This is a genomic window from Acidobacteriota bacterium, assembly GCA_016703965.1.
Lineage (GTDB): Bacteria > Acidobacteriota > Blastocatellia > Pyrinomonadales > Pyrinomonadaceae > OLB17.
In genome coordinates this window covers 1,153,432-1,211,102 of sequence record JADJBB010000021.1, presented here as the reverse complement: position 1 = coordinate 1,211,102, position 57,671 = coordinate 1,153,432, and the positions used below count along the sequence as shown (strand labels likewise).

The following is a 57,671-nucleotide window of genomic DNA, read 5'->3' as shown; positions in this document are numbered from 1 at the left end:
ATTGAACGATGTAAAGGTCGAATTTAAACTCCCCGGCGAAGGAACCGCCGCCGAGCAAAAACGCATCATAGATGATCTGACCTCGACCGGCATTCAGGGCATCGCGATCAGCCCGGTCGATCCTGATAACCAGACCCAGCTCATCAATGACACTGCGAAAAAAGCGCTCGTGATCACGCAGGACAGCGATGCACCGACGAGTGACCGTGCCCTCTACATTGGCACCGACAACGTTGCCGCCGGCCGCCAGGCAGGCGAACTCGTCAAAGAAGCTTTGCCAAATGGCGGCAAGATCATGGTCTTCGTCGGCAAGAGCGACGCCCGCAATGCGGCTGAACGTTTTCAGGGTTTGAAAGAAGCTCTAAAGGATTCGAAGGTCGAGATCATCGACATCCGCACCGACGACACCGACCGTGCCCGGGCCAAAACCAACGCCGCCGACACGCTCACTAAGTATCCTGACATCGCCGGCATGGTCGGCCTCTGGAGCTATAACGGCCCCGCGATCCTCAACGCCGTCAAGGATGCGGGCAAGCTCGACAAGGTCAAGATCATCTGCTTCGACGAGGAAGACGAGACGCTGGCTGGTGTAAAAGAAGGTTCGATCTTCGCCACCGTCGTCCAGCAGCCGTACGAATTCGGCTACCAGTCGGTGATCCTGATGTCCAAGATCATCAAGGGAGACAAATCCGTTATCCCCGCGGGCAAACAGATCAACGTCCCGACCCTCGTCATCAAAAAAGACAGCGTCGAGGAATTCACTAAGAAGATCAATGGACTTCGAGGTCGATAAGAGTTTTGCCCGCGAAATACGCGAAAGCACGCTAATAAAGAACTTCTTATTTTCGCGTATTTCGCGGGCAAGAAATTCTTCGGCAGCCGGTCGTGAACATATGAAGACCATCACCCTCGTTACAATTTCAATTTTTCTCTTCGCGATCTCGCTTGCCGCGCAGACACCGATTCCGCTTTGGCCCGACGGTGCACCAAACGCGATCGGCAAAGAGCCTCAGGACATCCCGACGATCACACCTTTCGTCGCTCCGAAAGAAACCGCGACCGGTGCCTCCGTTCTAGTGCTGCCCGGCGGCGGATACACTCGGCTTTCTGATGTAAAGGAAGGCAGCGATATCGCAAAATGGCTGAATTCGCTCGGCATTTCCGCCTTTGTCCTCAAATACCGCCTCGGCCCGCGTTACAATCAGCCAAATCCGCTGCTCGACGCCGCGAGAGCGATGCGTACAGTTCGAGCGCGTTCTAAAGAATTCGGCGTTGACTCAAATCGAATCGCGATACTAGGATTTTCTGCAGGCGGGCATCTCGCTTCTACACTTGGCACCCATTTTGATGCCGGAAAAGCGGACGCAAGGGATGAGATCGATCGAATGAGCTCGCGTCCGGACGCAATGATCCTGCTCTATCCGGTTATCACGATGGGCGAATTCACCCATGCCGGGTCAAAAAAATATCTCCTTGGCGAAAACCCGACACCGGAACTGATAAAGCTCTATTCGAACGAGCTGCAAGTGACCAAAGAAACGCCGCCAACATTCATCATGCACACAATGACCGATGCGAGTGTACCTGTTGAGAACGCAATGCTGTTCGCCGCAGCTCTGCGTAAAAACAGCGTGCCGTTCGAGTTTCACCTCTACGAACAAGGCCCCCACGGGGTCGGCCTCGCCCCGACGAATCCGTATCTGGCAAGCTGGGCCGCGAGGTGTGCGGATTGGCTGGTGCTGCGGGGATTTTTGAAGCGATAGTCCGTCGATGTCAGAACTAGGAGCGGTAGCGATTGGGTTCTTCAGCTTTTTGAATTGCCACGGGTTTTAACCCGTGGAAAAAATTCAAAAAAGACATAGGCTTTAGCCGAAACAATGGAAGGCTTGAACAATCGTAGCCAAGGATTTTGGCTAAAGCCGATAAAAATTCAGCACCTATCCACTAGCTAAAGCTCGTGGCAATTGAAAAAACGAAGCTGCATCACTTTTTTATGACCGACTCAAAACTCAACCGCCGCAACTTCCTGAAAACCACCGCCGTTGGTGCCGCCGGACTGTCCATCCTTGCGAATACGGCAAATGCAGAAACACCTGTCGAGCCAACACTTGGCCCGAGCCTTTCGCAGCGACATGTCTTCCCGCTCAATCACAAATGGCTCTACAGTGAAAAGTCTTCGGCCGCAGCGATGCAGGTGAATTTCGCTGATAAAGCGTGGAAACAGGTGACGATCCCGCACACAAACAAGATGCTGCCAATGAACGGGTTCGATGAGAAGGAATACACCTTTGTCTCAGCCTATCGCCGGCATTTCCGTTTGCCAAAAGAGTTGAAAGACCACCGCATTTTTGTCGATTTCGGCGGCGTGATGACGGCTGCAAAGGTATTTATCAACGGCAAAAGCCTCGGCGAATACAAGGGCGGCTACACGCCGTTCTCGTACGAACTCACCAAAGAGATCAACTGGAGCGACGACAACGTCCTCGCCGTCGAGGTCGATTCGACGGAGCGTGCGGATATTCCGCCGTTCGGCAATCTGGTGGATTATATGACGTTCGGCGGTATATACCGCGACGTCGCGATCCGAGCCGTGCCGACAAATTTTATTACCAACGTCTTTGCAAAACCGGTTGATGTCCTCAAACCGACTCGATCGCTCAAGGTTCGCGTCGATCTGCAAACGGACGGCAGCGTCCGCACGTCCTCGACCGGCTACGTGCTAAAGGCAGAGTTGCTCGACGGCGACAAGGTGATCAGCAATGCGGTAAAGACCGTTGTGCCATTTGGCGTTTTTTTCGACCGAGGAGATCATCCTTAAGGACGGCTTGTCGAACATCCAGCTTTGGGATCTAAAAACTCCCAAAGTCTACAACGTGCGAGTCACTCTGAATGAACTCACGGCGACCAATGACCACTACGAAACCCGCATCGGCTTCCGCGAAGCCAAGTTCACGCCCGAAGGCTTTTATCTCAACGGCAAACACGTCAAGCTCCGCGGACTCAATCGCCATCAGACGTATCCATTCGTCGGCCAGGCGATGCCGGAACGCGGACAGCGTAAGGATGCCGAGATAATTAAGAACGAGCTGAAATGCAACATCGTCCGCACGTCGCACTATCCGCAATCGCCGCATTTCCTGGATGCCTGCGACGAGTTAGGGTTACTTGTTTTTGAGGAAATTCCAGGATGGCAGCACGTCGGCGATCAGGCCTGGAAAGATCTTACGCTGCAGCACGTGGGGGAAATGATCCAGCGTGACTGGAACCATCCGTCGATCATCATGTGGGGCGTCCGCGTCAACGAATCGGGCGATTTTCACGATCTTTATACCGCGACGAACAAGCTTGCTCACGAACTCGACGACAGCCGGCAGACCGGCGGCGTGCGTTACCGTTATCCGTCCGAACGTCTGGAAGACGTGTTCACGATGAACGATTTTGGCTGGCCGCTGCGCGCTCCGAATCATCCGCTCTATCTAAATACCGAATTCTCGGGCCACATGTTCCCGACCAAACGCTTCGACCTGGGTGACCGGCTTCGCGAACACACGCATCGGCACGCCCGCGTTCACGATGCTCTTGCGGCAGACGTAAAATACGCCGGCGGCATCGGCTGGTGTGCGTTCGATTACAACACGCACGAATACTTCGGCTCCGGCGACCGCATCTGCTATCACGGCGTCTCTGATATTTTCCGTATTCCAAAGCCCGCGGCAGGATTCTATAAATCACAATGCGACCCGTCCGAGGAGATCGTCCTCGAACCCGCATTCCATTGGGCTGTCGGCGACGAAAACGAGGCATTTACGTTTGGACTTGTCTCTTCGAACTGTGAAAAACTGAAATACTTCGTCGGTGAAACACTTGTCGCCGACGTCGAGCCCGACCGCAAAACTTATCCGCATCTGAAATACGCACCATTCAACCCCAATCTGCGAAGCTCGATCTGGGGCAGCGTAAAATGGGCCGACATGCGTATCGAAGGCTACATCGACGGCAAAAAGGTCATAGAACGCAAACTCTCAGGCAAAGGCGTCGACCGCGATTTCATCATCAAACCCGATGACACCGAGCTGCGAGCCGACGGCATCGACATGACCCGCGTCGTCTTCAAAGTCACCGACGAATACGGCAACGACCGCCCATTCGCCCAAGGCGCGATCCAGTTCACTATCGAAAACGGAGAGATCATCGGCGACAATCCGTTTGCTTTGGTCGGCGGATGCGGGGCGGTTTGGGTGCGATCAACGGAAAAAGGCGGAACAATTCGGCTGACGGCGAAACATGCGAGATTCGGTACAAAAATCGTGACGATCAACGCGAAGACAGTGCCGACACCGACGATCTAAAGCAGCGAAGCCGTTAGAGCGGAGCTCGACTGGAGCGGCAAGCACCCTTGCTTGCCACACTGCGGCTCCCGCGGTGTTAACTAGCGTTAAATTGTCTTCAACTTGATCCCCACCCCGGAGCATAAGCGGTTTTCAACCGCTGGCAAGCAGGGATGCTTGCCGCTCCAGTCACGCTTCGCGTCCACTCACGGGCTTATTTCATCGAGGTCACCAGCGAATTGGAGGCTGGCTTTATTGCTTTCCCTGCGGGTGATAAGAATTTCGACAATTTGGGCTGCTTTAGCGAATGGATCGCTGCGACTACCATTTGGGCGTTTAGCAAGGCTCCGGCAGGGGTGGAATGCGTGCGGGCGTCGCCAAAAAGCGGAGCGACCTTGTCCACCCCGAGGCGTTCAAATTCGAGGGCGACGATCTCGTTGAGATCAATATATGCGGAGCCGGTTGCTTTGGCTGCGTTTGCGGTCCACGGCACCCATTTTTCGCGTTCCTTTCGCACGATCTTACTGTCGGCCCAATCTTTGTGCGGGACCATCGAGCAAAATATCATCGTCGCTCCCTTCGCTCGCGTATCGTTGCCGTACTTTCGCATATACCAGCCAAAGCTGTGCACGGTCTCGATCTTGCCGTCGGCATTGCGTTTTACTTCGACCGTCTCGTCGCCTTCGCTGTGGAGTGAAGGGCGGTCTTTGGCGGCAGGATCGTCGTATTTGCCGACGTCGTTATGACCAAATTGGAGCAGTACAAAATCGCCTTTCTTCATCTCCGCCAAAACCTTGTCCCAACGGCCTTCGTACTGAAAGGTCCGGCTCGAACGCCCGCCGATCGCACGGTTGACTACGTTGACCTTTGTCAGGTCAAAGAACTGCGCGAGTTCCTGTCCCCAACCGCGCAACGGAGCGTTGCTGTTCAACGTCGAGTCGCCCACAATGAAAAGCGTCGGCAGTTTAGGGTCGCGAATCTGCGAAGGTGTTGTCTTCGAATCGTCAACGACCGGCCGAGCGTCGTCCTTGACCTGAGCGAGTGCAGAGATCGAAAGCAACAGAAGAAGAAAACAACAACGGATTGACGCGGATCTACACAGATTATTTAATGATGAGATAATCATAAAACCGTCCTCAACTCTCTTCTCCACGAAAATCTGCGTTAATCCGTTGTTCCAATTCTCACTATTTCCCCTTCGCGATCTCGACCGCATAAATGTGCGTCGGCCCGAGCATGTTCGAGCGGAATACGATCCACTTCCCGTCCGGTGTGAAGGTGGCATTCGGTTCGAGTGAGTAATCGTGTTTCGCAAGATTCACGAGCCGTTCGCTCTTGAATTTACCGCCTTCGGGTTTGAAGAGATATATCCACTGGCCGTAGTCGCCCTTAGCAACGCTGTTCGGGCCGCCGCCGTCGCCGAGGAAGGTCTTACCGTCGGGCGAGACGCCGAAGTGCACCGACCACTCTTTCTTCTCCATCCCGAATTTCTGCATCTTGCCAGTTTTGATGTCGTATTCGGCAAGCCAGAAAACCTGGCCTTTGGGTGTTTGCAGGTCGTAATAGATGTGCTTGCCGTCCTGGCCAAAGAACTCGTGGCCGGCTATCTCCATATCCATTGTGCGGGTGTGAATTTTCTTGAGATCACTGCCGTCGGTGCGGATCGTCCAGATGCGGTCGACCTTGTGCCACGGGCCCTCGTGGCAAAACATGATGAGGCCGGGGTCGGTCGGCGACATCTGGACATGATTGAGCCAGTCCGTCGCCGGATGAAACATCTTAACTTCGCCCGACTTGATATTGATCGTGTAGAGCGACATCGGGACCTTTGCCGCGAGCCGCCGTTCCATCATATCGCCCTTGCCAGGATAGCTGTCGCGGGCCGGGACCTGGCCGGCGGGTGCTCCGGGTATCGGCGTCGGAGTCGCGGTCGGAGCGGGCTGCGGGCGAAATTCTTGCGGCAATTCGCCGACAACCATGCTGCCCGCGAGCAAAGCTTCATCGGCATTCAATCCAAATCCGGAACCGGTTCGAAGCTTTGCGTTCTTTACGATCTCGCGGGTCGCTTTCGTGTTGATATCGGTCTCGAAGAGTGTATCGCCCTTGAAATAAAAGACCTTGCCGGTCTTCCGCCCGACTACCGTGCCCGAGCCGCGGCCGTCAACGATCTTCTCGATCTGTTTGGTCTTGAAATTATAGGTAGAGATCCCGCTACGCGTGTCGAAAACCAGCTTATTACCGGAATAAGCGTTCTGGTGAAAATAATACGATTGGCTTCCCGGCTCTTCTGAGAGCCTGACGATACGGTGCCCTGTGTCCTTATCGACCCAGTCACGCGGCAGCTCGGCGGTTTGGGCTGAAACGACAAATGAAGAAAGTAGAAGAACAAAAAGCGATAAAACAATAGTTCTCATGGCAATTCCTTACAAAAGCGAGATATAAAAACCACCGATCCCGCCCGCCGCCGACAGATGGCGACGTCGGGCGGGACCGATGTATTAGAAAACTATGCTCCCCTTCCGTTTAGAAGAAAAGGCGAAGTCCGAACTGAACGTAACGCGGATTGTTTACCGCGAACAGAGTTCCGAAATTCGCATCATAGGTCCCACGCAGCCGGTAATGTTTGAGACCGGTCAGAGTCCTAATGTCGAACGAATTCGGATTGCGTGTCGCAAATCCCTCGGGAACAGGAATACTGTAGAAGTTCAGCGGGATCGCACCCGACGGGAGCCGGTTGCTGATCGTAAGGTTCTGAACGGCTAGCAGATTTGGATCTGTCGCCCCGGTTGCAGCTGGTAAGCCGTTGAAAGCTGCCCAGTTGTTATATTCAGCCAACGTTACCGGCGTCTCAACCGGCAAGGTGCCGAATCCGAATGGCGTATTTCCGGTATTGTTGAGACGGAAAACAGGGTGATTCAGAGCGTTGAGCAGATCGACGCGGAAGTTAAGTTTGCGTCGGCCTTCACCGCCGAGGAATCCAAGCGTAAACGTCTTCTGCAGCGAGAGGTCAAAGTACTGCTGGATCGGTCCGCGAATGTTGAGCGTACGTCCTGAGTTGCCAAGCGAACCCTTATCCGGACGCGTGAACGCTGCCGGATTTACCCACGGTTCGCAGCCGCCTCCAACGGAACACGACTTATCGTAGAGCGGATTCTTGAGGGAAACGCCTGGAACGATGTTCATACGAACCGAGCGGTTGACGCCGCCGAGGCGGTTAGTATCGGTAATGAACGGCGTAAACGGCTGTCCGCCCTGGAGACGGAAGATACCGGACATCGACCAGCCACCAACGATCGCATCGACCGCGCCGGGGAGTTTATTAAAGAATGCGCGCCTTGCTCCGAACGGCAGATCCCAGACGAAAGTATTGTTAAAATTGTGTCTCAGATCAAAAGCCGAAACCGCACGGTCGCCGCTGCGCGGAGCACCGTAGTAGCTCTGGCCCAGTGTCGTTCCACTCGTTAGAACTCGAACGTCAGGCGACGAATCCGAAGCATCATCGATCGACTTGCCAAACGTATAGTTCGACGAGAAGCTCAGGCCGCCCGAGAAGCGGCGGCGAACTTCAACGTAAGCACCGTGATAGATACTCGTTGCCGACGGGTTAAAATACTGATTCAAAGTATTGAATCCGAAATAGGTCGAGTTTATGCTGTTACGCTGGATGGCCAGAACGGCGCCGAGAGCATTTCGGCGTCCCAGAGGATCAGCGAAGGCGTTTTCCGCAGCGACGTTACTGCCCTCGAGCAGTTCAACAAAGGAGGTGCTTCGCGGATTGATGTTGACGTTCGGCATGTAGAGGTGTACGCCTCGGTTGCCGACATAGGCGAACTCTACAGACGTATTTTTCATGATCTCGAAGGAGACCGTCAGGTTCCAGTTCTGTGTATAAGGTACCTTCTCTGAACCATCCTGAACGACTGCAAATCCGGGAACGCCAAGGCTGTTCAAGCCGATGATACCCGTTGCAGGATCGAACGCGAACTGATTGACAAGAGCTTGCTGGAAGCTTCCGCCGCCGACCAGCGGAGCGTTGCCCGAGAGCCTGACCGGCTGACTCGGGTTTGCCGTTCCACCAACTGTCGATCCGGTCGCGAGCGTGGAAACTGCCTGGAATCCGCCAAAGTCAGGATTCGGCAGACGGTTGTTTCCGGTCAGCGGTGCATGCGAGATGCCGTAGCCGCCGCGAACTGCTGCGCTTCGTTTTGAAAGAAACTCCCAAAATTTAGGGCTCCACGCAAATCCAAACCGAGGTTCGAAGTTGCGTTTCGCGACGTCGGTGAGGTACTTAGAACGCCCGTTGTAGCCAGCAAGTGCAAAGACGGGGATCTGAACCGTTGTGGGGATCTGCGCCACGATCGCTGCGTAATTTGGCGAAGTTGCGGTGATTCCAAGACCGGTAATGATCGCCGTTCGCTGAGCATCGGTCAGCGTAACGCTTTGAGCGAGATCGGGGCGGAATGCACCCTGCTGATTGTTTCGCTCACCGCGGGGTGTCTGTAGCGAGTATCTCAAACCGAGGTTGACTGTGAGATTTGGGCGAACTTTCCAATCATTCTGGACAAAGGCGGCCCCGTTTTTCCAGTAGTAGTTGTAGTCGAGCAAGAGTGGGCGGACCTGGACCGCGTTCGGCACGCCAAGAAGCAAACTCGCTAGCGGGTCGCCGCCGTTTGCAGCAGTCGTCGAACGGTTGTTGCTCGTGTTAAGCACACGGAATTCCCAACGTCCACCGGATGCTCCGAAAAACGGGATCACGTTCAGCTTGGCAAGGCCCATGTTGATACCGAATTTCCACGACTGGTTGCCGCGGTTCCAGTAAACGATCTCGTCGACGTTATAACGCTCTTCTTTATTAAAGTTGTTGGTCGACCCGGATGAACCGACGTCGGCAAAGGCCGAGTTTGTGCCGGAATCACTGCTAAGCTGAAATAACGGAAGGCCGCCGCTTGTGAGGCTGGGCAGGCCAAGCTCAGTAGCGAGGTTACGGCCGCCGTTTATAGAAAATTCAGGCGAAAAATCTTCGCTGAAAACGCCTTTCGTGTAGCTCAATCGAAGGTTGTTGACCACGCTCGGCGAGAAAATGTGATCGTCCGTCAGCAGGAATTGTTTCGCATCGCTGAAAACGCCGGTGCTTCCGTTCACATCTGTACCGAAGTTGCGGACGGCGATCGCCGGCGTTACTGAGTAGCGAAAACCAAGCTTGTTAGACCGGGTGAGCTGATGATCCAGCTTTAGGGTGTAGCGGGTTTCGTTCTGAGTGACCTGACGATTGACAACGTAGTTGCGGATCAGGCCGCCGTCAAGAAAATAGTCACCGCCGAGCGGCATGTATTCCAGGATCCGAGGAGCTTTTGGATCGATGAACGCCGCCGGAAGAACGTTTAGTGCAGGGTTCGGGGTCGCATTTGTCGCGGTCGAACACTGCGGCTGGCCCGCTGCGTTGAGCGTTGCACGCGGATCGCCGAATTGGCAGTATTGGAACCCGGTTCCGAGCGTGATCGGAATCAATGTTCCGTTCGCTCCAAGTGTGAACTGCTGGTAAATATTCGATGGGCCTGTCGATGCGACGTTGAACTGATTGGCGATCGCCGTCGGCACCCAGCCTCCAGACGTTCTCGTCAGGTTGCGAAAGTCACCGTTTCTTTCAGCCTGTGAGCGAAGCAGCGTTGTGACCGTAACAAAATCCTGACGCCATCTCGGTTCGTAAGCAAAAAAGAAGAATGTGCGATCGTGGCCGTCGTAAAGTTTCGGGCCGCCTTCCCCAAAGGCAGGAAGATAAACCGGTCCGCCGACCGTCAGCGATCTCTGGCTGTATTTCAGATTGTTTGGAGTTCGCGGGGTAGTTCCGATGCGGTAAGGCTTTGCGTTCGTCGCCGGATTGCGGTGATAGAAGAGTGCCGTTCCGTTGAAGCGATTGGTACCTGACTTTGTCGTCGCATTGATGACGCCGCCACTCGTGTTGCCGTATTCTGCCGAGTAAGCCGAGGTCTGAACTGTGAATTCCTGAACCGTTTCCGGCGTGAAGCTGACAACAGCACGGCCGATACCGACACCGGTATTATTAACACCATCCGCGAGGATCGATGTGCCGCCTGGACGTCCGCCGTTCAAACTCAGGTTAAACCCGGGAACCGGTTGGCCGGACGTAACTTCTGCATCTTCGCTGCCGGCGTCGCCGGAGACGTTAGCGACCGTGACGGCGAGATCGAGCACGCTGCGGTTATTAAGCGGCAATTCGCGAAGCTGAACCTCGGAGATGGTCTTTGAGGTCGTGCCGGATTCCGTATTGATCAGAGCATCTTCTGCCTCGATATTAACGGTCTCAGAAAAATTACCTACCTCGAGCACGACATTTACGGTCTGGACCGTTGCGGTATCGACTTTGATCTTCTGAATGACAGCTTTTTTAAAGTTCGCCGCCTCGGCCATGACGTCGTATTCGACCGGTTCAAGCGAGGTGACGGAAAAAGATCCGCTGCTCGATGTAACCACAGTCGTCGACTGATTAGTTCCGACATTTTTGATCGTAACTTTTGCCATCGGCACCACGGCTCCATTCGAATCCGTTACCGTGCCGCTAATACCGCCTCTATTGGTTTGACCAATTATTGCAAGGCCGGCAATCAAAATTAATAAAGAAATCTGAACCAATCTCATAAGTCTTCTCCACTGACGTAAATTTCTAAAAAATCGTTAGAATTGCTAACAAATAGCTGGAAATACAATAGCCTTTCTTCCCAGATCGCCTGTTTTCAACCACTCAGAAGGAGTTGAAAATAGCCAAGTAAACCGCTTAACTCACTGCCTTGAAAACTGAGCGGCTAATTAAAACAGCCGCACCAAAACACTAAACAAACTAATAATCCGTGAGTTTCAAACTGAAATTATTGAGGATAATAACATCTTGTTAATACTGTGTCTAGAAAAATCCCTGCTTTTTTCTTCATTTCGCGAAAACTTTCTTGATTTTGTCGAAAAGATCTGGCTCTCGATCCGGTACTGTACTCGCCGTCGCTCTCCTCTACCCAGGGCATATCAAACGATTACCTCAGCAGCCGCAGTTCCATTTTATACTTTCCGTCGACGCATAAAGCGGCCAGGCAACTGGAGTACAGCTGCCTGGCCACTTAATTGTTCCTGCCAATTTAGAACAAGAACTTGATGCCGACCTGTGCACGTCGGGCGTAGTTATCCTGGTTAGACGGGGCGATAGTTCCAAACGTGGAGGCAGTCGGGCCAACCGCCGGGGCCGGGAAATACGCCTCGTTAAATGCGTTCGTGAACTCGAGACGGAACTGGATACGCATCCTCTCGTTGATCGCCGTGTTTTTGATCAGCGAAAGGTCAACGTTGTTAATGTTGTCACGCCGAACATCAGCAAAGCGGGTCGGAAGCGTCCGAAGATGGCTTACCGGAGCCGCCGTCGTAGTCGTTCCGCCGTCCTTTACGTTAATGAAAGCAGCGGTATTGAACCATCTTGCCGTCGTCCGATCACTCTTTGGCAACGCTATTTTGCCGCCAATGTAGAACAGGTCGGTGCCAAATGCGATCGGGAATCCAACCTGATAGGTGAACACTCCCTGAAGCTGCCAACCGTTAATTATGCGGTCGACAACACTGTTAGCATCCGAGAAAAGCATCTTGCCTTTGCCAAACGGCAGTTCATAGATGCCGCTCAACGACAGGCGGTGCGGCGAATCCTGATCCGAGATCATCTTCGTCGGCTTAGCATCACCCGCATTTAAGAACTCAGTTGCCTGCAGCCATTTCGACCATGTATAAGCCGCTCCGATGGTGTAACCCTGAGCAAAACGCTTATTGAGATTGAACTGTGCCGAGTGGTACCAAGATTTGCCATCATTGACCGATGTCGTGATATCACCGAAATTCGGGAACGGACGCAGAAGCTGCGATCTCGCGATCGTCGCGTTTGCAAAGCTCGTCCCGACGAAATCCGCGAGGCCCTGGAAAGGGTTCGCAACCGCCTGGCCAAGAAGCGTGCTATTTGCCGTCATCGTCGCCGAACGCGAATTCTCGGCGTTCAGGTATTGATTGGGCAAAGCATTAATATTTCGTGAGATCTCAATATCGTAGCCGTAGTTGCCGACATAGACCGCTTCAGCCACCCAGCCCATGCCAAGGTCACGCTGAATACCAAACTGGAATCTGGCCTGCTTGGAAACCTTCGGATTCTGGTTAAAGAATGAAATTCCGGTACCGAGTCCTGTCTGGCGTCCCTGAGCATTTCCAACGGGCTCCAGGATCGTTATCGCCGTCGGGAATGTCGACATCGAGAACGGGATCGGGGCACCGCTAGCGAGGGTTGTCAGCGGACGCGTCGTCGTTCTCGTATACCCAGGCTGGATCACGTCGCCACGACGTTCGCCGAGAAATCCGGCGAATAGGCCGAAGCCGCCACGCAGAACTGTCTTGTCACCGAGCTTATAGGTCGCTCCAAAACGCGGCAGGAACGTATTCTTCGGGGTCTCGTAAAGGCCATTGCCGGTATCCTTACCTGCGAATAACAAACCGCCCATGACGTTAAAGGTATTCGGGTCAATATTCGTTCCGGTGTAACCGGTGACCGGATTGGTCACTAACCTGGCGCGTGCCGCCGCCTGTGCGGGCTGAACATAAGTTGCGTCAAATCCAGATACACTCTTATTTTGCTTTTCGACAAGCGGGGTTTCGACTTCCCAGCGAAGTCCAAGGTTAAGCGTCAGATTCTGGCCGACCTTCCAGTCATCCTGGACGAAGATGCCGTAGGTCTTGGAATACTCAGCATAGTCTGCCCGACGAACGATCTGCTGCGTGCTCGGCAGTCCAAGAAGGAAAGAGGCCAAGCCCTGAAGGCCATTGACGTCTGTACTTGCTGCACTGCTGGCGCGTGTGTATGTGTTGTCGAAGATGAACTGACCGGTCTGGTCGTTACTCGAAAATGAATCGTTTTCGATGTATGTTCTAAGCTCGCCGCCAAATTTCAGCGAGTGCTTGGCAAACGTCTTGTTCAGAATAATGCTCTGGGAATGAGTATCAACCGGGCGAAATTCATTCGACATACCATTGCCCAAAGGGCCGCCCGAGAAATCAAACCGAGGGAATCGGCGAACGGCCTCGCCGACCAAACCATTGTAAGCAGTTCCTGCGGCTCCGCTCCACAGGTTAGTCAAATCGAATCCCTGTGCATCGGGCTCTTGATCCTGGCCGCGAATAAAGCGATTATAGCCGTATCTAACATTCAAAAATGTCGTTGAGTTAAAAGTGTGAACATCGTCAACAACTGCCTGGCGGGCTTTGAAGAGGAAGTTAACTCCCGTATATGCCGTGCCGGTGTAGTCGTTGTAGATACTGACCCGGTCATAGTAACTGCCGCGAACGAACAGGTGATTTTTATTTCCTATGTTCTGATCGATTCGGAACGTGTAGTTGTCGTAAGGTTTTGTGACTTCCGAAAGGGTCGAGTCGAAGATATTTCCGACCAGGCCTGAGGTTTTCGGTTTCGCGAAGTATGTCAGGACCGCCTTTGCGACAGGGTCGATCCGAGCGGCCGGAATAATGTTGCCGGCAAATGCAGTGCCCGTAAACGTTGATCCGGTCGCTATGCGTGTTGTCGGATCAAAAATACAGATCGTAGATGAGGTCGCGGTACAACCGGACGTGGGTAGATAGGCTGAAAAATCGCCATTGGCGATCGCCTGTGTCGGCACGAACGAGCCCGCACCCGCATCAAATCTCGGACGTGAATCGCGGATGCCCTCGTAGCCGAAGAGGAAGAACGTTTTGTCTTTGCCGTTGTACAGCCACGGGATCATGACAGGGCCGCTAATGTAACCGCCAAATCGATCCGACTTTGAATCCGGCCGGGCTTGGCCGCGGGAGTTACCGAAGAAATCGTTTGCCGCCCATGTTCCAGGCTCTGCAAAGTAGTAAGCCGAACCGTGAAGAGCGTTCTGGCCTGACTTGATACTTATACTGGTGACGCCGCCCTCAGTGTTACCAAACTGCGAATCGAACGTCGCCGTCTGAACCTTGAATTCCTGTACAATGTCCGACGGCGGAACGTAGGTCGCTATGACTTCGTTCGCATTGGCCGTCGCGGTGCTCGGAGCTCCGTCGATCGTCAGGTCGCTGCGGTTACCGCGCGTTCCGTCGATCGCAAAACCGATAATATGGGTCGGTTCGAACGGACGGTCAAGCCTAGCCGAACCGGTGTATGTAACGCCGGAGGAAAGGCCGATGAGCGTATATGGGTCACCGTGGACAAGCGGAAGTTCCTCGATCCGACGGCCATCAACGACCTGGCCGAGCGATGCTGTCTCCGTATTGAGCGGTGGTACTTCGCTTGTGACGGTGACAGTTTCCTGAGCTCCGCCGACCTCAAGCTTTACATCGGCCTGAACCGCTCCGCCGATCTGCAGCATAACGTTATCGCGGATCGATTTCTTAAAGCCAGGTGCCTCGACAACGATCTGATAGGATCCAGGCACCAGGTAAGTAGCCTGGTAAAACCCCTCGCCGTTTGTCGTCAGAGCCTTTCTGCCGCCTCGTGACGGGTCGATAACTGTTACGCTGGCGTTAGGGATCGACTGACCATTCGGATCAGTGACGACGCCTCTGATCGTACCTCGGGTTTCCTGTGCCGCGATCATCTGCATGCATGCCGATAACACGATCAACACCATGAAAATACGGGACATTTTGAAAATTCTTAAGCTCATCTCTTTTCTCCTTACATCGCTCGAACGGGCCTGGCGGTAGGTTCTTTGGAAAATCCGCTCGGACCGTTCAACAAAAACTGCAAATCAAAAACCGTCGGGATCAGCACCTTGGCGTCGTAAAAAATTGGTTTAACCAACTAATTATGAGAGCAATTCTGTTCCGCTGGTCGTTAAAATTTCCTAGCCCGATCGATCATCGGGCGGTTCGTCGATAAGCGGTTAACCTCACGACATTGGAAAGATGTCCGGCTGTGCTACAAATTACAGCATTTGCCCATCTCAAATTGGTAAGATATCTAATTCCCGCTTGATTTGATTGGTAAAGTAACACCATTTGACTCGCGTGTCTATAGAAAACTGCCGGAAAGTAAAATAAATACCAAAATATCCACTTAAATTGGGGAAAATCGCCGTCGATCACGACGAAATTGCGAAGGAGCGGTGAGATGCTCGCCTGTGGAATGTTGGCGATCGCGGCTCAAAACTAGCGGATTGGTAAAACCAATCCGCGGAAGTTTCGGAAATTCAGGAGAGTCTAAACCGTAATAACCTAGCGGGCCGAGGTGAGCTTTACGCTGCCCGTCAACCCCGAAGGCAGCGGTTGGATCTTTTCCATTTCCTGCGGCTGAAACCGTTCACCAAACCGCAGATTTAGAAGCTTATAGTCGGGCAGCTTGCGGCCGGACATGTAATTTAAGGCAGTGTTACCGACCACGACCCTGATGGAATTTGTTCCCGTTTTCATTAGTCGGGTAACATCGACCTTGTACGGCGGGCACCAAAGCGAGCCGGCCTTCTGTCCATTCACGAATATCTCGGCAGCTTCGCGGATCGGCGGATCGTAAAATGTCCGCATTCCGTTTCGCTGGACGACGACGTCGATAGCTTTTCCCTCGCCAAAATCCAAAATGGCGGAATTGCCATTTTTCAAAAAGCCGGCCGGCAATTGAATCGACTTTTCATAAGCCGCTGTTCCCGAGAAATAGCGTGTCGCCTCATCGTCAGCCCACGAGCGTAACGAGGTGATCTTTGCCGGAGGTTGTCCGCCGTAGGAAACATTCCAGTCCGAGCTGATGTCTATCTCCGCGTCCGATGCCGCAAAAACAGGCAACTTGCCGAGGTTCGCTTTGCTCTTTGAGAAAACTACTACCGTTGATCCATAGGGTTCGAACTCCAGGTTAATTGTCGTTGTATTCCCAGTTTGGCTGACAATATCCGCCGCGTAAGCCTGTCCTTTCAATGCGTCCCAAACCTCTGGCTGGCCACCGCCGACCCGGAATTTTACCTGGACTTTCTTTTTCTGATTTGATGTATTCGCTACGAAATATATATCTAAATCGCCCGCCTTGCGGTGTACCGTTCCAAAATCACTGCTCGCCGGCGTGATCTCGGCATCAGGCTGAAGCAGGGCCTTGAGAGCGGTTCCGATCTCTTCATCCTTTTCGACAAACTTGACCGAGGCGCTATTTCCGCCAAAAAGGCGTTCGGCGATAGACTTGAACTCGGATTGTTCGGCGGCTGTCGCCTTAACGCCCGGAACCTTGTCAGGCAGACGGCGTGTCGCGACCAGTTTGCCGCCGCCTGTGACAAATGCATCAAGCTTTCGCAGCGATTCGAGCGGCATTCGCTCGATACCAGGAAGCACGACGACGCGGTGTTTGCTCGATCCAAGAATGAGATCTCCTTTTTCGGACTTGCCGACAGTTCTTAGCATTTCATCATCGAAAAAGTCGAGATTGTACCCCGCCTCAAAGATCGCCGGCATAACCTTTTCCCCGACCATCTCGCGTTCGACGTCTATCAAGTGAACTTTGCCCGCTGTAAAATGAGCGTAAGCATCGGCATTTGGCAGATAAAGGGCGATGTCGTTTTGCGGGGTTCCCTGCCGCATTACGTAGCTCATTCGCTGTAGATAGGTGGCAAGATCCGGCATCACGATCCACCATGGATTTTGCTCAGAATACGCGCCGGCGGCATAAAATCGCCATCCCGGATACTCTACGCCAGGCGGCGTATATCCCCAGCCGTGGCCTATCAACTGGTTGATCCCCTGCAGAAAATGAATATCTGCTTCGGCTTTAAGGTCCAGCGGCGTTGCTCGAAACACCGGCGAATTGAGCCACGTCCACGTTTCCGACGAGGTCACGTTGCGGCCGTAAATATGGTTCGCCGACGAGGCCCACCGAGCAGCTCGCACGACCTTCCATTGAGCACCTTCACCGTCGGAGATATCGGCCCACTGATTGCTCGAGATCGCCGCCGGCGGCAGGCCGTAGCCTTGAATTCGAAACTTCGTTCCGTTCGCCTTCGACCAAGCCTGCATCGGGATCATGAACCGGTCATTGAACAGCTCAGTTATCGTGCGGCCCCAATCGTATCTGATTTCAGCAGTTTTCGGACCGGTTTCGGCAACGAGGGCGGGAAGATGTGGCTTTAGGTCATAGCCGCGGCGCTTTTCAAATTCGGCGAGGAAATCGTCCGTCCAATCCTGGTTGTAAACCTCGAGGCTGTCGCAAAATACCGAATAAGGGACATCGCTTTTATTAAAAGCAGTGAAAAGGCGATCACCGGTTTCCTTTAAGTAGTTGTCGACAGACGGCTTATCGAGATGATTTAGGACGTAGCCTTCAGCACCGAAGGATGGCCTTTTGACCTGCATACCGCTCTTGCCGGAAATAAAAAACAGGATCTCTGATCCAGCTACGCCGGGCGACGGTAGAAATACGTTCCCTTCCCGCAGGTCGGTCAGTTCCTTCAGATCTCCTTCGACAACCGTGTTCCCGCCCTTGGCCGACAGGAAGACCGCCATAAGTTTCTCGGCGGGAATGGTCGATGGAACGGGTATTCGTTTTGCTCCGGCTTCGACTTTGATGCGTTCGACGCGCAGTTGCCCGGCGGCCTCAGTGATCGGTGTTTTTGCTCCGCCAAACGACCACCCACTCCCGAGCGTCAAGTCGAAGCGCATTCCTAGTTCTTTGGCTTTCAGCGATGCAAACCGGAGCATTTCCAGAAATTCGTCAGAAAGATATGGCAGATTCTTGAATCCTGTCTTCGGATCGTCCGGCAAAAGCGGATAAACTGGCTGCACCTCAACGCCGCCGATCCCGCCGTCTTTCATGACCCGAAGCTCACGTTCGAGTTCAGCCTTGGTAACGGCTGGGCCAAACCACCACCAACGCATCATGATCCGAGCATCAGCGGGCGGCGTTTCAAAACCTTTGCGAAGTTCGGAGACGGTTTGCGGCACGGCGATTCCCGCAAGAAGAACGACCAGGATCAGTAAGAAAAGGATTCGATTTCTAAACATATTATAATTTTACAACCGGTGTCGGGTTCGGGATCGCCGTTAAAAGGCTCGTGTCGTCTTTTTTATCAGTCGTCGTCAGAGATTTTCCATCAGCGGCCACGACAACAAATTTGCCCGATGGAGCCTGAAGTCTGATCTTGTTACCAACGAGAATGAGTTTGAACACGCATTCATCTTCCTTCGCCCCTTTGATCGGAACCCGGTGGATCTTGTTAGCTTCTTTGTCCTCCCTAACCTGTGACTGGCCGAAAACTAACTTCACCATATCGCCGCTTGCGAGATTTCCGCCATTGATGTCGACCAACTGGAATATCTGGTTTGCGGTGATCTCTTTTGCGACTGCATCAAGCCCGCCGTTAGGGACCATTCCAATGTGGTTGCCGCCGGCAAACGCGAGTGCGACAGGATATCCAGTCGCTTCGACCGCGGGAGCCACAGTTTGAATGTCGAACATTGTCGCACTTTTCACTTCCGCCACTGCGACAACTGCATTATTCTCAACCTTTACGAATTTCCCGGTCGGCGTTTCGAAATAGATCAACTTGTCCTTAATGTGCAGTTTGAACTGACATTCCTCTTCCTTCGCGCCTTTGATCGGTACTCGGTGGATAACCGACTTTTCTTTGTCCTCGTGCCATTGCGAAGCGTCCATACGGAGCTTAACCTTATCGCCGTCCGCGATCTTACCGCCATTGAGGTCGATCAATCCGAATGTCTGCTTGGCTGTAACGGCTGCAGAAGAAACATCGAGACCTCCGCCCGCAACTTGCCCGACGTATTTGCCGTCAGGCGTTTTCAGCGAAACCGATATCTCTGACGGCTGCTGGGCATGTGTAAATTGAACGAAAAACAACGCGGCCATCGCCGCACAAAGTACTGATCTCATCTCGCGACTCCGATATTTATTTGATAAATGCCTGAAATTCCTTCTCCACCGCTTCCTTCGAGGCCTTTTGCGGCAATATCACCAGCCGATGCCAAAATGTGATCGACCGCTTTGCCGCGAGTGTAAATCGCCGCTCTTCCTTGTTTGGCTCAAACTGTTTCTGCCCAAATGGGTTAACCGCCAGCAGGCCATAGCCTCGAACCATCATATACGAGGGGAAATTGTGATTCTTCGGCGAGTCAAAACCGCGACCGTAACGTCTTCCATTCCAACCTTTCCCGTCACTGCCGCCCATTTGCCCGTTGTCCCCCAAATCTTATCGCCCGTTACGCCTTCGCTGTTGAAATACTTCCCAGTAAACCGTGTGCTGTTTGTTTCATCCGAGATCACACCACCGGCGGACGTGACCTTGACCGGAAGTTGACCTGCTTGTTCTAGTTCAGTTGCCAGATGGATCGCGAAGACGCCTTCCTTACTATCTCCGAAAACGACGTCTTGGTCGTTGGCAGTCAAAACCGTTTCGCGATCGATCCACCGCTGGTTTCCTTTTGCATGAAATGTATATTTCGTCGTCTCAAGCAGCAGGGTTGTACCGTTCGGATGGATCCATGCCGATGTGGTGGTCAGTTCGCCGCTCCCGATGCCGCTTTTCATCTCAAGGATCTTTTTCTGGACGATCCGGCCCATATGTTCGAGTTCTTTTTCGGTACGAAATGGCGAATTATTCCAGAAGTCGATCCCGTTCACGTTACCGTAGCTGAAGGAAACCCCAACCTGATGCGGATGCCCGATCGTCTCTCCGTCACGCGTCTCGACGGGAAAACCGCGAGTGATATAGCCGCCGCCGACAGACATTAGCGGAAACAAAACGGGCCGTCGGATCTTTTCATCCCAGCGATATGACGTAAAAAGCTTGCCGCCAACCTCGACATCAATACGAGTTTCCAGCTCGCGCGGGATCAGCCGTACGCTTTGAGCACGTATTGAGGCTGCGATCAGCAGTAAACAAACAACGGTCGCTGCGGCAGGAATTTTCATCGTTAATCGAGATGGAAAACTTCTTTCAAGTCTCTCGAGATCGGGCTGTTATCCGCGTTCGAGGGCATGATGCCCTTCATGAATGCCCACCAGCGGTGACATTCATCCGTATCAGCGATCGTGTTCCACAACTCTTCCGATTCGATCTCGGCATAGCCAAAAAGCTGGCTTGTTTCCGCATCGAGGAAGATCGAATAGTTGTGAACGCCATGATCTCTCAGCACAACCTCAAGCTCCTGCCAAATAGGCCGATGGCGCCGCTCGTATTCGTCGTGCGAGTCGGGGTCAACACTCATTAGAAATGCCTTGCGAATCATAGACGATCTATTGCCCGAGCAGCTGTACCGAACTATCGTTGATCTCGAATTTCTTATTCTTTAACAGCATCAACACCTCGGCCCCGGCCAATAAGACCGGTCCGTAACCGTGTGCGGCAAACTTGCTGATCGGCCGGTGATAGTAAAATGCAGGGTCGAATGCCATTCCGGTTCCCACGCAGGTTCCCTCGACCTGGCCCTGAGCGTTTACCTTGGTCGAAACCGCATTCCAGGCCAAAAGCGTTGCCGGAGCATAAGCCTTTGCATCGATCCAGCCTCGATTCACGGCACGCGCAAGCGAATATGCATAAATTGCCGTCGCCGAAGTTTCGAGATATGAATCAGAGCGATCGAGAAGCTGATGCCAGAATCCGCTGCCCGATTGATAAGAAACGAGGCCTTTTGCGTGATCCTTCAAGAGCTGAAGGATCTGCGGACGCTGCGGGTGGTCTTCCGGAAGAACTTCGAGCAGTTCGACCTCGGTCATGAACGCCCAGCCGTTCGCCCGTGCCCAGCGAAACTCTGGATGCTCGCCCATCGACTCGACCCAACCGTGCATATAAACGCCCTTTTCCTTGTTGAACATCTTTTTAGCGAAGAGCAGTACCTGCTTGCACGCTTCGTCATAGTACTTCGTCTCGCCGGTCAGTTTGCCCATCTGCGCGATCGCCGGAACGCCCATGAACATATCGTCGAGCCACAACGTGTTCGGCTGCGGCCGCATACGCGCCAACGTTCCGTCCGCGAGGCGGTGCTGGCCGGTCATAATGTGCTTGATGCCGTTGTCCACGACCGGACGGACGTTCGCCGTACTGCCGCCGCGGATCGCTTTGATCATCGCCGCGGACATCGCTCCGGTGTCATCGAGCGTACGCGGATTGATCAGATTTCGAAGCGGCATTCGGCCTTCCCATTCCTCATAATGATCCGCCGGTTTTCTGAATTGAGCCGCCGCATCGCCGATGAATTTCAGCCGCTTCTCAACGTAATCCTTATACCTCGGATCGCCCGTCGCCTCGCTCGCAAGCAGCATTCCGGCATAGGTTACACCCCATTCATACGAAACGATCCTGAAATCGCCTTTCTGCAAGATCGTATTTGCATCGATCTTCGCCGCGTCGGTAAATATTTCGCCGGTCTTTTCGTTTGCAAAAGCAGGCGGCGTGACGCCGTTCAAATAGGTATATACGCGTGACAAAACAGCCGAAACGTCCTCATTTTTCGGAATGCCATATGGAATAGGATAGTCCGGCTTCAACAAATGAAGAGGCGTAGTCGCATCTGTTTGAGCGACTATGGATTGAATGCCCACTAAGAAGCAAATAGCGAGGGTTATTAGTTTTCTCATTAATTTTTAATGTCTATTTCTTTATCCTTCCTTCTCTCCCCCCCCCGCCCCCCTCCCCCCCCCCCCCCCCCCCCTCCCCCCTTTCCGCCTCCCCCCCCCCCCCAAAGCCCCAACGCCCGGGGGGCTAAATTTGTATTCTCGGGGGGCGGGCGGGGGGGGCGTCACTCTCCCCCCCAACCCCCCCCCCCGGGGGAGGGGGGGGGGGGGCGGAACCTTTCTTCTTCTCCCCCCCCCCCCCCCCACCACCCGGCGGGACGCGCCCCCCGGCGGGGGGGCTGGACTCCCCCCCCCCCCCCGGGGAAAAAAAAACCCTCCCCCCCCGCCCCCCCCTTTTCTTTTTTCCGGTGTTTTTAGGGGGCGCTCTCAAAAAAAAAAAGCCGGGCCCGCCCTTTTTTCGCCGCGGCCGCGGAAACACTTCTGGCCGCCGCCGCCCCCCCCCCCCTCCCGGGCCCCGGGTGGGGGGGGGCCCCGCCAAAACGGGGCCCGGGCCCCCCCCCTTGCCCCCCCGGGGGGGGGCCCCCAAAATCCCAGGGGTTTCATTTAACTACGCGATCGTCAACGTCAACCTCGTCACCGACGCCGGTGCAAACTTGTAAACAAGGCGTCCACCAGCCCCGACCGTCACATTCTCATTCCTTGGAACCAGAGCGTTCGGGCTTTCGAAACTGTTACGGGCGTGAATGTCGTTTGATGACAGAACGCGGGCGGTCGCTGCCACGATCTTTGCCCCGCCGATGTTGATCTCGGTTTCGCGGCCGTTTTTCGCATCGGGGTTAACGGCCGTCAGCGTTACCGTTTTTCCGTTGACCGAAGCCGAACCGTTGAGCCCCCAGAATTTCGTCGGGATTTCTTTCTTCGCGGCGTCAAATCGCGAGAACGCCACTTCAGGAGACGTGAACTGCGTTCGAACCGCTGTCGCACCGGCGTGCGGCATGTACATTTCGAATACATGATAGTTCGGCGTGCAGAGGAATTTGTCTTCGTACGTGTGAAACAGCGAATGGATCGTATTCACAAGTTGTGCCGGATTTGACATCACGACCTTATCAGCGTGTCGCTGGAAAGTATCGAGATTGAGGCCCGAGATGAGCGCGTCGCGAAGCGTGCCGGCATAGGCATAGAGATACGCCGGCGGCATATCGGCGTCCTGATTGTGCCAGGCTCCCCATTCGTCAACTATTAGCTTAACGCGATGGTCACGGTCGATCTCGCCCATTACCTGCCAATGCTCACGAACGAGGCCGTCCATTCGGTCAGAACGGGCGATCAGGTCGTACCATTCGTTCTCATCGTAAACCCGTGCATCGCCTTTGCCGGTCGTCCCTGAATAATAATGCAACGCCCAGCCGTACATACGATTGAGCATACCGTTACCTTTTTCGGTGAGTTTCGTAAAGAATTTTCGCGTCCAGCCGAGGTCGCCGCCATTCGGGCCCGAACCGACGAGTTGAAGCTTCACGCCATACGTGGGCAGCCACGCAGTGAATCTGCGAAACTCGGTCGCATACTCCTCCGGCGTAAAATCACCGCCGCAGCCCCACGATTCATTTCCGACGCCCCAAAGCTGCACATTGTACGGATCCTTGCTCGCATTCGCCGCCCGCTGACTCGAGAGCGTCGTCACGCCGGCCGGTGCGTTACAGTATTCGAGCCATTGCATGAATTCGGAAACGCCGAGGCTTCGAAGGTTTGCCGCAAGGTATGGTTTCGCCCCCACCAACTGGCAAAACTTAATAAATTCGTCGGTGCCGAACCAATTCGGCTCATATTTCTGCGGGCCGTCTTTCACATCCTGATACGCTTTCGGCGCTTTGTAGGTCGTGTCCGCCCAGAAATTGACCCGCGACGGACGCTTTTCACGCGGCCCGATACCGTCACGCCAATCATATTGGTCCGCAAAACACCCGCCCGGATAGCGGATCACACCTGGTTTTAGCTTGGCGAGATGATCGACCAGATCCTTTCTGATGCCGCCGATATTCGGGATCTTCGATTTTTCGCCGACCCAGATGCCGTCGTACACAACGGCCCCAAGGTGCTCGACGAAATGGCTGTAAAGATTGGGGTTGATAGTTCCGATCGGCTCATTTATCAGGATCTCGACCCTCGAATCAGCTGCCTGAGCATACATCGCTCGTGGTGCGATAACCGCCGCGGCTCCGGTCAACAGCGACCGATTTAAGAAATCTCGTCTTCCGATACTCATAGTTTTTTCCCGCCCACGTCGAAGTAGTAAACCGCTTAACTAGCTTTTTGATCCGGTTGCTGTTATATTGCCTCTAATCAGCCAACGCCAAGAGGATCAGGTTATGTTCAAGGATTACAAAACGGTAATTTGTAGAACTTTTCTATAACATTTCGTCCGCAATTACAAGCGGTTTTCTCAAAATCTTTCTTGGCGGCCTTTGCGTCTTTGCGTGAGAAAAGGCCCTTTTAACGCAAAGACGCAAAGGCCGCCAAGGATGCAAAGAAGAATCTTGTCTGTCTAAATGACTGTATCTATGAGGTTTACCGGCATGTCGCTCAGATCATTCATCATCACGATCGTTTTACTTGCGGCTCAATCGAGCTCAGCCCAGATCGACCTTTCTGGCGAATGGCGGTTTGCACTTGATCCGACAAATGCCGGGGTCACGCAAAATTGGTACGACCAATCTTTGCGGGAAAAGATCAAGCTTCCCGGCATTCTCCAGTCCCAGGGCTACGGCGATGAGATCAGCACCAAAACGCCCTGGGTACTTTCGCTCTACGACCGCAATTGGTTCGAACGAGAAGATTACAAGGCGTATACAAAACCCGGGAACGTAAAGGTTCCATTTCTCTCGCAGCCGCCCCGACACTACATCGGCCCCGCCTGGTATCAACGCGACATCGAGATCCCTGCGGATTGGCGAGGAAAGCGAATCGTTCTGTATCTCGAGCGCCGCGCTGGGAATCAACCGTCTGGATCGACGGCAAAAAGATCGGCTCCGCCCGAAGTTTGGTCGCCCCGCATGAATTCGATCTCGGCAAGCTCGAACCTGGCAAACACCGCCTGACCGTCCGCGTCGACACCACGATGATCATGCCGTATCGGCCCGACGCTCATTCGGTTTCCGATTCGCTCGGGATGAGTTGGAACGGGATCGTCGGGAAGATGGAACTGCGGGCGACGAAAAAGGTATGGATAGAAGATGTGCAAATTTATGAGGTTTATCGAAACCCAGGGCTCTACGATGATGCAGATTCGCCGTTTTCAAACATAAAAGTCAAAGTAAAGATCAAGAACTCTACCGGAAAGCCTGGCACCGGGTATCTTTCCTTGAATGGTCGTTCACAGTTTGTCGTATGGAGCCCTGATGGTTCTGAGATTGATCTGCATATCACCATCCCGAAAACTCAGCGGTGGGACGAATTCAATCCCAAACTTCATAAGCTTTTGTTGACGCTAAAAGGTGAAGATGCTGACGAAAGTCGTGAGATCTCTTATGGCGTTCGAACAATCAAAGCCGTCGGCAAAGAATTCCAACTCAACGGCCGCCGCATCTATCTTCGCGGAACGCATCACGGCGGTGATTTTCCGTTGACAGGTTATCCACCGACCGATGTCGCATATTGGCGAAAGATCTTTCAGATCAACAAAGATTGGGGCATCAACCACGTTCGGTTCCACTCGTTCTGTCCACCCGAGGCAGCGTTTCAGGCGGCGGACGAACTCGGCATCTATCTCCAGCCCGAGCCTGGCATGTGGAACGAGGTTTCGCCCGGAACGCCGATGGAGAAGATGCTCTACGAAGAAACCGAAGCGATGATCAAAGCCTACGGCAATCATCCGTCGTTCCTCCTATTTTCGCCCGGCAACGAGCCAAAAGGCCGTTGGAAAGAGGCTTTCGACAAATGGATCACCCATTATCGCCTCGCCGACCCGCGTCGCATTTACACGAACGGCACCGGCCACACCGAACCGTCAGTTCCCGGCCTCGCCGAGGGAACTGACTATCTCGCCATGCAGCGTATCGGCCAGAAAATGCTGCGTGGAAACACCGCGTGGTTCGGCAAAGACTACGGAGCCTCGCTCGAAGACATCAACGTCCCCGTCGTCTCGCACGAACTCGGCCAGTGGGTCGCGTATCCCGATTACAGCATAATCAAAAAATTCACCGGCTACATGCGGCCCGGGAATTACGAAATATTCCGCGATTCCCTCGCCGCCAAAGGCCTGCTCGCAAAAAATAATGACTTCGCCTACGCCTCGGGCCGCTATCAGCTCGAATGCTACAAAGAAGAGATCGAGGCCAACCTGCGAACGCCGGGAATGGACGGTTATCAATTGCTTGACCTCCACGATTACCTTGGCCAGGGCACGGCACTCGTCGGAATTCTCGATGCTTTCTGGGAAGAAAAAGGCTATGCAACGGCTAAAGAATTTCGACGGTTCAACAACGAGACCGTTCCGCTCGCCCGATTCGCAAAACGCGTCTATACGAATGACGAGACGATAACCGCAGATGTCGAGATAGCCCATTTTGGCAAGGCTCCAATAGCAAAAGCGTCTCCGTATTGGCGTATAACCGATTCGATGGGAAAGGTCATCGCAACCGGCGATCTGCCGTCGCTCGCGATCCCGATCGGCAAGAATATTCCGCTCGGCAAGATCAACTTTGACCCGTCAAAGATAACGGAACCGAAAAACCTCAAAGTTACCGTTGGCCTCAAGGGCACTACCATTGAGAACGATTGGGATCTGTGGGTCTATCCGGCAAAGCGTTCGAACACCGCTGTCAGCGGGATCCTCATAACACACGACTGGGCCGAGGCCGAAGCGAGTCTCGAAAAAGGCGGCAAGGTTCTCTACATGCCGCGAAAGGCAGATCTAGACTGGACCAGCCCGCCGCTCGATTGGGTTCCCGTTTTCTGGAATCGTTTGATGAATCCGGCGTGGGGACGAATGCTCGGCCTTTGGATCGACAAGGCTCACCCTGCTCTCGCCGGGTTTCCGACGGAATCGTATTTCGACTGGCAATGGTCGGGAATCGTGAACGGCTCTCGAGCAATGAACCTCGACAAGCTGCCCAAAGAGCTGCAGCCGATCGTCCAGCCGATCGACGACTGGAACCGTAATTACAAACTCGGCCTTGTCTTCGAAGCAAAGGTCGGCAGCGGCAAACTGCTGGTCGCCACACCCGATCTCGAAAATTCCCTGTCCCAGCGAATTGCGGCAAGGCAACTTCGGCGGTCGCTGCTCGATTACATGGCGACAGCGAAATTCGATCCCAAAGTTGCGGTCACGGCGGCGAATTTCCGCGAGGTTTTCTTCGATACCAGGATCATGAAGAGGCTCGCAGCGTCCACCGCCGATGTCGCGTCCGGCCCGAATCCAGCTTCGTCCGTGATCGATGGTGACCCGAACACATTCTGGCTGGCTGGCGATCCGCGCGGTGCGGCACGACAGGATCAGAGTTTACAGATCCGATTTCTACGCCCGATCCAATTCTCCGGCTTAGTTGTCATGCCGCGTCAGAATGGACGTGAGCATGAGGGCGATGTTCGTGAATACCTGATCCAGATCAGCGATGATGGCACAAACTGGCGCGACGTAAAACGCGACTCGCTCGTTTCAACATTTAACCCGCAACGCATAGATCTCGGACAAAACGTTACGGCTAAGTTCATCAAATTTACATCGCTCTCGGGCTTCGGCTCGGACAAAATTTCAGCGATCGCCGAACTCGCCGTCATATACACCGGCCCAAAACTGCCGGATGACAACATCGACACGCAATACACACGGTTAAGATCTGCCTCGCCCGACATCGACGAAGGCAATCCAAGTCAGAACCGCCTGCGTTAGCGGCCGGTCACGCGGGCCAGCGAAAGCCGAATGGAACAAAGACTCACCACAATAATGTCCCTCAACCACCCGCTAACGCAGGTGGTTCTGACAATTGTGCTCGCGGCGATCTCCGTCTCTTCCCAAAATCTAGCGATAAAATCCGAATATAAAAAAGGAGATCTCAAACTCGTTCATAATGGGGTAGCCGCAAACATTATCGTCGCTCCCGAGGATTTCAGGGTCGTCCAGATCGCCGCCGATGATTTCGCTGCCGATATCGAACGCGTCACTGGCAAAAAACCAAGCTTTTCAACTCAAAAGACAGCGAATGCGGTCATCATAGGAACTCTCGGGAAAAACCTACTGATCGACGGTCTGGCTAAACAAGGCAAGATCGACGTCTCGCAGATTCGCGGAAAGTGGGAGAGCTTCATCATCGCGACGGTCAGGAATCCGAGCCCAAACATTGAAAACGCCCTATTTATCATCGGTAGCGACCGACGCGGAACGGCGTTCGGCGTTTACGAAATGTCACAGATGATCGGCGTTTCGCCGTGGTATTGGTGGGCGGACGCGACGCCGGAACATAAAGATAATCTCATTATCTCCCCTGGCAAAAAGATCGGCAGCGAGCCTTCGGTAAAATATCGCGGCATCTTTCTCAACGACGAAGATTGGGGCCTGCAGCCGTGGGCGGCGAAGACCTTTGAGCCGGAAAGCGGGGATATCGGGCCGAAAACCTACACGAAGATCTTCGAACTTTTGTTAAGACTGAAAGCAAACACGCTCTGGCCCGCGATGCACGAGGTGACGCGGGCATTTAATAGTTTCCGTGAAAATCCGAAGGTCGCTGACGATTACGCGATCGTTATGGGTTCGTCACATGCCGAACCGATGCTGCGGAGCAACACGACCGAGTGGAAGGCAGACAAGAACGATTTCAATTTTGTTTCGAATCCGCAAGGCGTGACGGCGTATTGGGAAGAACGTGTTCGCGAGAACGGCAAGTTTGAAAATATCTACACGATCGGAATGCGCGGTATCCACGACAGCCCTTTGATCGGCACAAGATCGCAGGCCGAACGCATCCCGCTGCTTGAAACGATATTCGGCGTCCAACGCGGCCTGATGGCAAAGCACACGGGAAAACCGGCGGAAACGATCCCGCAAATATTCTGCCCGTATAAAGAGGTTCTTGCCGATTACCGCGCCGGATTGAAAGTTCCCGATGACGTGACCATCGTCTTCCCGGACGACAATTTCGGCTACATCCGCCAATTCCCAAACGCTGCGGAACGCAAACGAAAAGGCGGTTTCGGCGTCTACTATCACATCTCTTATCTTGGCCGCCCGCTCTCGTACCTCTGGCTAAACACCACGCCCCCGGCCCAAATATGGCAGGAAATGTCGAAAGCCTATGAGAACGGTATGCGAGACCTCTGGATCGTCAATGTCGGCGACATCAAGCCAGGCGAGATCGGCATGGAATTCTTCCTGCAAATGGCGTATGATGCCAAGCGTTGGAACGTAGACAACCAACATCTTTATCTGGGCGAATGGGCAACGCGCGAATTTGGTGCGAAGGATGCAAGCGAGATCGCGGCTCTGATGGAGCGATATTATCAGCTCGGATCTCAACGTAAACCTGAACATTTGCAGTGGTTTCTCCCAACCGAAACACCAAAGAAAAGTGACCTGACCGAGGAAGAGGCTCTCGAACGCCTCGACGCATACGCCGATCTGAGAACGAAGGCCGAGTCTATCTCGAAACGTTTGCCGGATGCGAAAAAAGACGCGTTTTTCGAATTGGCCCTGTATCCGATTCACTCCGCAGCCCTCGCAAACGAGCGGTTCTTCGCCGCAGAGCTTGCCGCTTCCTACAAAGAAAAGTGGCCCGCGACCGCACATCATCTCGCAAAACGCTCGATCGATGCCGATGCTGAGATCACTCGCGAAACAAAATATTTTAATGAAACCCTCCTCGGTGGAAAGTGGCGGCATATGGTTTCACCTGAAATGGGTAAAGGCCAATGGCCAAGCATGCGAAGCACGCCGCCGAAGGTTTCGCTCGCTGATTTTCCCGCGGGCGGAGCAGGCAAGCCAATTCCAGTCGAAGGCCCTGGCGCGATACCAATCAACTCTTCGAACGCCAGTGCTTTTTTCGGCGAGTTCCAGGGCTCCGTCTCGATCGAGGCTGAGAATTTTCAAAGTAAAACTGATAGAAAAGGTTTTAGCTGGCGGATCATCAACGGTCTCGGGAAAACCGGCGATTCCGTATCTATTTTCCCAAATTCAGGTCATACGTTTTCCGAACTACGACGCGATTCGCCATCACTCGAATACGACATCGCGGTCGGTGGCGGTGAGTACTCCGTCGAATTTTACTTGATCCCAACGCAGCCGCTCACGACCGGAAACGGCCTTCGACTTGCCCTCTCGATCGACGGCGGAGAGCCTCAGATCGTAGTCATTGATAAGGAAACCGAGGTTTCATCACGTAAATGGACCCAAAACATTCTAGATCAAACGACTCGTGGGAGGGCTCGTATCACGATCCCCGCGGGTGAGCATAAATTGCGGATCTTCGCGGTTGATGCGGGCGTCGTTTTGGACAAAATAGTGATATTCGATACCGAACCGCCTCTTTCATACTTTGGCCCAAAGGAAACGCGGTTCATGCGAAGCAGGAAATGATATTTTGTTCGTCAAAACTTAGAATTGCCGCCTTTACGCTTCTGCTCGCGAGCGGTATTTCCGCGCAGATCCGCTTGGTTCCCGTTGCGGAAGGATGGGCAAAAAATCAGGTTAACGCGGTCATTTTTCGCAAGAATTCGGTGACGAGTTTTAAGGATCAGCAGTACGTCGCCTTTTACAACGGATCATCCCAGATCGTACTCGCAAAACGCCGCCATGGCTCAATGAAATGGCAGCTGCGTACGACGAAATTCACGGCAAATACGGCCGACGCCCACAATTCGATCAGTATCGCGGTCGACGGTAAAGGCTTTCTGCATCTCGCCTGGGGCAATCACAACACGCAGTTAAATTACGCTCGCAGTGTAGAGTCAGGCTCGCTCGAAATGGGCGATAAGACCGCGATGGTTGGCCGGACCGAAGAAAAGGCTACGTATCCCGAGTTCTACTCGATGCCAAACGGCGATCTGCTTTTCTTTTACCGCGACGGTGCATCAGGTAACGGCGATCTCGTACTAGACCGGTACGATCTCAGATCAGGAAGATGGAGCCGGATCCAGGACGATCTGGTTGACGGTGAGCGAAAACGGAATGCGTATCCGCAGATAGCCGTCGATACAAGAGGCACGATCCACATGTCTTGGGCCTGGCGCGAGTCGCCGGATGTCGCCACCAATCACGACCTCTGTTATGCACGGTCAGGCGACGGCGGAAAGACATGGACAAAGTCCTCTGGCGAAAAATATCAGATCCCGATAACGGCCTCAACCGCCGAGTACGTCTGGCAAATTCCGCAAAAGAGCGAGCTTATAAACCAGACCTCGATGGCCGTCGATGCCGATGGAAATCCATACATCGCGACCTATTGGCGGTCGGCTGATTCGGCAATTCCGCAATATCGCCTCGTCTATTTCGACGGTAAAAAGTGGATGTCGTCACAGGTCTCAAACCGCACGACGCCGTTCTCGCTCAGCGGCGGAGGTACAAAAAGAATTCCGATATCGCGTCCGCAGGTCGTCGTGGATGATCTAAAAGGCAAGCGGAGAGTCATCGTCATTTTTCGCGACGCCGAACGCGGCAGCCGCGTTTCAGCAGCGATAAGCGACGATCTTAATTCCGGTAAATGGCGGATCGTCGATCTGAGCAATTCAGACGTCGGTATGTGGGAACCGTCATTTGACCTTGAACTTTGGCAAAAGAAAAAACATCTAAATATTTTTGTTCAGAATGTGGGACAAGGCGACGGCGAAAAGCTGGAAGACCTTGCCCCGCAAATGATCTCGATTCTTGAGTGGACGCCGTAAAGTCAGATTTTATGAAGTACCTTACCTTACTGATCCTGATATTGCTCGCTGCTTTTGCCGCGAATGCTCAATCCGTTCGCAAGTTCGATTTCGGCGCCTCGACGGCTGTCGCAGGCTCGTCAATGGTTTCTGCGAACGATACGTATTCACGGGAAAAAGGCTTCGGCTTTGAGCCTGATGCGAACGTGATCTGTTCGTCGGGAACATGCTCATCGGAGAAACCATTCTACTTTTCCGCCAAGGTTCCGGAGGGCAACTATCGCATAACGGTTCGCTTTGGACACAGCCAATTTGCGACCTCGCCCGTGGTCAAAGCCGAACTTCGCCGACTAATGCTTGACGGTATTACAACGCAGCCAGGAAAATTCGTGACGAGATCATTCACCGTTAATGTCCGCACGCCGCAGATCGCGACCGGCGGCCAGGTGAAATTGAAAGATAGGGAAAAAACCAGTGAGCAGTGGGCGTGGGATGAAAAACTCACCCTGGAGTTCAACGGAACACAGCCAAGCATTGCCTCGATTTTGATCGAACAGGTCAACATTCCGACCGTGTTCCTGCTCGGCGATTCGACGGTTTGCGATCAACCCGGCGAGCCTTACGCGAGTTGGGGACAGATGATCACGGCGTTTTTTGGATCGAATATCGCAGTCGCCAACCACGCTGAATCGGGCGAATCGCTCCGCAGTTCATTCGGTGCTAAACGCCTTGATAAGGTCGTCAGCCTCATCAAGCCCGGCGATTTTCTGCTCATTCAATATGGGCACAACGATATGAAAGAAAAGGGCGAGGGCGTCGGAGCATTTACGACCTACAAAGCGAGTCTTCGCCAGTTTTCGCAGGCGGCAAAGGCAAAAGGAGCGACCGTCATTCTGATAAGCCCGATGCACCGCCGCACATTCGACCCGAGCGGCAAATTTATTACAAATTCGCACGGCGATTACCCCGAAGCGGTCCGGCAGGCGGCGAAGGAAGAAAACGTTGCATTCATTGATCTAAATGCGAAAAGCAAAGATCTGTACGAAGCCTTTGGCAAAGACGGCTCGGGCGTTCTGTTTAAGGAGGGCGACGGCACGCATCACAACAATTACGGCAGCTATCAGCTCGCCAAGATCATAGTCCAGTCGATCCGCGATCAAAAACTGCCGCTCGTAAAATTCCTGATCAAAGATCTGCCAAAATACGACCCGAAAAAACCGGATGATCTGAAGACAGTTACGATACCCGCAAGCCCGGCGATCACGGACTTGAAACCGCTCGGAAACTAGCAGGGAACGCAGGCGCCCTCGCCTGCAAGCGTCCTGCTTTGAGGACGCTGTCGGAGTGATGATTTTTCAACATGATTGTTTCCGAACGACATGACGACGGAGGAACCGGCGTTGCAGCCGAAGGCGGCCGCGTTCCCGGCATGAGCAGCCAGACCTCCGAATGGAATAGTTTTATGCGAAGAATTTCACGCTATTTGATCCTTGTTCTGACGGTTACGATCACGTTCTCTTTACTAGCGGCCGCGCAAAAGATTCCGCGTGCTAAGTACAACTTCAATTCCAATTGGAAGCTCTTCGTCGGCGATCCTGTGGGTGCCGAAAAAGCGGATTTTGACGATTCGGCCTGGAAGAATGTGACGACGCCGCGGCCGTGGAATGAGGACGAAGCCTTTCGCAAAGATATCAAGGATCTGCCGACGGGCATCGCGTGGTACCGCAAGCACTTTAAACTTCCGGCCGGCAGCAACGGCAAGAAGGTCTTTCTCGAGTTCGAAGGCATCCGCTTCGGCGGCGAGTTTTTCCTGAACGGTAAGTCCATCGGCCGCAGCGATAACGGCGTGATGGCGTTTGGGTTTGATATAACCGACGCACTCGTTGCCGGTGAAAACGTCCTCGCGGCTCGCATCGACAATGCCTGGGACTATCGCGAAAAGGCAACCAACAGTACTTTTCAGTGGAACGACAAGAACTTTAACGCCAATTACGGCGGCATCAATAAGAACGTCTGGCTGCACATGACTGACCGGCTTTATCAAACCTTGCCGCTCTATTCGAATCTGCAAACGACCGGCGTTTACATTTATGCGGGAGATATTGACGTTGCAAAACGTACCGCTTTCATCGCTGTCGAAACTCAAGTCAAGAATGAGTATCCGGTAGGAAAAAATGTCGTCTATGAGGTCATAATCCAGGACGCCGAAGGAAAGGTCGTAAAAAAAACCGCCGACAGTCGGTACAGAATTTCGGGAGGCGAAACGAAAAAGCTTGGCGTGTATCCCCGACTTAACGGTTTGAATTTTTGGAGCTGGGGCTACGGTTACCTGTACACCGTAACTACAAATCTCAGAGTCGATGGCAAATTGGTAGATTCCGTAAAAACGCGAACGGGTTTCCGCAAAACTGAGTTTGCGAACGGAATGTTCAAGCTAAATGACCGGACGTTACAGGTCAGGGGCTACGCGCAGCGTACCTCGAACGAATGGCCCGCTCTTGGTAATTCAGTACCGCCGTGGCTATCCGATCACAGCAACCGTTTGATGGTCGAGTCGAACGCGAACCTCGTGCGCTGGATGCATATCACGCCTTGGAAACAGGACGTCGAATCGTGCGACCGCGTCGGCCTGATGCAGGCGATGCCCGCCGGCGATGCCGAAAAGGATGTCGAAGGCCGGCGTTGGGAGCAGCGAAAAGAGGTCATGCGTGACGCGATCATATACAACCGCAACAACCCAAGCATAATCTTCTACGAATCCGGCAACGAGAGTATTTCCGAGCCGCACATGGCCGAGATGAAGGCCATTCGCGACCAGTATGACCCGCACGGCGGACGTGCGATCGGTTCGCGTGAGATGCTCGACAGCAAGATCGCCGAATACGGCGGTGAGATGCTTTATATTAATAAAAGTGCGAAACATCCGATGTGGGCAACTGAGTATTCGCGTGATGAGGGTTTACGTAAATACTGGGATAATTATTCCCCTCCGTACCACAAAGACGGCGACGGCCCGCTCTACAATAACGCCGACGCAAGCGTTTACAACCGCAATCAGGACAGCCACGCGATCGAGAATGTCGTTCGATGGTTCGATTATTGGGAAGCCCGTCCGGGCACCGGAAAACGGGTTAGCTCGGGTGGTGTGAACATCATTTTCTCCGACACGAACACCCACCATCGCGGAGCCGAAAACTACCGCCGTAGCGGCGAGGTCGATGCGATGCGGATCCCGAAAGACGGCTATTTCGCCCACCGCGTGATGTGGGACGGCTGGGTCGGCGTCGAAAAACCCCGAACGTATGTCATCGGCCACTGGAATTATAAAGACGGCGTTAAGAAAAACATCTATGTTGTCTCAAGCTCCGAAAAGGTCGAGCTTTTCATCAACGGAAAGTCGCAGGGATTAGGCGAGCAGTCGAGCCGCTTTCTGTTCACGTTCAAGAATATCGCGTGGCAGCCGGGCGAGATAAAAGCCGTCAGCTACGACGCAGCAGGAAAGTCAGTCTCACAAGACATCAAACGAACCGCCGGCGAACCTTTTACTGTTCGCCTCACGCAGATCAAATCGCCGAACGGCTTGATCGCTGACGGTTCGGACGTCGCACTTTTTGAGGTCGAGGTCGTCGATAAGCAAGGCAATCGCTGCCCGACGGCGTTGAATACGATCGATTTCACGCTCACCGGCGAAGCCGAATGGCGCGGCGGCATCGCTCAAGGGCCAGACAATTACATTCTCGCCAAAAGCCTGCCCGTCGAGGGCGGCGTGAATCGGGTTCTGATCCGATCGACAACGAAAGCAGGCAGGATCAGCCTAAAAGCAACTTCCGGCGATCTCGGCCCGGCGGAGATACAGTTGGCGTCAAAACCGTTTATCGCGACAAATGGTATCTCTAGTGTCTTCGCTTCCGACGGCTTGCCGTCTTATCTCGATCGCGGCCCGACGCCGATTGGCGAATCATACAAGATGCTCCGCCGCACACTCGACGTCGCGAGTGTGACCGCTGGATCTGAGAATGAAAAGGCCAAAAACAGCCTCGACGACAACGAACTCACCGATTGGATAAGCGACGGCAAAAAGGAAAAGGCCTGGATCGCGTACGAATTTGCCAAGCCCGAAACGATCGACCAGGCCGTGCTCAAACTCGTCGGCTGGCGAACGCAAAGTTATCCGATCAAGATAACCGTTGATGGAAAGGTCGTTTACACCGGCACAACGCTGCGTTCGCTCGGATATGTAACGATCGGCTTTCCGCCAACCGTTGGCAGGTCGCTCAAGATCGAGCTATCCGGTGAAGCCAGCAATCGTGATGCGTTCGGCAATATCATCGAGATCGGCGGAACCCCGGATGCGAATTCAGCCGCCGCCAAAGGCGGAGCAACAAAACTCGGCATCGTCGAAGCGGAATTTTATGAGACCGTTGGGCGTGGCTTCGCAAGGTGAAAAAATTGAAATAGAGGTCGCCAACGGCGACGAATAAGGTGGAGAAATTGTGAGCAACTCAGAAATAAGCAGACGTAAATTCATCGGCTCGATCGCGGCGACCGGCGTTTTGGCGAAAACCGGACTCGGTGGTTCTCAGCTCCCACAGGTCAAGATCGACCGATACGCCCTCGTCTCGAGACACAATCCAGTGCTGCGAAAGCTCGATCCGCTGTCGCCGCTGTCGGTCGGCAACGGCGAATTTGCGTTCACCTGCGACATCACGGGCCTGCAAACATTCCCCGAGGAATACGCGAACGGCATGCCGCTCTGCACTATGTCGCAATGGGGCTGGCACACCAAACCGATGCCCGAGAGTCTCAAGGGCAAAGAGTTAAAGCTCACCGAATACGAAACCTACGGCCGCCAGGTCGGCTACATGACGACGAAAACCGGGCAGGAGGAACTGTTCGATTGGCTCCGCGAAAACCCGCATCGGCTGCATTTGGGGCAGATCGGATTTCAGCTTTTGAAGTCGGATGGAAGCGAAGCGAAAGCCTCTGATATCACTAATATCGAACAAAAATTAGATCTTTGGACGGGCATTATACACAGCAAATTCACATTCGACGGCAATCTGGTAATAGTTCGCACCGCCGTTCATCCGAACGATGACCAGATCGGCCTAAGTATTGAATCAGACCTGCTACGGCTCAAGCGGCTCTCCATTCGCTTCGGGTTTCCTTACGGCTCACAGACAATGCACGCGGCCGACTGGAACTCCCCGGACAAGCATATGTCGACAGTAAGTATGTCGAGTCCGAAACACGTTTTTATTCGACGCAAGTTAGATAAAGATGAATACGGTCTAGGCGTCCGATGGAACGGCTCGGGAAAGTTTGTAACGGAGAGACCGCATCACTTTTTACTTACCTCGGAGGGTGACACGAAGTTTGAGATCGCAATCGCATTTTCCCCTACGTTCTCGGCCACCATTCCACCGCCCGCCGGGATCTTTTCCGCCTGTGAAGTTTACTGGAAGAACTTCTGGCTTACAGGTGCGGCGATCGATCTTTCGGAAAGTAAAGACCGTCGTGCTAAAGAACTCGAACGCCGCGTCATCCTCTCACAATATCTGACGGCGATCCAATGTTCCGGCTCGCGGCCGCCGCAGGAGACGGGGCTGACATCGAATAGTTGGTACGGAAAATATCATCTCGAAATGCACTGGTGGCATGCGGCACAGTTTGCGTTGTGGAACCGCTTTCCTCTGCTCGATCGAAGCCTCGACTGGTACAACAACGTGCTGCCGAGTGGGAAAGAGCGGGCAAGACAGCAAGGTTATCGCGGAGTACGATGGCCAAAGATGACGGATACGACCGGCCGCGACAGCCCGTCGCCAGTTGGAGCGCTTCTGATATGGCAGCAGCCGCATCCGATCTTTTACGCCGAACTTGCATATCTCAACCGCCCGACAAAAGCGACGCTCGATCGATTCAAGAACATCGTTGAGGAAACTGCGACGTGGATGGCCGATTACGCACATTACGACAAGGAAAAAGACCGCTACGTCCTCGGCCCGCCGGCGATCCCGGCTCAGGAAAATCATCCGGCCCGCGAGACATGGAACCCGACGTACGAACTCGAATACTGGCATTTTGGCCTAAAAACAGCCCAAAAATGGCGTGAACGACTCGGAATATCCCGAAATCTTACGTGGGATCGGGTCATCGCAAAATTGTCAAAACTTCCGGTTGGCAGTCCTGGAAACACCATTCCTAAAGCTAAAACAACGTCCTCCGCAAATGGCAACACCGACACCATAATGCTCGCCCAGCAGCAAAACGATGCCGCCAAAGCGGCGATGACAAAGGCCGTCGCTGAGCCGTTCGATCCGGCCACTTCCGTTTACTGGGCACACGAAAATGCCCCGCAATCGTTTACCGAACGCAATCACGACCACCCGTCGATGCTAGCCGCTCTCGGCATTCTGACCGGCGAAAAAGTCGATCGCGAAACGATGCGGCGGACGTTAAAGAAGGTCTTCGAGGTTTGGGATTGGCCTTCCACGTGGGGCTGGGATTACCCGATGATCGCGATGACGGCGGCGAGGCTCGGCGAGACAAAACTGGCGATCGATGCCCTCATGATCGACACGCCAAAGAATGGCTACGCCGCAAATGGGCACAATTATCAACGCCCAAATCTGCCGCTATACTTGCCCGGCAACGGCGGACTGCTCTACGCGATCGCGTTGATGGCCGGAGGATGGAAAGGCTCGCCGAAGAAAAACGCTCCGGGCTTTCCGGACGATGGTTCGTGGACCGTTCGGGCCGAGGGCTTTGACCCGAAGGTGCTTGGCGAGATCTGAAACTTCTTGACTTTGTGTTTCTTGTATGATACACTGTACGACAGCTACGACATATTAGGAGAATTATCTATGGATCGGTTAGCTTTTCCCGGCAAAGAACGCAGTTTGGATGTAGTAAGGAAAAAAGTTTTTTGTAAAAGTCCGTTTTACGTGCCATTTTCTACGCTAACCCGTTATCTGACAACAGTTTGCGTGTCCACACCCCATCGCGGACACGCCGCGGACAGCCTGCGGACACCAAATGGACAGCGATGGACTAATTCGGCCGAAAAAATAGCATCTCCTATGAAAAGCCATAAAGCTATCTGTCTGATCCTGCTGATGTTAGCACTGTCATTCAGTGCATTTTCGCAAAAGCTCCAGCCAAGACAAATGGAGAGCCTGTCCCGCGGCGTGGTTGCGATAAATCAAGGCGGCAAGGCCTTTGTGAGTTGGCGAATGTTCGGCACGGATGCTGATAATATTGCGTTCAATCTATATCGCACCACCGAAGGCGGCAAAGCCGTTAAGTTGAACGATAAGCCGATCGATAAAGTGACGTTTTTCATCGATGAAAAGGTCGATCTCTCAAAAACGAACACCTACTTCGTTCGTGCGGTGCAGGGCAAGAATGAACTTGCTCCGGGCGGCTCATTTGAGCTGAAGGGCAATACACCCGCCAGGCAATACCTGTCTATACCACTCCAAACGCCGGCCGGGTACACACCAAATGACGCGTCGGTCGGTGACCTGGACGGTGACGGAGAGTACGAGATCATACTGCACCAAACCGGACGCGGACGTGATAATTCGCAAGCCGGGATCACGGATCCGCCGATCCTCCAAGCCTACAAAATGGATGGTACGCTGCTGTGGTCGATCAACCTCGGCAAGAACATTCGCGAGGGGGCACATTACACCCAGTTCATGGTCTACGACCTCGACGGCGACGGCCGGGCTGAGATCGCCTGCAAAACGGCGGACGGTACCATTGACGGAAAGGGCAAGGTGATCGGTGATGCGAAGGCAGACTGGGTTTCGCCACAGGGCGCGACGATCGAAGTCGAACGTCCGGAAGGCGGCCCGCGAAAGGCTGACGTGACCGGAAAGGTCCTTGCCGGGCCGGAATTCCTGACCGTTTTTGACGGTATTACCGGCGCCGAGATCTCAACGGTCAATTACGATCCGCCGCGTCATCCGACCAAACGCGACCCGACCGGAACTGAGCTTAATGAGATCTGGGGCGACGGCTACGGTAACCGCTCCGACCGCTTTCTTGCAGCTGTCGCCTATCTCGACGGCGTCCATCCGAGCCTGATCTTCTCCCGCGGCTACTACACACGGACCGTGATCGCCGCCTGGGATCTGAAGAATAAGAAGCTAACTAAGCGCTGGGTCTTTGACAGCGATTCGAGCGAAGAGAACCGTAAATTCCGCGGCCAGGGCAACCACAATCTGAGCATTGCCGACGTCGATGCGGACGGCAGGGACGAGATCGTCTTCGGTGCGATGGTCCTCGACGACAATGGAAAGGGCCTTCATTCGACAGGGTTTGGTCATGGTGATGCTCTGCATGTATCTGACCTCGACCCGGATCGTCCGGGGCTTGAGATCTTCGATATTCAGGAACGGTTCGATGATGCGGGTGCACATTTCCGCGACGCCAGAACCGGCGAAGTGATCTGGAAAAAGCCTTCGATCAAAGCCGGCGAAGACGGCGAAGGCCCGGGCCGCGGCCTCTCGCTCGAGATCGACCCGCGACATCGCGGTTTCGAATCATGGGTCGCCGGAGCCGGAATCACCGGACTTTTTAACGTCAAAGGCGAGAAGATCTCGGAGAAGAATCCACGCTCGTGCAATTTCGGCATTTTTTGGGACGGCGATGTTCTCAGCGAACTGCTCAATGGCAACGCCGTATCAAAATGGAATTGGGAAAAGGAAACGACCGACGTCCTCTTCACTGCGGAAGGCTCGGCGTCAAATAATGGCAGCAAATCGACACCTGCATTGAGCGGTGACCTTTTTGGCGACTGGCGCGAGGAATTCATGCTTCGCAGTACTGACAACAAGGAACTGCGGATCTACACGACGACCATCCCGACCAAGTACCGCTTTTACACGTTCATGCACGACCCGCAATATCGCCTGTCGATCGCCTGGCAAAACGTAGCGTATAATCAACCGCCACACACGAGCTTTTTTATCGGCGAAGGTATGAAACAGCCGCCGCGACCAAATATCACGACCGAACCAAGGAAGGGAAAATGAAAAATATCGCATTTTTGTTCATCATCAACGCTCTGCTCTGCATAGCGGCTTTTGCTCAAACGCCGACGCCCGCGCCGCTTGACCCGCTTGCTGCTGAGAAGCAGCGAGCCGACCGGCTTCTCGATCGCCTGAACAATTTCGCCAACTACGGCCGTTACCGCGAGGCAAACGCCAAACTCGCTCCGCCCGCAAAAAGCGAAAACCGCGTGGTTTTCATGGGTGATTCGATCACCGATGGCTGGAAGCTCGATCAGTATTTCCCCGGCGAACCTTATGTAAATCGAGGTATCAGCGGCCAGGTGACGTCGCAAATGCTGCTTCGTTTTCGGCCAGACGTGATCGATCTGAAACCGAAGGTTGTCGTCATTCTTGCCGGAACCAACGACATCGCTGGAAACGTAGGGGTCATCAGCCTCGACATGATCAAGGCTAACTATGCCTCGATGATCGATCTTGCCCACGCCCACGGTATCAACGTCGTTTTCGCATCGATCATGCCGGTCAGCGATTACAACAAGAACGCCCAGGGCAATCCGATCATCCGCACCGTCCAGCGAAAGCCTGCCGAGATCCTCGATCTAAACAACTGGATCAAAAAGACCTGTGCCGAACGAAAGCTTGTCTATCTGGATTATTTTTCGCCAATGGCGGACGAAAAGGGCTTACTAAAAGCAGACATCGCCAACGACGGCCTGCACCCTAATGCCAAAGGCTATGAGTTGATAAAACCGCTCGCGGAAAACGCGATCAAAACGGCGCTCAAGATGAAGACTCCAAAGTAGTGCAAAAGCCCGCGGGTAAGCAAGGGCAATTCACTCAAGTTGAATGTTTCGCCCTTGCTTACGCGCGGGCTTTCGCATCGCTTACTTCGACCGGAAGATCAGCACGCCGAAAACAGGGCCGGCTGTGTTTCCCTTCTCGGGTTCAAATCGAACCGTGACGGTCGATCTTCCTTTGGTGAGTTCTTGCGGGATCGGATAATCACGCTCTATCCATTCGCCGGGTTTATTGTAGCCGAGCGTTTCCGAGGCGATCCTGGTGCCGTCGATGAGGATATGGAAGAGGCGCTTTCGCTCCTCGCCCCAATAGGTTGCTTTGAGGGTCAGCGGTTCGTCGGTTACTTTGGCCTTGAACTCGAAGAAACCTTCGGTGCGAGCATCACGGCCATTCCGACCGCGATACGAGACCGGATACGAGATCGAGGATGTCAGAGCGTGATCACGTTCGGGCTGCATTTCACCCAGGTGCATGACATCGACCGAGCGTGCCTGAAGGTCTTTTAACCGAGCTTGTTCCGCAGCATACGCGGCTTGCTCTTTAGCCCATGCCGCATCGCTGAAACGCTTGAAGTAAACAGCGGTGCGGCGTTCCCATTGGGAATAGAAGGGCCGCAGGGTAATTTCACTTGGCCGGCCAATACCGGAGGTTGTGAAATTTGCGAACTGCGGCTCGCGTCGGAGCGAAGCGAGCAGATCGCTGCCGACCAATGCCGGAGCAACGCCGTCAAATTTGCTCCTCGCTTCGCCAAGATCCGCCGCAAGAACGGCCGGGCCGTGGAGCAGGGCGATCGTGTTCGGGTCATCAGCCGTCGGTTCGATACGTGGCTTCATGGGTAGGGTCAGCACCAGCGTATCACCGGTTTTCCATCTGCGTTTGACGGTCGCGTAACCGCCATCGCGAACGAGCTTTTCGGCCTTACCGCTGACCTTGAGAGAAGGGTTTTCGCACCAGTAAGGTAGTCGCAGCGAGACAGGAAATTCGCTCTGCTTTGAGATCTTTGAAAACTTAATGGTAACGTCCTCGCCCAGCGGATATGCGGTCGAGAGCTCGAACTTCGCCTGCCGCTCAGCCCAGTCAAGCGTCGACGGGATAAAAAGGTTGACGATCAGGTGATCGTCATTGTGCCAATAGATAGATTCGCCATGTTTCGAATGGCTCTCGATGCCCGAACCGACACAGCACCAGAAGTCGTTGAATTCGGACGAGAACGCTCTCGCCGTACCTGACATCAGCGGGATCATGTAGGCAAACATTCCCGTCCGCGGATTCTGGTGAGCCATTATATGGTTAAGATGCGCCCGCTCATAGTAATCGAAGAATGACGAGTTAGTATTCCAAGCGTACAAATGCCGCGTCAGTTTGAGCATGTTGTACGTGTTGCACGATTCACATGTCTGCTCGGTGATGTGGGTCGCGATCGAGTTCGGAGCCTGAAAATATTCGCGGTCCGAGTTCCCGCCGATCACGTACGAATAGTTCGTCGTCACATTCTTCCAGAAAAAGCGGGCGGCAGTCGCGTATTCGGGTTTATTTGTCAGCTCATAAAGCCGAGCGAGGCCGATGACCTTCGGGATCTGGGTGTTGGCGTGGATGTTCGGCAGTTCGTCTTTCTCGGCAAACATCGGCCCAAGCGTGCGGTTGTGGAGAATGCGTTCCGCGAGCGCCAGCCAACGTTTGTCTTGGGTTCGAGCGTAAAGCTCGGCCATCGATTCGTTAAGCCCGCCGTGCTCGCAGTTGAGCATTTTCTGCACTTGTTCGTCACTGAGCTTGGCGAAAACACCGTCGATAAAGCCCGCGAGTCTTACCGCGATCTTTAACCCATCCTTGTTTCCGCAATAGTTTTCGGCATCAAACAGCCCTGCGAACAGCTTGTGCCAGTTATAAAAAGGCACCCAGCAGCCATTCAGATCGAAACCGGCGGAACGAATGTCGCCAGCCTTGATCTCATCAAAGATGACGCGACCGTTCTCAACATCCTTCCCTTTCTTCCGCGTGAAACCGGCAACGTAACCATCTGGCGCCTGGTTTTGGCACTCCGCCAACTCGCCGATTATGTAATCGACGCGCTTTTTCACCTCAGTATTACCCGTCTGAGCGTGCATCAGCGAACACGCCGTCAAATAATGGCCGAGGGTATGCCCCGAGATCGTGTCTCGTTCCCAACCGCCATAAACCTCGCCCTTCGGCTTCAGTCCCGCATGAACGCGAAAATTGTGCAGCAAACGATCAGGCTCGAGTTTGATCAGATACTTCAGATTCGCATTCACCGCATCAAGGAAAGGCGAAGGCGTCAGCCGCACGTTTACTAGCGAAAATGGCTGCGCGGTCTTGGGAAAGTTCGCACCCGCTTTTTGCCCAACCGCAGAAAGTGGAACAGCCAAGCCGACGCCGGCGAGCGTCGAGACCTTCAGAAATTTTCGTCGATCGAATGTACTTTTGTTCATCGTTTTGGTCTCTGCTTAGGAACAGGAATTCTGTCAGATTGATCGGTTAATTCGATCTTCTTACTTTTTCCATCGAGCGGAATTGAATATGCTCCTCGCTCCGACTTAAAGCTCGGATCGATCCCGTAGGGCGCGTTTTCGATTCGAAGTCGTGCCGTCTTCACATTCCCGGTCGCTGGCGATAGTGTTATTTTAACCGCGCGTGTTCCTGCATTAAGTTCTATCGTTTCAAATGTGCCCGCATCCAACGTCAACCACAATCTGAACGGAGCAATAAAGATCCGCTGCCGCATCGAATCACGCGGCGTGACCATTACACGGTCGCCGTTGACGCGAATGTTCCCGCCGAAAGCCTGCCAGCCGAAGTCCCTCATATTGGCTACATAGGTCGCCGCATTCATCGCGTGGCCAAAGAAATTCATGCCGTAATCGCCGCTGTAGGCGTCCCATTTGAGCGTATCGGGATATGAATGGAATGCAGCGGACGCGAAGCCCTCCTGGTCAATGTTGGTCAGCGCGGCGTTACCGCCCGCATAGCCGACACGGAGCAGATGCTCGTCGGTCGGGTCATCGCGGTAGTGGTCGAGCATCGGGATCGCGTTCAGGCCGGAGCCGTAATGGTGGATCTGGCGTTCGATTCGGGTAAGTTTTGCCGCGTAGAGGAAATCCCAATAACGACGGGCGTTTCCGTTGTAGCCCCAATGAGGGATCGAAGGCATGTAGCCGATGATCGAATTAAGCGAGACCATTGCCTTATCCGGGTGCCCGAAATATTTGCACCACGCGTAAACTTCTTCCTGCCCCGTCGAATCCCAAGCCATTTCGCTGCCGAACGGGTATTCCTCGGCTGCCCAATGGTCAGCGCGTTCCTTCATCAGCTTTTCGATCTCAGCGGCCTTCGCAGTCCAGCCCTCGCGTTTGAGGTCTTTGAGCAGCTCGAGAAAGATCGTGCCTTCCATCAGGCCGAGTTCGACGTAGCCGACGACGTATTTGCCGTCCGGCTTTTTGCTGAAAGCGAATTTCGTCGTTTCGAAAGCCTGGTCAAGATACCAATCCCACGAATGATTTTTAACGAGACCTTCAGTATTTCGGGCGTTTCGGTATATTGACCAGTAAGCCGCGACAACGTGCGGATAATTATATCCGCGGCCCACGCTCATCGCCTGGTCTTTTTTCCAGCTTGCCCACGTCGTCCAGTTGCGGTTCTTTTCGTACGGAAAAGCAGGAAATTCGTCGGGTGAGTAATAGAGCATGCTCTTTCGCACACCGTACTTATTCTGGCCGTCCATGTACTGCAAACCGCCCCAGATCACGCCGTCGATGAACCTCTCAAACTTAGCGATCTCTTCCGCCTTCGGCTCGACCAACTGTTTCATCGCAGCCGCGACCCACGAGCCGCCGCCGCCCTCGTCGCCGAGCCCGGCGATCCAAACTCGCTGGTCCTGTTCGACGATCTTGTCTGCCTCGCGGTCGTACCCCATCACCGAAGGGCTGCGTTTGAACGGATCTGACGGATTCTCGTACCACTGTTTGGTGAACAGAAAATTGCCCAGATCCGCAACCGCCTGCCGCGATGGCTTAGTCAGATAATATTGGATCGTCTGTCTCGTTCCATCAGCGTAACTGATGGTCAAACGGGAGCGTCCCCAACCGTTCGATTTGATCGCAAATGCCTGCAGATCACTTTTTGGAGCCTTCGCGGCGGTCACGGTCATAGAATCCGTCGGCTCGACCTCGACCGTAGTGACTTTCGAAGGAGCTTTCAGGAACAGCTTTCCTTCAATATCATTCGGCAAAACATAGCCCGGAATGCCAACCGCGACGGGCCGTTTGTTGGCTTTCAGCGTTTCTTCGATGTTCTGTATCTTGTCCGAAAGCAGGAACCGAACGCCGATCTCGCGTTTTGCTTTCGGCGCCAGGATCTCGCTAGTTGGCGGATTCCATGGACTAATATTGAGTCGCTTTAGGCTATTTTCCTTGAGATTATCGCTGTGTCCCAAGAACAAAATCAAGTCGAAGAGTTCGTTGCCGATCGTAGGCATCTCGGACCGACTCCACTCGTTCTCGGCGAGAGCCTTGCTCCGAACAACCCATTCAAACATCCCTTCCGCTGTCTGCTGAGGACGAGCGGGTTCGCGAAGAGGTTGATAAGCTTCGAAGGGAGTTTTCCCTTCCGGAACGACGACAAGTGCGGGGCCGTTGCCTTTTAGACGCGTAACCTGAATATAGCCTGCATCGAGCCCGATATATGGGTCTGAGAATGAATTTTTCTCGTGAGCCTCTGGCAGTTTGCGGTTGGTGATGATGTTGTTGAACACCATCGGAATGCCAAGCTCGCCAATCTCGATCGGTTTGTCCGTCTTGTTGATCAGCTCAAAATTCAACACAAATTTCCCGTCGCGAACCGTCCATGTCCTGATCACCCGGATCGGACAATCAGCCGGTAAACTCGCCGAAAGGTCGGATCGGGCAATATCAGGAGCCTGAACCGTTAGCGGCAAGACTGGTTTACGAGAGGACGCTGTAGAATAATCGACCCACTCGCCGCCATCCGTTTTCAGCGTGAACTTTATATCGCCAAAATGATAAAACCCGTCGCGAGCACGGATGCTCAAACGGTCCGCAGGCGTGAAATCAAACCCGTTTGCACCGTTTGGTTCGAGGGCCGCAAGGGTCTGAGATTGTTTGACGAGTTTGATCTTAAATTCAGATGTTTCGAATTCGGAAAAGCCATTTTCGAGGCCAAGAGTCGACGGTGGCACGGGCGTTGGAGTCGAAGTTTGTGCGAAAAAAGATACAGCAACAAAACAACCAGCCGCCAGCACCCAAAACGTTCGCGTCAATTGATTCATCTTGTCTATCTCGATCCCGTCTTTACAGCTTTGCTTCTCTCGCTACTTGCGGGAAATGCTTAGACCGCAAAGGAAATTCATGGCATCTTAGCCAAAAGAGCCTTCATCTCGGAAACTGTTTTCGCATATTTCGGGTCTTCCGAGAGATTTTTCAACTCGTGCGGGTCTTCCTCCGTCGCGTAGAGCATGCGGCCTGATTTACCCTCGTCCCATTCGACGTAATGCCAATTTGCGGTCCGGACCGAGCGGCCGAAAGATTTCCCGAAAACCGTGACACTGTAAGCCGGGCGATCGAATGACGCGGTCGGCGTCTTGAGTAGTTTCGCAATGCTCTCGCCAGATATATTCTTCGGTTTCGGCAGTCCGCAAAGCTCGGCGAGAGTCGGGTAAAGGTCAAGCAGTTCGACGACGCGGCTCGTCGAATTCCCTTTCGCATTCGGCATCGCGATGATCAGCGGGACGCGGAGACCGAGTTCGTAGAGCGAATACGCCTTCGACCATTTACCTTTTTCGCCGAGGTGATAGCCATGATCACCCCAGAACACGATGATCGTGTTGTCCTTGAGCCCGTTCTTTTCGAGAGCATCCATCACGCGGCCGACTTGTGCGTCCATAAAGCTGGTCGATGCCCAATACGCCCGCTTCATCTCTCGCGAAAGCTCAGGCGTTGATTCGCGGCCGATGAAAAGATCGGCGTTTCGCGGTGATATCGATATTTCAGGTGCACCGGGCAGTGCATGAGGCGTCGTTCCAAAATCCACTGGCAGTGGAATCTTGTTGACATCGTACATGTCAAAGAACCTTTTCGGCGCCGTCGGCGGCGAATGCGGTTTCACAAAACCAACCGCGAGAAAGAAGGGCTTGTCTTTATAACGCTCGATATAGTCGATCGCCCGCGTTGCCGACTTGTAATCGCCGTGCTTTTCGCCTTCGCCGTCGAGAACGATAATGCGATCGGAATTCGATTCCTTTATACCAGCACCCTGCGTCTGAGCGGCTTCCACTTCGTCGGGGTCAGGATTTACTATCGGTTTTGGTTTGTAGTTAGGGTTACCGCGTTCCGTAATATTTGGATCGGGAGCCTCGCCGCCCTCGGTCCAGGAATCGGGATCGTCGATGCCGCCATGAAAGATCTTCCCGGTACGCAGCGTTGCGTAGCCGTTATTCTTAAAATACTGGGGCAGCGTTACCGTCGTGGGATCGATCTTGCGAAAGTAATCGTTGTTATTCATCACCTTCGTCTGTGTCGGATATTTCCCGGTTAGCAGCGACGAACGCGATGGGTTACACACCGGATACTGGGCATAAGCCCGATCAAATCGAGTACCGCGAGCAGCAAGCTTGTCGACGTTCGGGGTCTTGATGTCTTTGACGCCATACGCTCCAAGTTCCGGCCGCAGATCGTCAGAGGCGATGAACAGAACGTTGTATTTTGTTTTCTTTGTCGCCGGTTTTGCATCTGTGCGGACAGCAAGGACCGGCAGCATGGCCAAAATAACAGTGACAGCAAGAAACTTAGGCAGCAGTGTCTTCATAATGCTTAGATTCGGGGTAAGAAAAACGGTTAACTTTCGGTAGAATAATAATAATCCTTTCTGGGAAAAAGTGGGAATTAAGAACAAAAAATATTGGCTGTTTTTACTCGCTGCCGTCTTCGGCATTGCATTTTCGGGCTGCGGAAAGGAAAATGTGATCAAACCAGCTCCCGAAACGCCGCAAAACATGGTGTTTATCAAGGGCGGAACGTTCCAAATGGGCACGGACGATGGAATGCCGTTCGAGGGGCCGGTCCATTCGGTTGAGATATCCGATCTTTTCATTGACGAAGCCGAGGTTACCGTCGCTCAATTCGAGGAGTTCGTAAAAGCAACGGGATACAGGACCGAAGCCGAGAAATTTGGCTGGTCCGGTGTCTTCGATTTTGAAACGCGCGGCTGGATCCGCGTCGACGGTGCAAATTGGCGACATCCGGAAGGGCCGAAATCGATAGCCCAGCCGGACGAGCCCGTCTGCCAAATCTCTTGGAACGATGCCACCGAATACGCCAAATGGACCGGAAAACGCCTTCCCACCGAAGCCGAATTCGAGTATGCTGCCCGCGGCGGCCTCGCCGGAAAAAAATATGCGTGGGGCGATGAACTGCTGCCGAACGGAAAGGCAGTCGCGAACTGGTGGCAGGGCGTTTTTCCGGAAAAGAATACGGGCGTTGACGGTTTCGTCGGCAGGGCACCTGTACGATCGTTCCCCGCTAACGGTTACGGCCTCTACGACATCACAGGAAACGTCTGGGAATGGTGCTCCGACCGATTTGCTGACAGCTACTACGAAACCTCGCCAAAACGTGATCCGAAAGGCCCTCAAACCGGCGACGAGCGTGTGATCCGTGGAGGTTCTTTCCTCTGTGCAGAGAATTACTGCTCAAACTATCGCGTTGCCGGCCGCAGCCACGCAACGCCGGATTCGGGGTTGAATAATCTTGGGTTTCGCTGCGTTCGGGATGTTGGGAATTAGAACTTCAACGCAAAGACGCAAAGGAAAAAACACTATGAATTACAGAAGATTTGGCAGAACGAATTGGCAGGTGAGCGACATCGGCTACGGTATGTGGGGAATGGGCGGTTGGACCGGTTCGGATGATGAGGAATCATTGCAGTCGCTTCAGCTTTCCGTGGATCTCGGCTGCAATTTTTTCGACACCGCGTATGTCTACGGCAACGGGCATAGCGAGAATTTACTTGGGCAGCTGATACGTGCCAATCCAGACAAAAAGCTATATACCGCGACCAAAATTCCGCCCAGGAATATGGCTTACCCGACGCTTCCGGAATTCACGCTCGATGAATGCTATCCGGCCGATCACATCGAGGCATTCCTTCATAAGAGCCTCGAAAATTCAGGACTCGACCGTTTTGACCTTCTCCAGATCCACACGTGGAATGACGATTGGACCGCCGATGATAGCTGGTCGAATATGTTGGATTCGTTGAAACGGCAAGGTTTGATCGACGCTTTCGGCATCTCGATCAACCGTTGGGAACCGTGGAACGGCGTGAAAGCAGTTCGCAGCGGCAGGATCGATTCGGTGCAGGTCGTTTACAATATTTTTGACCAAAATCCGGAGGATGAGCTATTCCCGGCTTGTGAGGAAATGGACGTTGCCATCATCGCCCGGGTTCCGTTCGACGAAGGCAGCCTTACCGGTACGATGACGATCGACACCACTTTTCCCGAGGGCGATTTTCGTAACGTCTATTTCTCCTCCGACAAACTGGGAGCGATAATCGAACACGTTGAAGAGCTGCGTCCGTTGGTTACGAATGATTCCAGCATGCCGGAAGTCGCTCTCAGATTCATCCTGAGCCATCCGGCGGTCAGCACGATAATTCCTGGGATGCGCAAAGCTGCCCATGTAAGATCAAACCTCGCGGCAAGCGATAAGGGCGGTCTCTCCGCCGATATGATCCAGAAATTACGTGGACATCGATGGGTGAGAAAATCGCGGACCTAGCCGATGCGAGGCCACAAGTATGTAACGGAAAAGTTACGCGGTTAACCAAATCTCTTGACACAAAAGCCCAAATTGATATAAGTTTAGGTTCTCAATTTTTAACTTATCCATCACTGGTAATAGACACTGTAGAAAGTGGAGGGCTTTTTCAATGAAACCGCTGCGTCTCTTTTCTTTTTTAGTTTTTGCCTTTGTCGTTTCTCTCACCGTTCCGAGCTATCTGTTTGCCAATAGTTCTTATCAGTCCGATTCCGACGTCAAGATGCTGACGGTCAAGACGCTGATCGACGGTGGAATAAAAGAAGATATTGCTCCGAAATATCGCGTTCGATACGACCGGTGGAAAACAGAATTCCTCGATACGGAATTTGGCCGTACTCAATGGGATAAATATGCGAGCAACAGGCAATTCCTGCTCACGATCACGATCTCCAACAAGAAAGGTAAGGGCGCGGGAACGGACAAGTATCTCTGGGACGAGGCCGGAAACTTTGTCGGGGCTACCATCACGCTCGGTGACGAACTGAACGAAGGCTATCCGAACCCGATCTACTATCCGGTGATGAACTCGTTATCGGCTAACGAGACCTCGTACTCGATCAGCGGCAAGATCCTGGCTGCGGCCAAAATATCCCACGAATTTGGCCACGTTAATCAGACCGCGAATGCAAATCGTGCATTCATGCAGATGCAGAACACGCTGATGCCCGTTTACACATCTATTTTTTTGAAGAATGGCCGCAACACGCGGGACAAGAAGTTGGTCGATCTCGCCCAGCAAATGGGCGGAACGCCGGTTGAGATATGGGAAAGCCGCGAGTACTGGAGCGAGGTTAACGCTCTTCGCTACCTGAACGAACGGCTCAGCAAGGAAGAATATCAATGCTTCGTCTTTAATAAGATCAAGCAGAACATCATCACATACGCGAAGGAATACGAAAACCGCTTTGATAACCAGACCGAGTTTTCAAGATCACCCTGCTGGAAATAGAGATCGGATCGCTTTAAAGGCTATCGCGGCAAGGTCATCCGTTGGTCGAGGCGATAGCTTTTTCCGCGAGAGGTCTTAAACGTGATGCTCTTCGTACCGTATCGAACGGTGCACGGCTCGCCGAGCAGAGAACGAATAGCGGCATGCGTCAACTTCCCTTTTTCCCACGCAATATTGACCTCAAACCCGCCGCGTGCCATTAAACCCTTTATGCTTCCGCTCGCCCACGCGTCCGGCAGTGCCGGTAGCAGTCGGATCACCCCATCGTGACTTTGGAGAAGCATCTCGGCAATTCCCGCTGCCGCACCAAAATTGCCGTCGATCTGAAACGGCGGGTGTGCATCGAACAGGTTGTCATAACTCCCGCCGCTGAAGGCAACACCCTCGACCGCAGGTTTTGACCCGACCGGCGTGAGCAAGAGCATTAAAAGTTTATTAGCTCGATCGCCGTCGCCGAGCCTCGCCCAGAAATTTATCTTATGAGCGAGAGACCAGCCGGTCGAAATATCGCCGCGCTTCTCTAGAGTTTTGCGCGACGCAGCAGCAAGTTCAGGCGTTTTTTCGTTCGTTATTTCATCTCCGGGATAAAGTCCCCAAAGGTGTGAAACGTGCCGGTGCATCTTTTCTGGCTCTTCGTATTCTTCGAGCCACTCCATCACACGTCCGTCTGAGCCGATGCGGGTCGGTGCGAGCCGAGCCTTCTTTTCCTCAATATTCCGCCGGAACTCACTGTCGGTCCCAAGAATTTTAGACGACTGAATGACCGCATCGAACAGATACCGAATGATCTGCTGATCGACCGTCGGCCCCATCGCGATATGCAGCGTTTTGTCGCTGCCGGGCAGACGGTAGCCATTTTCGGGCGAATTCGACGGAGCGGTGACGAGCCATCTGTTCTTCGGCTCCTCGATCAGCATGTCTGTGTAGAACAGAGCCGAGCCCTTCATTATCGGGTAGGCCCAGCGAAGAAATTTCTCATCTTTCGTATATAGATAATGGTCCCACAGATGCTGGCAAAGCCATGCAGAGCCCGTATTTGTCGCTCCCCAATTTGCACCTTCTCCAGGCGTAGTAAATCCCCAAGGGTTCGCTAATACATGCGCGACCCAGCCCCGCGAATCGTAATACTTCTTTGCCGTCACTGCTCCGGGCTTCTGCAGCGATTCAACCAGCTTGAACAGAGGCTCATGCAGCTCTGAAAGATTGGTGTTCTCGGCGAGCCAGTAATTCATTTGAACATTAATGTTCAAATGCCAGTCGCCATTCCACGGCGTTTGTACACCTTCGGCCCAGATTCCCTGCAAGTTTGCCGGCAGTCCGCCGGGACGCGAAGATGCGATAAGTAGATAACGTCCGTATTGAAAATAAAGAGCAGCGAATGCCGGATCGTCGGCGCCGTCTGAATACGCTTGAAGTCGGGCGGGAGTCGGTAATTTTGACGCCGCGGACCGTCCGAGATCCAGCTTAACCCGATTGAAAAAACCCTTATGATCCCGCAGGTGAGCGGCTCGAATGGCTGCATAACTCTTTGCGGTCACACGAGTTGCATCGTCGAAAGAAGTTCCGAGAACATCCGCCGTTTTTCGTCCGGCAAAACCCTGGTAATTTGTCGCCGCCGTAACAAATAGGACTGCTTCGTCCGCTGCTTCGATACGCAGCGAGTTCCCTGTCACCGTGAGTCGTCCGCCCCTGTTAACAACGCGAAGCCTCGCCGCATAACGCATGCCGTTTCCGTCGGTTCCGTTGTTTAATTGGCCCGTCATCAGCAATCCGTTTTTTGAATCAACGGTGGTTGTAAAACGCTCGGGCCGATCGAGTCCGGCATCAAAGTTGATTGCTCCGCGCTTATCGGCGGTGATACGAATTACGATCGCCTGATCCGGGGCCGAGACAAATGTCTCGCGGGTGAACTTAACGCCGTTCTGTTGATAGGAAACCCGTGCAATGGCATCGGCTAGGTCGAGCGAGCGGCGATAACCAATGACGTTTGCACCGCCCGCAAATTTCAATCTAAGATCGCCAAGAACCTGATATGACCCGTACTGAGCGTCTTTTCCGCGTCCGCGTGCCGAGCCCGGACCTTTGGCGGTAAAATTCTTATAAACGAGAGCTTCCGCTTCAGCGTTCTTGCCTTCGATCAGCAATCGGCGAATTTCAGGCAGAAACGACGCCGCATCCGACCTGTCTGAATCCTGCTGCGAACCTGACCACAGCGTTCCTTCGTTGAGAATGATCCTTTCATCGGCAACACCGCCGAAGACCATCGCACCAAGACGGCCATTTCCGAGAGGCAAAGACTGCGTAAATATTGTTGCGGGTTTGTCGAACCAGAGCGAGAGATCCCGTGACGGGGCTCGGTCTAGTGGTTGGGAAAATGCAGAACAAACACCGAAGATGCAGATCGATACGGCGATCATTATCCTCGGCGTTTTCATAAAATTGAACATTCTATCTGAGGAGGGCCATTGCACTCCAGAGAGCTGCAGCCTGTCCGTGAAGATCGCCGGTCGCGCGTGCCCGATCCATGTAATACTCGACGGAAAATCCCTTGTTCGTCCCGACGCAGACATCGGTCACGTTGCCATCGGCATTGATATGTTTGGCGAGACCGATCCATGCTTTTCGGGCGGCGGGACCAAATTTCTTTTTATCAAGCCAGCCTTTCTTTACGCCAGTGACAAACGCGAATGCAAACATGCCCGTTCCCGACGTTTCAACCCAGGATTTCGGCATATCGAGAAGCTGACGCCACAGTCCGTCCTCGGCCTGGTATTGAAGAAGCGAGTTCATCATCAGATCGTATCCTTTGACGATACGGGGCCTGAGCGGGTGGTTCTTTGGCAATTCGAGCAAAAGTTCCGTCATTCCTGCTGCCTGCCAACCATTGCCGCGTCCCCAGTAATACTGCGAATCAGGCGCGTGAAAGAAAAGGCCGTTCGGCTGCTGCAGTTTGTCGAGGTAGGCGACCATAGTCTTTGCCGCACGTTCTAAGTAGACCTTGTCTTTGGTCGAACGATACGCCTGCATCTGCACGGCAGTGATCATGTACATATCGTCGATCCAGTAACGAGCCTCGTGCGTAATGCCATCCGGAGTCGGTTTCATCCACTGTTTGTCGGCTAGATCTTTCCCGAAATCCAGATACCGCTTCTCTTTCGTCTGCTGGAATATCTCGAGCGGTACGATACCGATAACGCGATAATCGACATGCTCGGCCGGCGAGATGTTTTTCGCACCGTCCGCAGTTAGGAAACGATCGAATTTGGTCTTCAACCTCGCTTGCAGATCTTTGTCTTTCGTATATTCAGCGACATTCAGAGCTCCGTACCATGCGCAGACTTCCGGATAAATAAGGAACTGTCGCTTGCCGGTCTCGAATTCGAAACCGCGCTTCGCCCAGTTCTCCGCAAGCCGCTTCCCTAGTTCTTTTGGCGAAGAACCCACAGGCCAGTTGCCAAAATACTCACTCTGACCATAAATGATCGTCGAAGAGCATACCAGTGCAATGATCATCGACAACAAAACGACCCTAAAACTTTTCATTTTGCGTATCCTCAAGCTTAGTATTTGGTTCTCGTCACGCCCGTAAAAAGCGTTGGATAAACGGTTAACTATGAAGTTGCAGAATTCTATCAGAAACCGCGACGATGGCGCAATCGCAACAAAGCGAACTACCGAACGCCGAACAGAATATCCATGGTCAACTGATCGAGCCGTTCGTATTGCAGCCCTTTCGACGCTAGCTGATGACGGTCAAACTCTGTCGCGAGCAGGCTGTCAAAGCCGCCTAGCCCGTCATTCTTATTTGTCTCCTCGATCTCCGCGAGGATTGCCTGAATCTCGGCATCATTGTTCCAGCGAACAGCCTTTTCCTTCAGGATGAGATACGTCCGCATGCAGCCGGCGGCAAAATCCTTAACGCCGTCGTAATCCTCGGTTCGATAAGCATGAGCATCAAAATGCCGCATGCCCGGGTAACCAACATCCTCGAGAAACTTCACCAGCCAAAAAGCCGCTTTTGGCGTAACCGAACCAAAGCGCAGATCCTGATCGTAGCGGCCGCCGATCTGGTCGTTAAGATCGATGTGGAATAGTTTCCCGGCTTCCCACGCCTGAGCAACCGCGTGGGTAAAATTCAGCCCCGACATGTGTTCGTGGGCAACTTCCGGATTTACGCCGACCATTTCCTTATGCTCAAGCGTTTCGATAAATGCCAAATACGCTCCGGTCGTCGGCATGTAAATATCGGCACGCGGCTCGTTGGGTTTTGCCTCCATCGCAAACTTATAGCCAAGCTTTTGGGAAATGTTGAATTCACAAAGATAATTCAGTGCCTCGCGAAGCCGCTTTATCGCTACGTCCGGACGCCGGCAGGCATCGGTTTCCGAACCCTCGCGGCCGCCCCACAGAACAAAGGTCTCGGCACCAAATTCGGCACCGAGTTCCATCGCTCGCATCGTTTTTTGGATCGCGTAGTGGCGCACTTTAGCGTCATTCGCGGTGAATGCACCGTCGCGAAAGACCGGCTCGTAAAATAAATTCACGGTCGCCATCGGTACTTTGAGGCCAGTATCGCTGCACGCTTTCCTAAAATCGCTCACGATCTGGTCGCGTTCCGCCGGGGTCGCGTCGATCGGGACAAGATCGTTGTCGTGAAAATTCACGCCGTAGGCACCAACCTCGGCGAGCATGTGGACGATCTCGACGGGTGACAGTTTTCTCCTCACCTGCGTCCCGAACGGGTCAGCCCCGCGATTGCCGACCGTCCATAGGCCGAATGTAAATTTGTCTTCCGGTTTTGGTAGATAATTGTTTGTCATAATTCCCTTCTTATTCGTAGCCGTTCGGGTGGACAGTTTTCCAGTCCCATGCAGTTTTGATGATGCTTTCAATATCAGTGTACCCCGGCTTCCAGCCGAGCACTTCTACCGCTTTCGTCGAATCCGCGATCAAATGTGACGGATCGCCCGCTCTTCGCGGTTCCATTCGGGCTTCGATCGCGTTTCCGGTAACTTTTCTCGCCGCCTCTATGACTTCCAGAACGGAAAAGCCAACGCCGTTCCCAAGATTGATGTGAGTCGATCCGCCGCCATCGCTCAGAAGATCCAACGCTTTAATGTGTGCATCGCCAAGGTCAGACACGTGAATATAGTCTCTAACACAAGTCCCGTCAGGCGTCGCGTAATCGGTGCCAAAGACCGAGACAAAAGGCAGCGTGCCATCAGCGGCGTTCAGGACGTTCGGTATCAAATGCGTTTCCGGTTCGTGATGTTCGCCGCATTGGCTCGTCGCCCCCGACGCGTTAAAGTATCTCAAGGCAACGAACTTCAGTCCGTAGGCTGTATCGTAAGATTCCAATATCCGCTCGGTCATAAATTTCGACCAGCCGTACGGATTTACAGGCTTTTGCGGATGTGTCTCATCGATCGGGATTCTAACCGGATCGCCGTACGTCGCACAGGTTGATGAGAAGACGAACTTTTTGACATCGCATTCGATCAGCGTATTAAGAAGATCATTGGTTCGCAGGGTATTGTTGCCAAAATACTTAGCCGGATCCGTCACAGATTCGCCAACATAAGCATATGCTGCGAAATGCACACATGCATCAACTTCGTGCTCACTGACGATCTTTTTTACGAGTTCTCTGTCGCCGACATCGCCCTGATAAAACGGCACGTCCGCCTCGACCGCCTCGCGGTGGCCGTAAACGAGATTGTCGAGCACGACCACATCGCGGCCCAGCGAACGGAGTAATTCAACCGTTGCACTGCCAATATACCCTGCACCGCCTGTAACTAAAACCGACATCAGGTATTGCTCCCAAAACTAAACTTAACGTGCCCAAACCCAGCCGCTCCCGTCGATGAACCCGCGAAAATATGCGGCTGATGCCCGGTTTGCTCTTCGTATTCATCGGCGACCCATTTCACCTCAGGATCAGCGCCTTTCCGGCCGAGTACGGCTACCGTTCCGCCGCTGCCGCCGCCGGTTATCTTCGCTCCGAACAGGTTCGGTGATTCGCGAACGAGTTCGACGAGGAGGTCAGTGCCCTCGGTTCCAAGTCCGCAAGACGAATAACTGTCGTGCGACGCGTACATCAGTTCGCCAAGTTTTTCGAGATCAGGCTCGGCTGATGTGAGCAGCTTGGCAAATTCCTGCACACGCGAATTCTCGTAAACCGGATGCTTCGTCGGACAAAATACGGAATATGTTTTCTCGGGTAAGACTCTCGTCACCGTATCCGTAATACCGTGAAATTTAGTCAGAAACTCTTTTCCGGTCATCGCTCGCGGCAGCTTGGTCGCAAATCTTCTTTCAAAT

General features: G+C 53.5%; 33 protein-coding genes and 1 pseudogene (2 of these 34 only partly in view). 15 read left to right on the top strand and 19 right to left on the bottom strand.

Features of this window, described 5'->3' with window-relative positions; all coding sequences use genetic code 11:
* The 3 genes and pseudogenes from IPG22_12755 to IPG22_12745 form a co-directional block, all read left to right on the top strand.
* A protein-coding gene (locus IPG22_12755) for a sugar-binding protein (protein MBK6589155.1) crosses the window boundary here: on the top strand, positions 1-793 show its 3' portion. Its footprint begins 212 nt before the window's first position; 793 of the gene's 1,005 nt are visible here — the last part of the coding sequence; its start codon lies beyond the left edge, outside the window; its stop codon occupies positions 791-793.
* A 100-nt stretch (positions 794-893) separates the two neighbouring features.
* Entirely contained in the window at positions 894-1,763 is an 870-nt protein-coding gene (locus IPG22_12750) for an alpha/beta hydrolase (protein ID MBK6589154.1), read from the top strand.
* A gap of 230 nt (positions 1,764-1,993) precedes the next feature.
* Positions 1,994-4,349 (top strand): annotated as a pseudogene (locus IPG22_12745) (beta galactosidase jelly roll domain-containing protein).
* 193 nt (positions 4,350-4,542) lie between these two features.
* On the opposite strand, the gene IPG22_12740 reads toward IPG22_12745, so the two are convergent.
* From IPG22_12740 to IPG22_12690, 11 genes are all read right to left on the bottom strand, one after another.
* Positions 4,543-5,388 (bottom strand): rhamnogalacturonan acetylesterase, encoded by an 846-nt coding sequence (locus IPG22_12740; protein MBK6589153.1) that lies wholly within the window; start codon positions 5,386-5,388, stop codon positions 4,543-4,545.
* A 127-nt stretch (positions 5,389-5,515) separates the two neighbouring features.
* The gene (locus IPG22_12735) at positions 5,516-6,742 is read right to left on the bottom strand and encodes a PD40 domain-containing protein (GenBank protein MBK6589152.1); all 1,227 of its coding nucleotides are present in this window, start codon (positions 6,740-6,742) and stop codon (positions 5,516-5,518) included.
* 109 nt (positions 6,743-6,851) lie between these two features.
* On the bottom strand, positions 6,852-10,985 hold the full coding sequence (locus tag IPG22_12730) for a TonB-dependent receptor (protein MBK6589151.1): 4,134 nt from the start codon (positions 10,983-10,985) through the stop codon (positions 6,852-6,854).
* Positions 10,986-11,473: 488 nt separating this feature from the next.
* Positions 11,474-15,046: a TonB-dependent receptor gene (locus IPG22_12725; protein ID MBK6589150.1), complete on the bottom strand. Its 3,573-nt coding sequence runs from the start codon at positions 15,044-15,046 to the stop codon at positions 11,474-11,476.
* A 550-nt stretch (positions 15,047-15,596) separates the two neighbouring features.
* The gene (locus tag IPG22_12720; protein ID MBK6589149.1) at positions 15,597-18,353 is read right to left on the bottom strand and encodes a glycoside hydrolase; all 2,757 of its coding nucleotides are present in this window, start codon (positions 18,351-18,353) and stop codon (positions 15,597-15,599) included.
* A 1-nt stretch (position 18,354) separates the two neighbouring features.
* The gene (locus IPG22_12715) at positions 18,355-19,239 is read right to left on the bottom strand and encodes a hypothetical protein (protein ID MBK6589148.1); all 885 of its coding nucleotides are present in this window, start codon (positions 19,237-19,239) and stop codon (positions 18,355-18,357) included.
* A gap of 16 nt (positions 19,240-19,255) precedes the next feature.
* Entirely contained in the window at positions 19,256-19,447 is a 192-nt protein-coding gene (locus IPG22_12710; protein MBK6589147.1) for a hypothetical protein, read from the bottom strand.
* The gene (locus IPG22_12705; GenBank protein ID MBK6589146.1) at positions 19,444-20,277 is read right to left on the bottom strand and encodes a PmoA family protein; all 834 of its coding nucleotides are present in this window, start codon (positions 20,275-20,277) and stop codon (positions 19,444-19,446) included. The genes IPG22_12710 and IPG22_12705 overlap by 4 nt, the downstream gene beginning before the upstream one ends.
* A gap of 2 nt (positions 20,278-20,279) precedes the next feature.
* Positions 20,280-20,594: an L-rhamnose mutarotase gene (gene rhaM, locus IPG22_12700; GenBank protein MBK6589145.1), complete on the bottom strand. Its 315-nt coding sequence runs from the start codon at positions 20,592-20,594 to the stop codon at positions 20,280-20,282.
* 7 nt (positions 20,595-20,601) lie between these two features.
* Positions 20,602-21,942 carry a glycoside hydrolase family 88 protein gene (locus IPG22_12695; protein MBK6589144.1) on the bottom strand — a complete coding sequence of 447 codons (1,341 nt, stop codon included), beginning with the start codon at positions 21,940-21,942 and terminating at the stop codon, positions 20,602-20,604.
* A gap of 544 nt (positions 21,943-22,486) precedes the next feature.
* Positions 22,487-24,148, bottom strand: a complete 1,662-nt coding sequence (locus tag IPG22_12690) for an alpha-L-arabinofuranosidase (protein ID MBK6589143.1) — start codon at positions 24,146-24,148, stop codon at positions 22,487-22,489.
* Between the two features lie 295 nt (positions 24,149-24,443).
* Here IPG22_12690 and IPG22_12685 point away from each other — a divergent pair, with 295 nt between their 5' ends.
* The 9 genes from IPG22_12685 to IPG22_12645 all read left to right on the top strand — a co-directional run bounded on the left by IPG22_12685 (position 24,444) and on the right by IPG22_12645 (position 41,554).
* Positions 24,444-24,980: a hypothetical protein gene (locus tag IPG22_12685; protein MBK6589142.1), complete on the top strand. Its 537-nt coding sequence runs from the start codon at positions 24,444-24,446 to the stop codon at positions 24,978-24,980.
* On the top strand, positions 24,923-27,772 hold the full coding sequence (locus tag IPG22_12680) for a discoidin domain-containing protein (protein MBK6589141.1): 2,850 nt from the start codon (positions 24,923-24,925) through the stop codon (positions 27,770-27,772). Before IPG22_12685 ends, IPG22_12680 begins: the two co-directional genes overlap by 58 nt.
* A 30-nt stretch (positions 27,773-27,802) precedes the next feature.
* Positions 27,803-30,448, top strand: coding sequence for a glycosyl hydrolase 115 family protein (locus tag IPG22_12675; protein ID MBK6589140.1), 2,646 nt, complete (start codon positions 27,803-27,805; stop codon positions 30,446-30,448).
* On the top strand, positions 30,445-31,752 hold the full coding sequence (locus IPG22_12670; protein ID MBK6589139.1) for a BNR repeat-containing protein: 1,308 nt from the start codon (positions 30,445-30,447) through the stop codon (positions 31,750-31,752). The genes IPG22_12675 and IPG22_12670 overlap by 4 nt, the downstream gene beginning before the upstream one ends.
* Positions 31,753-31,763: 11 nt before the next feature.
* Positions 31,764-33,020: a rhamnogalacturonan acetylesterase gene (locus IPG22_12665; GenBank protein MBK6589138.1), complete on the top strand. Its 1,257-nt coding sequence runs from the start codon at positions 31,764-31,766 to the stop codon at positions 33,018-33,020.
* A gap of 173 nt (positions 33,021-33,193) precedes the next feature.
* Positions 33,194-36,175, top strand: coding sequence for a DUF4982 domain-containing protein (locus IPG22_12660; protein MBK6589137.1), 2,982 nt, complete (start codon positions 33,194-33,196; stop codon positions 36,173-36,175).
* Between the two features lie 49 nt (positions 36,176-36,224).
* Entirely contained in the window at positions 36,225-38,525 is a 2,301-nt protein-coding gene (locus IPG22_12655; protein ID MBK6589136.1) for a glycoside hydrolase family 65, read from the top strand.
* Positions 38,526-38,810: 285 nt separating this feature from the next.
* Positions 38,811-40,772, top strand: a complete 1,962-nt coding sequence (locus IPG22_12650; protein MBK6589135.1) for a rhamnogalacturonan lyase — start codon at positions 38,811-38,813, stop codon at positions 40,770-40,772.
* Positions 40,769-41,554, top strand: coding sequence for an SGNH/GDSL hydrolase family protein (locus IPG22_12645; protein ID MBK6589134.1), 786 nt, complete (start codon positions 40,769-40,771; stop codon positions 41,552-41,554). The genes IPG22_12650 and IPG22_12645 overlap by 4 nt, the downstream gene beginning before the upstream one ends.
* Positions 41,555-41,635: 81 nt before the next feature.
* On the opposite strand, the gene IPG22_12640 is transcribed toward IPG22_12645, so the two are convergent.
* The 3 genes from IPG22_12640 to IPG22_12630 form a co-directional block, all read right to left on the bottom strand.
* Positions 41,636-43,996 carry a glycoside hydrolase family 127 protein gene (locus tag IPG22_12640; protein MBK6589133.1) on the bottom strand — a complete coding sequence of 787 codons (2,361 nt, stop codon included), beginning with the start codon at positions 43,994-43,996 and terminating at the stop codon, positions 41,636-41,638.
* On the bottom strand, positions 43,993-46,848 hold the full coding sequence (locus tag IPG22_12635) for a hypothetical protein (GenBank protein ID MBK6589132.1): 2,856 nt from the start codon (positions 46,846-46,848) through the stop codon (positions 43,993-43,995). The genes IPG22_12640 and IPG22_12635 overlap by 4 nt, the downstream gene beginning before the upstream one ends.
* A 77-nt stretch (positions 46,849-46,925) precedes the next feature.
* Positions 46,926-48,383 carry a sulfatase gene (locus IPG22_12630; GenBank protein MBK6589131.1) on the bottom strand — a complete coding sequence of 486 codons (1,458 nt, stop codon included), beginning with the start codon at positions 48,381-48,383 and terminating at the stop codon, positions 46,926-46,928.
* A 187-nt stretch (positions 48,384-48,570) separates the two neighbouring features.
* On the opposite strand from IPG22_12630, the gene IPG22_12625 reads away from it, so the two are divergent.
* The 3 genes from IPG22_12625 to IPG22_12615 all read left to right on the top strand — a co-directional run bounded on the left by IPG22_12625 (position 48,571) and on the right by IPG22_12615 (position 51,347).
* Complete coding sequence (locus IPG22_12625) at positions 48,571-49,359, top strand: formylglycine-generating enzyme family protein (protein MBK6589130.1); 789 nt, start codon at positions 48,571-48,573, stop codon at positions 49,357-49,359.
* Positions 49,360-49,393: 34 nt separating this feature from the next.
* A complete protein-coding gene (locus IPG22_12620; protein ID MBK6589129.1) occupies positions 49,394-50,356 on the top strand; it encodes an aldo/keto reductase in 963 nt (320 codons plus the stop codon).
* A gap of 151 nt (positions 50,357-50,507) precedes the next feature.
* Positions 50,508-51,347, top strand: a complete 840-nt coding sequence (locus tag IPG22_12615; protein ID MBK6589128.1) for a hypothetical protein — start codon at positions 50,508-50,510, stop codon at positions 51,345-51,347.
* Positions 51,348-51,367: 20 nt separating this feature from the next.
* On the opposite strand, the gene IPG22_12610 is transcribed toward IPG22_12615, so the two are convergent.
* The 5 genes from IPG22_12610 to IPG22_12590 all read right to left on the bottom strand — a co-directional run.
* Complete coding sequence (locus IPG22_12610; GenBank protein ID MBK6589127.1) at positions 51,368-53,782, bottom strand: glycoside hydrolase family 95 protein; 2,415 nt, start codon at positions 53,780-53,782, stop codon at positions 51,368-51,370.
* 13 nt (positions 53,783-53,795) lie between these two features.
* Complete coding sequence (locus IPG22_12605; GenBank protein MBK6589126.1) at positions 53,796-54,890, bottom strand: glycoside hydrolase family 88 protein; 1,095 nt, start codon at positions 54,888-54,890, stop codon at positions 53,796-53,798.
* A gap of 128 nt (positions 54,891-55,018) precedes the next feature.
* On the bottom strand, positions 55,019-56,167 hold the full coding sequence (locus IPG22_12600) for a xylose isomerase (GenBank protein MBK6589125.1): 1,149 nt from the start codon (positions 56,165-56,167) through the stop codon (positions 55,019-55,021).
* Positions 56,168-56,177: 10 nt separating this feature from the next.
* On the bottom strand, positions 56,178-57,158 hold the full coding sequence (gene galE, locus IPG22_12595; protein MBK6589124.1) for a UDP-glucose 4-epimerase GalE: 981 nt from the start codon (positions 57,156-57,158) through the stop codon (positions 56,178-56,180).
* Positions 57,158-57,671, bottom strand: the 3' end of a protein-coding gene (locus IPG22_12590; GenBank protein ID MBK6589123.1) for a GHMP kinase. Its footprint extends 917 nt past the window's final position; the window shows 514 of its 1,431 coding nt (coding positions 918-1,431); the start codon falls outside the window, past its right edge — the gene reads right to left on this strand; its stop codon occupies positions 57,158-57,160. Before IPG22_12590 ends, galE begins: the two co-directional genes overlap by 1 nt.

Bases quoted from the DNA above. Each gene is read 5' to 3' on its own strand.
- IPG22_12750 (MBK6589154.1), top strand. From the start codon at position 894: ATGAAGACCATCACCCTCGTTACAATTTCAATTTTTCTCTTCGCGATC.
- IPG22_12735 (MBK6589152.1), bottom strand. From the start codon at position 6,742: ATGAGAACTATTGTTTTATCGCTTTTTGTTCTTCTACTTTCTTCATTT.
- IPG22_12730 (MBK6589151.1), bottom strand. From the start codon at position 10,985: ATGAGATTGGTTCAGATTTCTTTATTAATTTTGATTGCCGGCCTTGCA.
- IPG22_12725 (MBK6589150.1), bottom strand. From the start codon at position 15,046: ATGAGCTTAAGAATTTTCAAAATGTCCCGTATTTTCATGGTGTTGATC.
- IPG22_12720 (MBK6589149.1), bottom strand. From the start codon at position 18,353: ATGTTTAGAAATCGAATCCTTTTCTTACTGATCCTGGTCGTTCTTCTT.
- IPG22_12715 (MBK6589148.1), bottom strand. From the start codon at position 19,239: ATGAGATCAGTACTTTGTGCGGCGATGGCCGCGTTGTTTTTCGTTCAA.
- IPG22_12710 (MBK6589147.1), bottom strand. From the start codon at position 19,447: ATGATGGTTCGAGGCTATGGCCTGCTGGCGGTTAACCCATTTGGGCAG.
- IPG22_12705 (MBK6589146.1), bottom strand. From the start codon at position 20,277: ATGAAAATTCCTGCCGCAGCGACCGTTGTTTGTTTACTGCTGATCGCA.
- rhaM (MBK6589145.1), bottom strand. From the start codon at position 20,594: ATGATTCGCAAGGCATTTCTAATGAGTGTTGACCCCGACTCGCACGAC.
- IPG22_12695 (MBK6589144.1), bottom strand. From the start codon at position 21,942: ATGAGAAAACTAATAACCCTCGCTATTTGCTTCTTAGTGGGCATTCAA.
- IPG22_12690 (MBK6589143.1), bottom strand. From the start codon at position 24,148: ATGAGTATCGGAAGACGAGATTTCTTAAATCGGTCGCTGTTGACCGGA.
- IPG22_12685 (MBK6589142.1), top strand. From the start codon at position 24,444: ATGAGGTTTACCGGCATGTCGCTCAGATCATTCATCATCACGATCGTT.
- IPG22_12675 (MBK6589140.1), top strand. From the start codon at position 27,803: ATGGAACAAAGACTCACCACAATAATGTCCCTCAACCACCCGCTAACG.
- IPG22_12670 (MBK6589139.1), top strand. From the start codon at position 30,445: ATGATATTTTGTTCGTCAAAACTTAGAATTGCCGCCTTTACGCTTCTG.
- IPG22_12665 (MBK6589138.1), top strand. From the start codon at position 31,764: ATGAAGTACCTTACCTTACTGATCCTGATATTGCTCGCTGCTTTTGCC.
- IPG22_12660 (MBK6589137.1), top strand. From the start codon at position 33,194: ATGCGAAGAATTTCACGCTATTTGATCCTTGTTCTGACGGTTACGATC.
- IPG22_12650 (MBK6589135.1), top strand. From the start codon at position 38,811: ATGAAAAGCCATAAAGCTATCTGTCTGATCCTGCTGATGTTAGCACTG.
- IPG22_12645 (MBK6589134.1), top strand. From the start codon at position 40,769: ATGAAAAATATCGCATTTTTGTTCATCATCAACGCTCTGCTCTGCATA.
- IPG22_12640 (MBK6589133.1), bottom strand. From the start codon at position 43,996: ATGAACAAAAGTACATTCGATCGACGAAAATTTCTGAAGGTCTCGACG.
- IPG22_12635 (MBK6589132.1), bottom strand. From the start codon at position 46,848: ATGAATCAATTGACGCGAACGTTTTGGGTGCTGGCGGCTGGTTGTTTT.
- IPG22_12630 (MBK6589131.1), bottom strand. From the start codon at position 48,383: ATGAAGACACTGCTGCCTAAGTTTCTTGCTGTCACTGTTATTTTGGCC.
- IPG22_12625 (MBK6589130.1), top strand. From the start codon at position 48,571: ATGGTGTTTATCAAGGGCGGAACGTTCCAAATGGGCACGGACGATGGA.
- IPG22_12620 (MBK6589129.1), top strand. From the start codon at position 49,394: ATGAATTACAGAAGATTTGGCAGAACGAATTGGCAGGTGAGCGACATC.
- IPG22_12615 (MBK6589128.1), top strand. From the start codon at position 50,508: ATGAAACCGCTGCGTCTCTTTTCTTTTTTAGTTTTTGCCTTTGTCGTT.
- IPG22_12610 (MBK6589127.1), bottom strand. From the start codon at position 53,782: ATGAAAACGCCGAGGATAATGATCGCCGTATCGATCTGCATCTTCGGT.
- IPG22_12605 (MBK6589126.1), bottom strand. From the start codon at position 54,890: ATGAAAAGTTTTAGGGTCGTTTTGTTGTCGATGATCATTGCACTGGTA.
- IPG22_12600 (MBK6589125.1), bottom strand. From the start codon at position 56,167: ATGACAAACAATTATCTACCAAAACCGGAAGACAAATTTACATTCGGC.
- galE (MBK6589124.1), bottom strand. From the start codon at position 57,158: ATGTCGGTTTTAGTTACAGGCGGTGCAGGGTATATTGGCAGTGCAACG.